Annotated in this window: 57 protein-coding genes and 1 tRNA gene (1 of these 58 cut by a window edge); 32 read left to right on the top strand and 26 right to left on the bottom strand. The window is 45.8% G+C overall.

Annotated elements, in window-relative coordinates:
• Nucleotides 1-235 precede the first annotated feature (235 nt).
• The 3 genes from BW716_RS19415 to recQ form a co-directional block, all read right to left on the bottom strand.
• A tRNA-Phe gene (locus BW716_RS19415) sits at nt 236-308 on the bottom strand.
• 75 nt (nt 309-383) lie between these two features.
• On the bottom strand, nt 384-1,157 hold the full coding sequence (locus tag BW716_RS19420; protein ID WP_083725027.1) for a DUF3050 domain-containing protein: 774 nt from the start codon (nt 1,155-1,157) through the stop codon (nt 384-386).
• A 10-nt stretch (nt 1,158-1,167) separates the two neighbouring features.
• Complete coding sequence (gene recQ, locus BW716_RS19425) at nt 1,168-3,369, bottom strand: DNA helicase RecQ (protein ID WP_083725029.1); 2,202 nt, start codon at nt 3,367-3,369, stop codon at nt 1,168-1,170.
• Nucleotides 3,370-3,652: 283 nt separating this feature from the next.
• On the opposite strand from recQ, the gene BW716_RS19430 reads away from it, so the two are divergent.
• The 3 genes from BW716_RS19430 to BW716_RS19440 are packed head-to-tail and all read left to right on the top strand — an operon-like array spanning nt 3,653 to nt 6,860.
• Nucleotides 3,653-4,627, top strand: a complete 975-nt coding sequence (locus tag BW716_RS19430) for an SIS domain-containing protein (RefSeq protein WP_083725031.1) — start codon at nt 3,653-3,655, stop codon at nt 4,625-4,627.
• 4 nt (nt 4,628-4,631) lie between these two features.
• A complete protein-coding gene (locus BW716_RS19435; protein WP_083725033.1) occupies nt 4,632-5,723 on the top strand; it encodes a mannose-1-phosphate guanylyltransferase in 1,092 nt (363 codons plus the stop codon).
• 3 nt (nt 5,724-5,726) lie between these two features.
• The gene (locus BW716_RS19440) at nt 5,727-6,860 is read left to right on the top strand and encodes a methionine aminotransferase (RefSeq protein ID WP_083725035.1); all 1,134 of its coding nucleotides are present in this window, start codon (nt 5,727-5,729) and stop codon (nt 6,858-6,860) included.
• A gap of 61 nt (nt 6,861-6,921) precedes the next feature.
• Here the strand turns inward: BW716_RS19440 and BW716_RS19445 are convergent, their stop codons facing one another.
• The 3 genes from BW716_RS19445 to BW716_RS19455 form a co-directional block, all read right to left on the bottom strand.
• Nucleotides 6,922-7,602 carry a carbonic anhydrase family protein gene (locus BW716_RS19445; protein WP_083725037.1) on the bottom strand — a complete coding sequence of 227 codons (681 nt, stop codon included), beginning with the start codon at nt 7,600-7,602 and terminating at the stop codon, nt 6,922-6,924.
• A 48-nt stretch (nt 7,603-7,650) separates the two neighbouring features.
• The gene (locus BW716_RS19450) at nt 7,651-9,300 is read right to left on the bottom strand and encodes a SulP family inorganic anion transporter (protein WP_083725039.1); all 1,650 of its coding nucleotides are present in this window, start codon (nt 9,298-9,300) and stop codon (nt 7,651-7,653) included.
• Between the two features lie 178 nt (nt 9,301-9,478).
• The gene (locus BW716_RS19455) at nt 9,479-9,769 is read right to left on the bottom strand and encodes a hypothetical protein (RefSeq protein ID WP_083725041.1); all 291 of its coding nucleotides are present in this window, start codon (nt 9,767-9,769) and stop codon (nt 9,479-9,481) included.
• 289 nt (nt 9,770-10,058) lie between these two features.
• On the opposite strand from BW716_RS19455, the gene BW716_RS19460 reads away from it, so the two are divergent.
• From BW716_RS19460 to BW716_RS19475, 4 genes are all read left to right on the top strand, one after another.
• Complete coding sequence (locus BW716_RS19460; RefSeq protein WP_083725043.1) at nt 10,059-10,388, top strand: PadR family transcriptional regulator; 330 nt, start codon at nt 10,059-10,061, stop codon at nt 10,386-10,388.
• Between the two features lie 41 nt (nt 10,389-10,429).
• The gene (locus BW716_RS19465) at nt 10,430-12,211 is read left to right on the top strand and encodes a PspC domain-containing protein (protein WP_083725045.1); all 1,782 of its coding nucleotides are present in this window, start codon (nt 10,430-10,432) and stop codon (nt 12,209-12,211) included.
• Nucleotides 12,212-12,362: 151 nt separating this feature from the next.
• Nucleotides 12,363-14,498, top strand: a complete 2,136-nt coding sequence (gene feoB / locus BW716_RS19470; protein WP_083725047.1) for a ferrous iron transport protein B — start codon at nt 12,363-12,365, stop codon at nt 14,496-14,498.
• Between the two features lie 67 nt (nt 14,499-14,565).
• The gene (locus tag BW716_RS19475; RefSeq protein ID WP_083725049.1) at nt 14,566-15,468 is read left to right on the top strand and encodes a M28 family peptidase; all 903 of its coding nucleotides are present in this window, start codon (nt 14,566-14,568) and stop codon (nt 15,466-15,468) included.
• Here BW716_RS19475 and BW716_RS19480 read toward each other — a convergent pair.
• Nucleotides 15,463-16,038, bottom strand: a complete 576-nt coding sequence (locus tag BW716_RS19480) for a hypothetical protein (protein ID WP_143708918.1) — start codon at nt 16,036-16,038, stop codon at nt 15,463-15,465. The genes BW716_RS19475 and BW716_RS19480 overlap by 6 nt on opposite strands.
• 51 nt (nt 16,039-16,089) lie before the next feature.
• Between BW716_RS19480 and paaA the strand changes: the two genes are divergently transcribed.
• Genes paaA through nadD form a run of 5 tightly spaced genes read left to right on the top strand, consistent with a single transcriptional unit; the run spans nt 16,090 to nt 19,344 of the window.
• Nucleotides 16,090-17,091 carry a 1,2-phenylacetyl-CoA epoxidase subunit PaaA gene (gene paaA / locus BW716_RS19485; protein WP_083725053.1) on the top strand — a complete coding sequence of 334 codons (1,002 nt, stop codon included), beginning with the start codon at nt 16,090-16,092 and terminating at the stop codon, nt 17,089-17,091.
• Nucleotides 17,092-17,111: 20 nt separating this feature from the next.
• Nucleotides 17,112-17,477 carry a 1,2-phenylacetyl-CoA epoxidase subunit B gene (locus tag BW716_RS19490; RefSeq protein ID WP_083725055.1) on the top strand — a complete coding sequence of 122 codons (366 nt, stop codon included), beginning with the start codon at nt 17,112-17,114 and terminating at the stop codon, nt 17,475-17,477.
• A gap of 5 nt (nt 17,478-17,482) precedes the next feature.
• Nucleotides 17,483-18,226: a 1,2-phenylacetyl-CoA epoxidase subunit PaaC gene (gene paaC, locus BW716_RS19495; RefSeq protein ID WP_083725057.1), complete on the top strand. Its 744-nt coding sequence runs from the start codon at nt 17,483-17,485 to the stop codon at nt 18,224-18,226.
• 25 nt (nt 18,227-18,251) lie between these two features.
• Nucleotides 18,252-18,728 carry a 1,2-phenylacetyl-CoA epoxidase subunit PaaD gene (paaD, locus tag BW716_RS19500; protein WP_179091192.1) on the top strand — a complete coding sequence of 159 codons (477 nt, stop codon included), beginning with the start codon at nt 18,252-18,254 and terminating at the stop codon, nt 18,726-18,728.
• A gap of 46 nt (nt 18,729-18,774) precedes the next feature.
• Nucleotides 18,775-19,344, top strand: a complete 570-nt coding sequence (gene nadD / locus BW716_RS19505) for a nicotinate (nicotinamide) nucleotide adenylyltransferase (protein ID WP_083725061.1) — start codon at nt 18,775-18,777, stop codon at nt 19,342-19,344.
• Here nadD and BW716_RS19510 read toward each other — a convergent pair whose 3' ends face one another.
• The gene (locus BW716_RS19510) at nt 19,345-20,379 is read right to left on the bottom strand and encodes an AI-2E family transporter (RefSeq protein WP_083725063.1); all 1,035 of its coding nucleotides are present in this window, start codon (nt 20,377-20,379) and stop codon (nt 19,345-19,347) included.
• Between the two features lie 273 nt (nt 20,380-20,652).
• On the opposite strand from BW716_RS19510, the gene BW716_RS19515 reads away from it, so the two are divergent.
• Genes BW716_RS19515 through BW716_RS19525 form a run of 3 tightly spaced genes read left to right on the top strand, consistent with a single transcriptional unit; the run spans nt 20,653 to nt 21,708 of the window.
• Complete coding sequence (locus BW716_RS19515; protein ID WP_083725065.1) at nt 20,653-20,850, top strand: YtxH domain-containing protein; 198 nt, start codon at nt 20,653-20,655, stop codon at nt 20,848-20,850.
• 26 nt (nt 20,851-20,876) lie between these two features.
• Complete coding sequence (locus tag BW716_RS19520; protein WP_083725067.1) at nt 20,877-21,308, top strand: hypothetical protein; 432 nt, start codon at nt 20,877-20,879, stop codon at nt 21,306-21,308.
• 28 nt (nt 21,309-21,336) lie between these two features.
• The gene (locus BW716_RS19525; RefSeq protein ID WP_083725069.1) at nt 21,337-21,708 is read left to right on the top strand and encodes a hypothetical protein; all 372 of its coding nucleotides are present in this window, start codon (nt 21,337-21,339) and stop codon (nt 21,706-21,708) included.
• Here the strand turns inward: BW716_RS19525 and BW716_RS19530 are convergent.
• Nucleotides 21,705-22,730, bottom strand: a complete 1,026-nt coding sequence (locus BW716_RS19530) for an SPASM domain-containing protein (RefSeq protein ID WP_083725071.1) — start codon at nt 22,728-22,730, stop codon at nt 21,705-21,707. The two genes, BW716_RS19525 and BW716_RS19530, sit on opposite strands and share 4 nt — an antisense overlap.
• Nucleotides 22,731-22,876: 146 nt before the next feature.
• Here BW716_RS19530 and BW716_RS19535 point away from each other — a divergent pair, with 146 nt between their 5' ends.
• Together BW716_RS19535 and BW716_RS19540 are read left to right on the top strand one after the other, a co-directional pair.
• Complete coding sequence (locus BW716_RS19535) at nt 22,877-23,656, top strand: glycoside hydrolase family 25 protein (protein ID WP_083725073.1); 780 nt, start codon at nt 22,877-22,879, stop codon at nt 23,654-23,656.
• On the top strand, nt 23,656-23,937 hold the full coding sequence (locus BW716_RS19540; RefSeq protein ID WP_083725075.1) for a hypothetical protein: 282 nt from the start codon (nt 23,656-23,658) through the stop codon (nt 23,935-23,937). The genes BW716_RS19535 and BW716_RS19540 overlap by 1 nt, the downstream gene beginning before the upstream one ends.
• Nucleotides 23,938-24,000: 63 nt before the next feature.
• Here BW716_RS19540 and BW716_RS19545 read toward each other — a convergent pair whose 3' ends face one another.
• Nucleotides 24,001-24,210 (bottom strand): hypothetical protein, encoded by a 210-nt coding sequence (locus BW716_RS19545; protein ID WP_083725077.1) that lies wholly within the window; start codon nt 24,208-24,210, stop codon nt 24,001-24,003.
• 490 nt (nt 24,211-24,700) lie between these two features.
• On the opposite strand from BW716_RS19545, the gene BW716_RS36190 reads away from it, so the two are divergent.
• Nucleotides 24,701-24,886, top strand: a complete 186-nt coding sequence (locus BW716_RS36190; protein ID WP_143708919.1) for a hypothetical protein — start codon at nt 24,701-24,703, stop codon at nt 24,884-24,886.
• A 126-nt stretch (nt 24,887-25,012) separates the two neighbouring features.
• Here the strand turns inward: BW716_RS36190 and BW716_RS19555 are convergent, their stop codons facing one another.
• Nucleotides 25,013-25,435, bottom strand: coding sequence for a DUF4440 domain-containing protein (locus BW716_RS19555; RefSeq protein WP_083725081.1), 423 nt, complete (start codon nt 25,433-25,435; stop codon nt 25,013-25,015).
• 81 nt (nt 25,436-25,516) lie between these two features.
• On the opposite strand from BW716_RS19555, the gene BW716_RS19560 reads away from it, so the two are divergent.
• The 3 genes from BW716_RS19560 to BW716_RS19570 are packed head-to-tail and all read left to right on the top strand — an operon-like array spanning nt 25,517 to nt 28,530.
• Nucleotides 25,517-26,707, top strand: a complete 1,191-nt coding sequence (locus tag BW716_RS19560) for a DegT/DnrJ/EryC1/StrS aminotransferase family protein (protein ID WP_083725083.1) — start codon at nt 25,517-25,519, stop codon at nt 26,705-26,707.
• Entirely contained in the window at nt 26,707-27,435 is a 729-nt protein-coding gene (gene kdsB, locus BW716_RS19565) for a 3-deoxy-manno-octulosonate cytidylyltransferase (RefSeq protein WP_083725085.1), read from the top strand. The genes BW716_RS19560 and kdsB overlap by 1 nt, the downstream gene beginning before the upstream one ends.
• 18 nt (nt 27,436-27,453) lie before the next feature.
• On the top strand, nt 27,454-28,530 hold the full coding sequence (locus BW716_RS19570) for an iron-containing alcohol dehydrogenase family protein (protein WP_083725087.1): 1,077 nt from the start codon (nt 27,454-27,456) through the stop codon (nt 28,528-28,530).
• 73 nt (nt 28,531-28,603) lie between these two features.
• Here the strand turns inward: BW716_RS19570 and BW716_RS19575 are convergent, their stop codons facing one another.
• The 5 genes from BW716_RS19575 to BW716_RS19590 all read right to left on the bottom strand — a co-directional run bounded on the left by BW716_RS19575 (nt 28,604) and on the right by BW716_RS19590 (nt 33,397).
• Nucleotides 28,604-29,830 (bottom strand): MFS transporter, encoded by a 1,227-nt coding sequence (locus tag BW716_RS19575; protein WP_083725089.1) that lies wholly within the window; start codon nt 29,828-29,830, stop codon nt 28,604-28,606.
• An 81-nt stretch (nt 29,831-29,911) separates the two neighbouring features.
• On the bottom strand, nt 29,912-30,055 hold the full coding sequence (locus tag BW716_RS36830; RefSeq protein WP_179091193.1) for a hypothetical protein: 144 nt from the start codon (nt 30,053-30,055) through the stop codon (nt 29,912-29,914).
• A gap of 73 nt (nt 30,056-30,128) precedes the next feature.
• Nucleotides 30,129-32,090: a thiamine pyrophosphate-dependent enzyme gene (locus BW716_RS19580; RefSeq protein ID WP_083725090.1), complete on the bottom strand. Its 1,962-nt coding sequence runs from the start codon at nt 32,088-32,090 to the stop codon at nt 30,129-30,131.
• Nucleotides 32,090-32,440, bottom strand: a complete 351-nt coding sequence (locus tag BW716_RS19585) for a phage holin family protein (RefSeq protein ID WP_083725092.1) — start codon at nt 32,438-32,440, stop codon at nt 32,090-32,092. Before BW716_RS19585 ends, BW716_RS19580 begins: the two co-directional genes overlap by 1 nt.
• Nucleotides 32,441-32,470: 30 nt before the next feature.
• Nucleotides 32,471-33,397 (bottom strand): hydroxypyruvate isomerase family protein, encoded by a 927-nt coding sequence (locus BW716_RS19590; protein ID WP_083725094.1) that lies wholly within the window; start codon nt 33,395-33,397, stop codon nt 32,471-32,473.
• Nucleotides 33,398-33,496: 99 nt separating this feature from the next.
• On the opposite strand from BW716_RS19590, the gene BW716_RS19595 reads away from it, so the two are divergent.
• The 3 genes from BW716_RS19595 to BW716_RS19605 all read left to right on the top strand — a co-directional run bounded on the left by BW716_RS19595 (nt 33,497) and on the right by BW716_RS19605 (nt 37,163).
• A complete protein-coding gene (locus BW716_RS19595; RefSeq protein ID WP_083725096.1) occupies nt 33,497-34,465 on the top strand; it encodes a formylglycine-generating enzyme family protein in 969 nt (322 codons plus the stop codon).
• 21 nt (nt 34,466-34,486) lie between these two features.
• Nucleotides 34,487-35,809 carry a Gfo/Idh/MocA family protein gene (locus BW716_RS19600; protein ID WP_083725098.1) on the top strand — a complete coding sequence of 441 codons (1,323 nt, stop codon included), beginning with the start codon at nt 34,487-34,489 and terminating at the stop codon, nt 35,807-35,809.
• Between the two features lie 85 nt (nt 35,810-35,894).
• Entirely contained in the window at nt 35,895-37,163 is a 1,269-nt protein-coding gene (locus BW716_RS19605; protein WP_179091194.1) for a D-alanyl-D-alanine carboxypeptidase/D-alanyl-D-alanine-endopeptidase, read from the top strand.
• Here the strand turns inward: BW716_RS19605 and BW716_RS19610 are convergent.
• From BW716_RS19610 to BW716_RS19620, 3 genes are all read right to left on the bottom strand, one after another.
• Nucleotides 37,157-37,699 carry a hypothetical protein gene (locus BW716_RS19610; RefSeq protein ID WP_083725102.1) on the bottom strand — a complete coding sequence of 181 codons (543 nt, stop codon included), beginning with the start codon at nt 37,697-37,699 and terminating at the stop codon, nt 37,157-37,159. The two genes, BW716_RS19605 and BW716_RS19610, sit on opposite strands and share 7 nt — an antisense overlap.
• A gap of 219 nt (nt 37,700-37,918) precedes the next feature.
• Entirely contained in the window at nt 37,919-39,022 is a 1,104-nt protein-coding gene (locus BW716_RS19615; RefSeq protein WP_083725104.1) for a hypothetical protein, read from the bottom strand.
• A 160-nt stretch (nt 39,023-39,182) separates the two neighbouring features.
• Nucleotides 39,183-40,631: a Gfo/Idh/MocA family protein gene (locus BW716_RS19620; RefSeq protein WP_083725106.1), complete on the bottom strand. Its 1,449-nt coding sequence runs from the start codon at nt 40,629-40,631 to the stop codon at nt 39,183-39,185.
• Between the two features lie 119 nt (nt 40,632-40,750).
• Here BW716_RS19620 and BW716_RS19625 point away from each other — a divergent pair, with 119 nt between their 5' ends.
• Nucleotides 40,751-42,208 (top strand): gluconokinase, encoded by a 1,458-nt coding sequence (locus BW716_RS19625; protein WP_083725108.1) that lies wholly within the window; start codon nt 40,751-40,753, stop codon nt 42,206-42,208.
• 39 nt (nt 42,209-42,247) lie between these two features.
• Here BW716_RS19625 and mutL read toward each other — a convergent pair whose 3' ends face one another.
• Entirely contained in the window at nt 42,248-44,134 is a 1,887-nt protein-coding gene (gene mutL, locus BW716_RS19630) for a DNA mismatch repair endonuclease MutL (RefSeq protein ID WP_083725110.1), read from the bottom strand.
• Between the two features lie 282 nt (nt 44,135-44,416).
• Here mutL and msrB point away from each other — a divergent pair, with 282 nt between their 5' ends.
• Nucleotides 44,417-44,857, top strand: a complete 441-nt coding sequence (msrB, locus tag BW716_RS19635; RefSeq protein ID WP_083725112.1) for a peptide-methionine (R)-S-oxide reductase MsrB — start codon at nt 44,417-44,419, stop codon at nt 44,855-44,857.
• Between the two features lie 68 nt (nt 44,858-44,925).
• On the opposite strand, the gene BW716_RS19640 is transcribed toward msrB, so the two are convergent.
• Nucleotides 44,926-45,213, bottom strand: a complete 288-nt coding sequence (locus tag BW716_RS19640) for a YciI family protein (RefSeq protein ID WP_083725114.1) — start codon at nt 45,211-45,213, stop codon at nt 44,926-44,928.
• A 243-nt stretch (nt 45,214-45,456) separates the two neighbouring features.
• Here BW716_RS19640 and BW716_RS19645 point away from each other — a divergent pair, with 243 nt between their 5' ends.
• From BW716_RS19645 to BW716_RS19660, 4 genes are all read left to right on the top strand, one after another.
• On the top strand, nt 45,457-47,205 hold the full coding sequence (locus tag BW716_RS19645; protein WP_083725116.1) for a DUF4836 family protein: 1,749 nt from the start codon (nt 45,457-45,459) through the stop codon (nt 47,203-47,205).
• 85 nt (nt 47,206-47,290) lie between these two features.
• Complete coding sequence (locus BW716_RS19650) at nt 47,291-47,941, top strand: ATP-binding cassette domain-containing protein (protein ID WP_083725118.1); 651 nt, start codon at nt 47,291-47,293, stop codon at nt 47,939-47,941.
• A complete protein-coding gene (locus BW716_RS19655) occupies nt 47,938-49,137 on the top strand; it encodes an FtsX-like permease family protein (protein WP_083725120.1) in 1,200 nt (399 codons plus the stop codon). Before BW716_RS19650 ends, BW716_RS19655 begins: the two co-directional genes overlap by 4 nt.
• Before the next feature lie 39 nt (nt 49,138-49,176).
• Entirely contained in the window at nt 49,177-49,479 is a 303-nt protein-coding gene (locus BW716_RS19660) for a Dabb family protein (RefSeq protein ID WP_083725122.1), read from the top strand.
• 45 nt (nt 49,480-49,524) lie between these two features.
• Here the strand turns inward: BW716_RS19660 and BW716_RS19665 are convergent, their stop codons facing one another.
• From BW716_RS19665 to BW716_RS19675, 3 genes are read right to left on the bottom strand one after another with little or no spacing between them, the layout of a single operon-like run.
• Nucleotides 49,525-52,095 (bottom strand): DUF3857 domain-containing protein, encoded by a 2,571-nt coding sequence (locus BW716_RS19665; RefSeq protein WP_083725124.1) that lies wholly within the window; start codon nt 52,093-52,095, stop codon nt 49,525-49,527.
• Nucleotides 52,096-52,102: 7 nt separating this feature from the next.
• On the bottom strand, nt 52,103-53,209 hold the full coding sequence (locus tag BW716_RS19670; RefSeq protein WP_235643896.1) for a DUF2891 domain-containing protein: 1,107 nt from the start codon (nt 53,207-53,209) through the stop codon (nt 52,103-52,105).
• A 3-nt stretch (nt 53,210-53,212) separates the two neighbouring features.
• Nucleotides 53,213-54,463, bottom strand: a complete 1,251-nt coding sequence (locus BW716_RS19675) for an NAD(P)/FAD-dependent oxidoreductase (RefSeq protein ID WP_083725126.1) — start codon at nt 54,461-54,463, stop codon at nt 53,213-53,215.
• Between the two features lie 67 nt (nt 54,464-54,530).
• On the opposite strand from BW716_RS19675, the gene BW716_RS19680 reads away from it, so the two are divergent.
• On the top strand, nt 54,531-54,842 hold the full coding sequence (locus tag BW716_RS19680) for a YbaB/EbfC family nucleoid-associated protein (protein ID WP_083725128.1): 312 nt from the start codon (nt 54,531-54,533) through the stop codon (nt 54,840-54,842).
• A 218-nt stretch (nt 54,843-55,060) separates the two neighbouring features.
• On the top strand, nt 55,061-56,185 hold the full coding sequence (locus BW716_RS19685) for a tetratricopeptide repeat protein (RefSeq protein ID WP_083725130.1): 1,125 nt from the start codon (nt 55,061-55,063) through the stop codon (nt 56,183-56,185).
• Here BW716_RS19685 and BW716_RS19690 read toward each other — a convergent pair.
• Nucleotides 56,171-56,824, bottom strand: a complete 654-nt coding sequence (locus BW716_RS19690; protein WP_235643898.1) for a DUF2306 domain-containing protein — start codon at nt 56,822-56,824, stop codon at nt 56,171-56,173. The two genes, BW716_RS19685 and BW716_RS19690, sit on opposite strands and share 15 nt — an antisense overlap.
• Nucleotides 56,825-56,841: 17 nt before the next feature.
• On the bottom strand, nt 56,842-57,280 hold the 3' portion of the coding sequence (locus BW716_RS19695; protein ID WP_143708920.1) for a hypothetical protein. It continues 302 nt past the right edge of the window; 439 of the gene's 741 nt are visible here — the last part of the coding sequence; its start codon lies beyond the right edge, outside the window; its stop codon occupies nt 56,842-56,844.

Here is a 57,280-nt window from a genome sequence, read left to right on the forward strand (position 1 = left end):
GATCTTCGATAAAAAAATTAGATAAATATTCCTTTATCAGGAAAACGATGGACGTCAGCAGGTTTGTAATCGGAGTAACAAGTATAGAGGAGAGGATTTTTTACAATGGTTCGGCGAATATTGCTGGTGCTACGAGGAAAATCCTCCAAGTTTTCAACTTGATCCGGATTAATACACGGCAATGGGAGCTGGCTAAAAATAAAAAAGCCTCAACATTTGTTGAGGCTTTCCTTTGTGGTGAGGGCCGGAATCGAACCGGCGACACAAGGATTTTCAGTCCTTTGCTCTACCAACTGAGCTACCACACCATCTCTTTTCTCACATCCTTCATTCGAAGGGAGTGCAAAGATAACAAAATATGAATTTAAAATCCAAATATTATTCTAAGAAATTGTTGCAGTTGCACGAATTTCTTCCAAAATGCCTGTCCACAGCGCGTTTCGCTGCTCCAATGCTTCTCGACATGCGCTAGCAGCTTCTTTCCACTTGTGTGCATCATTGCCACAAAGCTCTTGTACCATCTCCATGCCGAGGTGACTGTGGTGATCACCATCCACTTCAATATGGCGTTCCAGATAATACTTGAACAGGCTGATCTGTCCCGGGAATTGTTTGTCCAGATCGTTTACCAGCGCCACGAACATATCAGGGATGAGGTCTTCACGGCCAAAGGTGAAGACAGCTGCCTGCACATGTATCGGTGCTTTTTCGATCAGGGCGAATGTATGTTGCACAAAATCTTTGGCAGCAGAAGGGAAGGTCTTGAAGATATCGGCAAGGGCTATACCTTTTTGCAGGGAATGCAGGGCAGTTTCCATTACTGATGTATCGGCACCTACCTGTTTCATCGCATCCAGGTACAGTTCGAAATGGCTTACACGCTTGCCATCCGGATCGATATCACTCTCTTCGCCCGTTACGATCTCATTGATCAGAAAGCGGGTGGCTGCACTCCCTACAGGTACCCATGGCAGGGTCGTGCAGGTGAGGTTTCGTTGCAATGATTTTAAGAGTGACATGAAATCCCATACGGCGAAGACATGGTACTGCATGAAAGACCGGATGTCTTCCATGCGTTGCATTTCATTGTATAATCGATGTTGAATAATCTGTTCTCTTACAGGCGCAATCGCTGCCCTGATCAAATCCTGTCCCATAGTTGTTTTTTTAGTTCCCGTATACTACGAGGAACTTAATACGCATCAATTTCAATTGTTCAAGGGTATAGTCGCTATCGATGAGTTCTTCGCGGGCCAGTGCCAGACTGGAAGTCTCGCAGCCTTTGAAGTATTCAAGGATCTCGTCCTGGGCATAGTCGTCCAGTTCTTCGTCGATGCAATAATCGAGATTGAGTTTGGTACCGCTTGCCACGATGGTTTCCATTTCGTCCAGCAATTGAGGAATGGTGAGTTCTTTGTTGCGGGCGATGGTTTCCAGTGGCATTTTCTTATCGATGTTCTGGATAATGAACACTTTCAGCCCGCTCTTATTCACCACGCTCTTCATGACGAAATCGTCCGGTTTTACAATGTCATTTTCGGCTACATATTTAGAGATAACATCTACGAACTGTTTGCCATAGCGTACGGCTTTACCCTTGCTCACACCCTGTATTTTTTCCAATTCCTGTACAGTGGTAGGGTACTGGGTCGCCATATCTTCGAGGGAGGTTTCGAGGAAGATGACGAATGGGGGCAGGTTCTTTTCTTTCGCTACCTTTTTACGGAGCTCTTTCAGCATTTCAAAGAGAACAGGGTCTGCGGAAGCCTGGGCTTCTGCAGCTACTTCATCTTCTTCATTGCCTTCTTCTTCAAATTGGTGGTTGAGTGAGACCATGATAGAGTAAGGCGTCTTGAGGAACTTTTTACCCTTATCAGTGATCTTTAGCAGGCCATATTCTTCGATGTCTTTAGCGATCAGGTCTTCCAGCATCATCTGACGGATGAGGGAGTTCCAGAAGTGTGCATCGAATTCTTTACCCTCGCCGAACACTTCCAGCTGGTTGTGTCCGTAGGTGGTGATCTGAGGGTTGATCTTGCCAGTGATGATATTGACAACGTAGTCGGTTCCAAAGCGTTCTTCCAGTGACTGGATGGCTTTCAGTACGATGACTACACGGTTTTTTACTTCAATTTTCTCTTTTGGATTGCGGCAGTTGTCGCAGGCGCCGTTACACTGTCCCTGATCGTACTTCTCTCCGAAGTAGTGGAGAATCACTTTGCGGCGGCAGGCAGAGCTTTCAGCATAGGCAACGGTTTCGTTGATGAGCTGGGCGCCCATTTCCCTTTCGCTGAGTGGCTTGTCACGCATTAGATGTTCCAGCTTCTGTACGTCCTTGTAGGAGTAGAAGCAGACACAGATACCTTCCAGTCCATCTCGACCGGCACGGCCTGTTTCCTGGTAGTAGTTTTCAAGGCTCTTAGGAATGTTGTAGTGTATAACAAACCGAACATCCGGCTTATCGATACCCATACCGAAGGCGATGGTAGCTACGATCACCTCGCAGTCTTCGTGCAGGAACATGTCCTGACGTTGTGCGCGGGTACCGGCATCCAGACCGGCATGGTAAGCAACGGCCTTAATGTTATTGGCCGTCAGCATATCTGCCAGTTCTTCGGTGGTTTTACGGTTCAGTGTATAGATGATACCGCTTTTACCCTTATGAAGATGGATAAACTTGACTATTTCGCGAATGGTTTGTTCTTTCTTCCTTTTCGGGCGGATCTCATAATAGAGGTTGGGCCTGTTAAAAGAGGAGAGATATACCTCGGGACTTCGAAGACCCAGGTTTTTAACGATATCGCTTTGAACTTTAGGAGTCGCGGTGGCCGTGAGGGCGATGATAGGCAGATCGGGATTGATCATATCTGTCATTTCCTTGAGGCGGCGGTATTCCGGGCGGAAATCGTGTCCCCACTCAGAAATACAGTGCGCTTCGTCCACTGCTATAAAAGAGATTTCCAGTTCCTTGAAAAACTCAAGATTTTCGGTCTTGGTCAATGTTTCCGGGGCTACGTATAACATTTTAGTCTTTCCAGATAGGAGATCAGTTCTTACTTTCTTGATTTGAGCTTTAGAAAGGGTAGAATTTAGAAAATGCGCTACATTATCCTTGCTACTGTAGGAGCGTACTAGATCTACCTGGTTTTTCATTAAAGCTATGAGCGGAGAGACGATCAGAGCACATCCTGGACTCATTAATGCCGGTAGCTGGTAGCAAAGAGACTTTCCACCGCCGGTAGGCATGATGACAAAAGTATCTTTCCGTGCAAGAATGCTTTTAATTATAATTTCCTGATTCCCTTTGAAAGAATCGAATCCAAAATGTTCCCGTAATGCATCTATCAAACTTACCTTTACAACAGCCATTGCATTCAAAATTTAAAACAAATAAACTCTAAAGAAAGTAACAAATTATGGATATTGTTTATGTGTTTTTTAGGGGACACGAAGTTAACTAAAATTGCATTGACCCCCAATTAAATTTATCCGAAATGAAGTCCAGTACTGCTTTGGCATGCGGTTTAGCGGCAGGGTCAACAGGTGGGGGCTACGGCAGGTAAGTAGTGGGGTAAGAATAAGGCAACTCATTATAAAATAGGTCCATGTATAGGACTGAATCTGCTGAATACTGGTTAACTTTGCAGTGCTCATGAAAAACAGAACGGACATTAATATAGCAGCTATAGCAAAAAGGACACTTCAGATGGAGGCTGCAGCGATAAACAATCTAACAAAGTTTATCAATGCTGACTTTGAGCAGGCAGTGGCACTCATAGCCGGATGTTCCGGCCGGGTAGTGATCACTGGCATCGGCAAGAGTGCTATCATTGGCCAGAAAATTGTGGCTACACTTAATTCCACAGGTACCGCCGCCCTCTACATGCATGCAGCTGATGCTATTCATGGAGATCTGGGGATGATCAGGGACGAAGATATTATTCTCTGTATTTCAAAAAGCGGCAACTCGCCGGAGATCAAGGTACTGGTACCATTGATCAAGAGTTTTGGCAACAAACTGATTGCCATAACGGGCAATGTAGAATCTTATCTGGCCCGGGAGGCTGACCTCTTTTTAAATACCACCGTTGACCAGGAGGCCTGTCCCAACAACCTGGCGCCTACCACGAGCACCACTGCCCAATTGGCAATGGGGGATGCGCTGGCTGTGTGTTTGATAGAATGGCATGGTTTTACGACAGCTGATTTTGCAAAATTCCATCCGGGGGGTACACTTGGTAAGAAATTGTATCTCAAGGTATTGGATCTATGCCGTCAGCACGATGCGCCCAAGGTATACCTGAACAGTTCATTGAAGAATGTAATCGTGGCTATTTCTTCCGGCATGCTGGGAGTTACGGCCGTTTTGGATAGCAATGACCAACTTGGCGGGATTATCACTGATGGTGATCTACGCCGTATGCTGGAAAAGAGTATGTCAACTGACAATGTGACTGCCAGTGATATTATGTCTCGCCACCCTAAAACGATTCAAGGTGATGAACTGGCGGTAAATGCCCTGGAGTTGATGAGACAACACGATATTACGCAGTTGTTAGTGCTGGATGACAAGAAGTATATAGGTATTATTCATTTACATGATTTAATCCGGGAAGGAATTATTTGACACGATGACTTACGTGAACAGGCATTTTTATGTGGCCATTATGGCCGGAGGTATAGGTAGCCGGTTTTGGCCCTTTAGCCGCACGGAATACCCAAAGCAGTTCCTCGATATTTTAAATACCGGGAAAAGCCTTCTGCAATGGACATATGAGCGATTCTCCCAATTTATTCCACGGGAAAATATTTTTGTAGTTACGCACCAGCATTATATCGGCAAGGTGCAGGAACAGCTACCGGATGTGGTTGTCGACAATATTGTCGCCGAGCCATCCCGTAAGAACACTGCACCCTGCATAGCATATATTTCGCACAAGATCTATGGTCAGGACCCTAAGGCGAACATCATCTGTGCGCCGGCCGATCACCTGATTATGGATGCGACTGCATTTACCAGCACCTGTCTCAATGCCCTGATGTTCGTACAGAAACACAGCGCACTGGTAACCCTGGGCATTAAACCAACCCGCCCTGATACAGGATTTGGGTACATACAGTTTGAAACCCAACAGGTTGCAGATAATGTATATCCTGTGAAGACCTTCACAGAAAAACCTAACTTAGAGCTGGCCAGGACCTTTATACAAAGTGGAGACTTCCTCTGGAACGCCGGTATCTTTGTTTGGAACGTGAAAACTATTCTCGCCGCCCTTAAGATCTACCTGCCGGAGGTGGATGAACTCTTTCAACAATACAGCGCCGCCCTGAATACCCCTAATGAGAAAAAGGCGATTGAGACCATCTACCCTCAGTGTTCCAATATCTCTATTGATTACGGTATCATGGAAAAAGCGGATAATGTGTACGTGATTCCTGCCAATTTCGGATGGAGCGACCTGGGTACCTGGGCATCGGCCTATGAGAACCTGGAAAGGGATGAAGCAGGCAACGCCATTCAGGGTAAGAATGTAATGATGATAGATACGACGAACTGTATGGTAAAGGCTCCTCATGATAAATTGCTGGTATTACAGGGGCTCGATGAGTTCATCGTGGTAGATACTAACGACGTACTGCTGATCTGCCGTAAAGATAATGAGCAGCAAATCAAGGAATACGTGGCGGAGGTAAAGCGTAACAAAGGAGAGAAGTACCTTTAAGATATGTCCAAATTACCCAATGTAGGAACAACGATTTTCACCGTCATGTCGGGCCTGGCGGCGCAGCATGCTGCTATCAACCTATCGCAGGGCTTTCCGGATTTTGATTGTAACGAAACCCTGAAGCACCTTGTGAACGAAGCTATGGAGGCGGGCTATAACCAGTATGCTCCCATGGCAGGTATTCTACCTCTGCGCGAGGCCATTGCCCAAAAGATCCACAATCTGTACGGTCAGACCATCAATGCGGATACAGAAATCACCGTGACGCCGGGTGGTACGTATGCTATCTTCACCGCCATTGCCACCGTGATTGGTCCTGGCGATGAGGTGATCATTTTTGAACCAGCTTACGACAGCTATATTCCCAATGTACTGGTGAATGGTGGCGTACCGGTTCGCATTCCTCTTTCATTTCCTGACTATCATATAGACTGGTCACTGGTACGTAGTAAGATTACTGCCCGTACTAAAATGATCATTCTAAACACACCCCACAATCCGACCGGCAGCATTCTTACTGCGAATGACATTGCCGAACTGGAAAAACTGGTGGCGGAGCATAATATCTACATCCTTTCTGACGAAGTATATGAGCACCTCGTATACGATGGTCAGGAACACCTGAGCATGTTGCGCTATCCTTCCTTACTCAAAAACAGCTTTGTTACTTTCTCTTTCGGAAAGGTATTTCACATCACCGGTTGGAAAATGGGCTATTGTATTGCGCCGGCTCACCTGATGGCGGAATACAGAAAGGTTCATCAGTACCTCTGTTTCTCTGTGAATACACCTATGCAGTATGGCCTGGCTAAGTTCCTTCAACAGCCGGATCAGTACCTGGGGTTGCCTGCATTCTTCCAGGAAAAGAGAGATTACTTCCTGTCGCTGATGAAGGATACCCGGTTTACACCGTTACATTCCTCCGGCAGTTATTTCCAGCTCATGAAATATGACCGTATTTCTGATGAAGGGGATAAGGATTTTGCGATCCGGATCACCAAAGAATTTGGGGTAGCGAGCATTCCGGTATCTGCCTTTTATGAAGATGGTAAAGATGACCACGTAGTCAGGTTCTGTTTTGCCAAAAAGAATGAAACACTCGAAAAGGCCGTAGAGCGCCTGAGAAAGATATAAAAAAGCCGCCCTGTAATCAGAGCGGCTTCTACTTTGTATATGACTACAAGCAGGGCTTGTCTTACACGGTCACAGCTTCCAGTTGCTCTTTCACTACTTCCTCACCGATAATCAGTGTGTTCTCCAGGAAACTTACTACGCCCGTTTCGACATCATACATGGCTCCGATAATACCTACTTCTCCACTCAGGATCATTTCGCGTAAAATGGTACTTTGCTCCATAATCGCCTGTACAGAACGTTCTGTATGGATATGCGTAACTGCATCCACGAAAGCAGGATTATGAGAGGTTCTATCTTCTTTGATAGTTTTTTCTGCATACACAGCAGGGGTGATCCTACCCAGCAGCGCAGTCAGGTTACCCATTTCTACTTTGTCGCAGGCGCCTTTGATCGCACCGCATTTGCTGTGGCCCAGCACAACTATGAACTTGGAACCGGCTACTTTACAAGCATATTCCAGGCTACCCAGTACATTTTCAGAGATAACGGCACCAGCCAGACGGATACTGAAGATATCGCCCAGACCCTGGTCGAAGATCAGTTCTGCAGATGTACGGGAGTCCATACAGCTCACGATAGCAGCCATTGGCCATTGACCATCGCGGGTTTCATTGATCTGGTCCAGGTGGTCGCGGTGCAGGCGGAGGTTTTCCACGAAGCGTGCGTTACCATTTTTCAGCAGTTCCAGGGTAGTAGCTGGAGTCAGTTTGTCTTGCAGAGATTTATTTAATGTTTTCATTCTTTTCACTTGTTTTATTGGTTTTTAAATGGCGGATTAACAATATGATTAATTAAGCTGCAATTCCTTCAGTAGTTGTTCATGATTACCGGTGGATATTGTATGTACGTGTCCGGAGGTAATATTGGCTTGGTAATCTGCCGGAATATTTTCCGAATTCTGTATTTTATATACGTCTTTAAACCCCGTCAGCACCACGTTAATATTCTTTTGAGCCGCTTTTACATCTTTAAATTCCCTGATAGATTCCAGGACATCGAAATCTATATAGGTTGTATTGCTCGCATCGATGACCACGGTAGTATTTTCCGGCAGGTGATCGAGCGTGAGTAGGATGCTGGCTTTGTTCAGGAAAGATACTTCCTGTGCCAGTTCCAGCTTGATGCTGTCACCATTGTGGTATTTTTCCTTACGGAAGTAGTAGGAGCTACGCATGTTACCCCTGAGGATGGCAATTACACTCACCGCCATACCAAGTGTGATACCAATCAGGAGGTCAGTAAATACGATAGCGAGTACAGTTACCACGAAAGGCACCCATTGATACTTACCATTTTTGAACATCTCTTTGAAGATGGAGATCTTGCAGAGCTTATAACCGGTCACCAGTAGTACGGCAGCCAGGGTAGCCAGCGGAATCTTGTTCAGGATGGTAGGGATCAGGGCAGCACATACCAGGAGCAGTGTACCATGAGCAATAGTAGCGAGTTTGGTACGGCCGCCTGCATTGATATTGGCAGATGAACGTACGATCACTGAGGTGATAGGCAGACCGCCGATCATACCACTTATAATGTTACCAATACCCTGTGCCTGCAGTTCACGGTTAGGAGGTGTATGTCTTTTCAGCGGATCCAGTTTATCAGTTGCTTCTACATTGAGTAGTGTTTCTACAGAAGCGACGATTGCGATGGTAGCGCCTACGATCCAAACTTCCTTGTTGGTGATGGCACTGAAATCAGGTGTGGTAAACTGGCCGATAAAATCTCCAAAGCTATTAGGTACCGGCAGGCTCACCAGGTGAGAGGGAGCGATGGCCAGTTTGCTACCTAAAGCAATGAAAATTCCATTCAGCACGACAGCGGTAATTACGGCTACCAATGCCGCGGGGATCACCCCTACTTTAGGAATTTTGTTCCAGTAGAGGATGATCAGCACGGAAATAATACAAATCAAAGTCGCACCCAGGTGAATGTGGTTGATAGTGGACAGCAAAGCAGAGATGCTATTATGGCCGTCTACCTGGATAAAGGTAAAGTCTCCTTCAGAATCAGCATCATAGCCAAAGGCATGTGGAAGTTGCTTGAGTATAATAATGATACCGATGGCGGTGAGCATCCCTTTGATCACATTGGAAGGGAAGTAGTTGGCTACGGAACCTGCCTTGAGGAGGCCCAGCGCCAACTGAATCACACCACCGATCACAACTGCCATGAGAAATACGTCGAATACGCCAAACTTGGTGATGGCAGAAAGCACGACAGCAGTAAGACCGGCAGCAGGACCGCTTACACTCAGCTGTGCGCCGCTGAGGGAGCCAATCACCAGGCCCCCGATAATGCCTGCGATCATACCTGAGAACAGGGGTGCTCCGGATGCCAGTGCAATACCAAGACATAAAGGCACCGCAATCAAGAATACAACAAGACCGGAAGAGAGGTCGCCTTTGACGTTCGAAAATATATTTTGCCTGCTCATAGTCAATAGCATTTAAATACGCTTGCGCGTGGTTGGTCACAGGAATAGCGATGCCAGTGCGCCTTGTGGCGTGGGCATAACCTTCCTGTTGGAATTTTGTGTTTGAGTAGTAAATGTGTAAAAGCGGCATCGAAAGGCATACTATGCCTGATGCAAAAGAATTAAAGAAAATGAGCAGTTAGCAGTTTGGAGGAGGGCAGTGTATTTCCCGGGCGGGTCCCTGGGGAATAGCTTCCATTAATGTATAATGGATCTTGCTGAGATAAAGGGAAGGTTCGTGAAGAGAGTGATCATGGTGTTTCAGCCATTTTAAGTCTTTGGCGATCTTAACTCCATCGTCACCCGAGCACCCATCTGAGGGGTGTTCCTCCACAATCTGATTATTAAACAGTAACCTTCCCATCTCCTTTATTGGAAGGAGCTGGATACACATCAGTGTAAGAAGGAATATGCCGATAATCTTTTTCATGTGTCTTTACAAAAATAACAAAAGCTGAGACGTATCGTAAATATACGATTTAAAAATATGTTAAAGATGATTTTTCTTACCGTTCATCATTATTTTTTATTTGCCCTAAAACATTAATTCATTGAATATTAATTGTTTATTTCTTTTTAGGTAATAAACAAAGCAAATTATTTTGCTTAAAAAGGTATTGTGTATTGCATAGTAGTATAAAACTCCTTATCTTTGAATTGTAAATATCAAAAACCAATCATAATGCAAATAAGAAGACAATTAATAAAGCTCACTTGCCATGAACATAGATAACACACAATCACAGATGCGAAAGGGCGTGCTGGAATTTTGCATCCTGAGCATCATCAAGCAAGGAGAAGCTTACCCTTCAGATATCATAGAAAAAATGAAAGAAGCAAAGCTGGATATCCTGGAGGGCACTCTTTATCCTTTATTAACACGCTTGAAGAACGCAGAATTACTGAAGTACAGATGGGAAGAAAGTATGTCGGGGCCTCCAAGGAAATATTTCTCCATGACCGACAAAGGAGAAGCCTTTTATCTGGACCTGGAAAAGACCTGGAACGAACTGGCAAATGCGGTACATCAGCTAACAAGTAAACAATAACAAAATCATCCAAACTAAAACCTATTAAATAGCAATCAGCAATGAAAAAGATTATTAACATAAACCTGGCCAGCCGCCTTATTCCCATAGAGGATAGCGCATATGAGATATTGCGGCAATACCTGGACAGTTTGAAAAAATACTTTGCAAGGGAGGAAGGTGCGGATGAGATTGTGAGTGACATTGAAGGCCGGATTGCAGAGATCTTTCTGGATAAAATAAAGAAAGGTGCTCACTGCATCACTGATGAAGATGTCGTAGGCGTGAAAGCAGTGATGGGTACACCTGACCAGTTTGAAGAAGGCAACGATACAAATACCCAACAACAGCAGTCCGCTGCTTCCAACGATCCTATCTACGATAGTTTCCGCACCCGCAAGCGTTTATACCGTGATCCGGATGCGAAGGTACTGGGCGGTGTGTGTGGAGGTCTGGGTGCTTACCTGAATGTAGACCCGGTTGTCTTCCGTATCATCTTCGCTTTGCTGGCGATTGGTGGTTTCGGTTCCGGCATACTGGTATACTTTATTCTTTGGGTTGTAACACCCGAAGCAAATACTGCCGCTGAAAAGCTGCAGATGAGAGGAGAGCGCGTAGATGTGAACAACATCAGAACTGCTGTACAGGATGAAATTAACGCTACCAAGGCCCACTTAAAGAACATTAAATATGAAGTGCGAAATTTTTCTCAGGGCCGGGGAAGACAAGTTGGAAATGATATAGAACGCTTTGGCCGTAGCTTATTTGATGTGCTAGGCCGCATTCTTATCGTACTGACTAAGGGCTTCTTTTTCTTCCTGGCTGTAGTCATTCTCCTCATCCTGCTGTTTGTAGGTGTAATGATCACAGTTGCTTCTCCGGTCCTTCTGCCATTCAAAGCCCTGCTGCTGGCAGGCACATTGCAAAATCTGCTCTTCTGGCCAGCTGTATTCCTCTTGCTCGGTGTACCGGTTGTAGGGATTATCATATTCATTATCCGCAAGCTCACAGGAGTAAAACAGACTAACCGCTATGTGGGGTATACACTCAGCTTCCTCTGGTTCACCGGTTTGATATGTGCTATACTGGTAGGTGTGTCTGTGGCCAAAGATTTCAGATTACGTAATACCGTAAAAGAAAATTTTGCCCTTGTGCAACCTTCTAAGGGGAAGATCGTCTTTAAAGAGGCAGAGAACCTGGTTCAGGTAGAAGAAACTTTCTTTGACGATGACCTGAAGCTCGCTGACGATACTGTTATCATTAATAACTATCGTTTGAGTGTCGAGAAAAGCAAGAATGACAGTTTCTATATTGAAGTACAACGTAGCTCCCGGGGACGCAGCATTGCACAGGCAAGAACGCTGGCAAGAGAGATCTCTTATCCGATCACACAGCAGGACAGCGTGATTTACCTGCCTGCAGGTATCTCTATCCCAAGAAACAGTAAGTTCCGTGACCAGCGCGTACGCATCATTGTACGGGTACCGGTTAACAAACAGGTGGAAATGGACAGCAAAGTTCGTGACCACTACCATAACTGGAACTGGGATTGGGACAACGATTGGGATGATCATCACCGTTGGGACGATAATGACGACAACGATGATAACAATGACGACGGCGTACATGTACTGAAAATGACTCCTGACGGAATCGATAAGAAGGACAACAACCGTGTAACAGACAAAGATTCTTTAGAAAATAATTACCGCTACAAAGGAAAACAGGAGCGTAACACGACGCCGGTAGAAGATACCAGCAAGTCAGCGAACGCTACCAGCAAAGGAAAAGTAGCCTTTGAAGGAGATGCCATCAGCTACAGCCTTTTCAACCTTTTAAGCTAAGCTTTTCATCACAATAAGTTCAATAGTTAAAGAAATGGAAATTACCACGGTCTTCACCGTGGTTTTTTATTTAACGATCTTTTTCCCGAATTGATCAAACAGCTGACATTTAAATGCCTAGTTTTGTTTTTTTAACCGTCGACGATAAGGAATGCAGGCTACAAAAACTGGAAAGATCAATATTGCGCTGGTAGGGAATCCGAATAGTGGCAAAAGCTCGTTATTTAATGCTTTGACAGGACTGAACCAGAAGGTTGGTAATTTCCCGGGGGTTACTGTTGATAAGAAAACGGGTGCAGCCAATATCTCTGCCACACTTCAGGCCAACATTATTGACCTGCCCGGTACCTATAGCCTTTATCCCAAAAGTGCCGATGAATTAGTAACGTACGATGTACTGGTAAATCCTCAGGGAGAGGAAATTCCAGACATTATCCTCATTATTGCCGACGCTTCCAATCTGAAACGTAACCTCCTCTTTTGTTCCCAGATTATAGACCTGAAGATCCCCGTTATCATTGGCCTGACCATGATGGACATTGCCCGTAAGAAGGGTGTGGAAATCGATGAAGCCGGTCTGGAAAGAGAATTGGGTGTACCAGTGGTATCCATCAATCCCCGCAAGAACAAGGGACTCCCGGAACTGAAAAAGATTATAGAACTCGTAACCCGGGAAAAACAGGCTGTTCCTCCCCGGGATTTTATAGATAGCCGTGCCCTGGCTCCTGAGCTGATCACCGATATTAAAAAGATAGTACCGGTGAAGAGTGATTATGCTGCTATGCACATTGCCGTGAATCACAATGAACTGCACTTCCTGAACAAGGCACAAAAAGAAACCATTACCCAGGCAATTCAGACCCACCAGTTTAATAAAACCAAGGTACAGGCGGATGAGATCATGCAGCGCTATGCGCGTATCAAGCATATCATGCGCAACTCGGTGGTAGAGGCAGATCCTTTGCAGAAACAGTTACAGACAGAGAAGATCGACGATCTGCTCCTGCACCGTTTCTGGGGGTATGTGATCCTGCTGGGGATCATGGCCATCATGTTCCAGAGCATTTTCTGGCTGGCGTCTTTTCCAATGGACTGGATTGAAGGTGGATTTGGCGCACTGAGTGGCTGGCTTTCTGACGTACTGCCACAGAATCAAATCTCCGACATCTTTATTAATGGTATCATCGCCGGTTTGGGTGGAATTGCGGTATTCGTACCACAGATCATGATCCTCTTTGGATTCATCACCATTCTGGAAGATACCGGTTATATGGCCAGAATCAGTTTCCTCACAGATCGCCTGATGCGTCAGGTAGGTTTGAATGGGAAGTCTGTAATGCCGCTGATCAGTGGGGTGGCTTGTGCCGTACCTGCTATCATGGCAACACGTAATATTGAAAACAGGAAAGAAAGGCTGATTACAATTCTGATCACACCACTCATGAGTTGCTCTGCCCGTCTGCCTATTTATACTGTGATGATTGCCCTTGTAATTCCTGACAAACCTGTACTAGGCATTCTCAATTTGCAGGGTGTGGTGATGATGGGGCTATACCTGTTGGGTTTTGTAATGGCATTGATCATTGCAGCGATCCTCAAACTGTTTGTCAGGATAAAGGAAAAGAGCTACTTCATTATGGAACTGCCGGTATACCGTGCTCCCCGCTGGATGAATGTAGGCACCACCATGCTCCAAAAGGCAAAGATCTTTATTATGGATGCCGGTAAGGTGATCATGGTTATCTCCATTATCCTCTGGTTCCTGGCATCGTATGGACCTTCGAAAAAGATGGAGGCGGTCGCTACCAGATACGAACAACTAAAAGCAGCACAACCTGATAAAATTGAAGCCCTGGATAGGGAAGAGGCCATGGAAAAACTGGCAAATTCCTATGCTGGTGGATTGGGCCATGCAATAGAACCTGCTATCCGTCCACTGGGTTTTGATTGGAAGATCGGTATTGCATTGATTACTTCCTTTGCCGCCCGTGAGGTATTTGTGGGTACTATGGCTACATTGTATAGTGTGGGTGAATCGGAAGAAGACAATGATGCTACTTTAAGACAAAAGATGAGCAGCGCTACCTGGAGAGATGGGCGACCTGTGTACACACTGGCGAGTGGCGTATCGCTGATGCTTTTTTATGCCTTTGCCATGCAGTGTATGAGTACACTGGCGATTGTGAAGAGAGAAACCAGGTCGTGGAAGTTGCCCGCCATTCAGTTTGTATATATGACAGCATTGGCTTACCTGAGTAGTTTGCTGGCATTCCAGCTGTTGAGTTAATACTTTTTTCCGGCAGGGTGATAGCGCAGTGAAATAGTTTATATTGCGAACTATCATCCAGCTGATTATGAAAACAACCATATTGTGTGCCCTGTTACTGACAGGTGTATTTGCAAAAGCGCAGACCAATATCGATTCTGTTCAACTCATTAAAGACATCCGCACTTTATCGTCCGATAAATTTGAAGGCCGCCGCACTGGCACAAAAGGCAGCCGGATGGCCCAGTTCTATCTCTTAGATCGTTTCAAACAATCTGGTTTACAGCCTTTTAATAAGACCTACGAGTATCCTTTTTATTTCAGAGAGGGAGATAGGCAGGTAATGGGTACCAATCTGTATGGCTATATCAAAGGCAAGTCAGATTCCATAATCGTCATCACCGCGCACTACGATCACTTAGGAATTAAGAAAGATCAGGCAGGAAAAGACAGCATCTACAATGGTGCAGACGATAATGCTTCGGGCGTAGGTAGTCTGCTGGCGGTGCTGGGATATTTTAAGAAACATGCACCGCAACATACGCTCATCTTTGCCGCTTTTGATGGTGAGGAAGAAGGGCTGAAAGGTGCAGCCGCTTTTCTGAAACAACCTCCTGTAGCAGCTAACCGTTTTATCCTGAATGTAAATCTGGATATGGTAAGCCGGAATGATAAAAACGAACTGTACGTATGTGGCGTGACGCCGTATCCTTTTTTGAAGACGTTTGTGGATCCAGCCACAGCAAAATCCAGCACAGTAAAACTAATAGCAGGTCACGATCATAAAGAAGATGGTGGTCAAAACTGGATCAGCCAGAGTGATCAGTATGAATTCCATAAACAGAAGATTCCATTTTTATATTTCGGGGTAGAAGATCATCCTGACTATCACCAGCTTGGTGATGAATTTGAGCATATTCAACCATCTTTTTATTATCAGGCTACAAATCACATCCTGAATGTGGTGTTGGCTGCAGACAAGGGACTATAAAGCTTTGAGCGAATCAGAGATAGCCTGTCGCCACCGATACTGGGCGATATAGTTTTGTCCATGGCTGGTTTCATTGTCATAAGCTTTCTGTAACCGATTCATTTCCCTGAAGAATTCGATGTATTCGTATTGGATCATGCTGTCGTAGTCTTCGGCAGTGAGTGCCATATGTGTGACCTTTTTCCTGAACCGCATGGCCACCAGCCAGGTAATGTCGAAGTGCAGTTGTTCGTGTGCCAGGCTGTAATCATCCCTCACAGCAGGGGTCACCCAGGAAGCGCTTTTGATATGAAATGTCTGTAGCGTGAGGTTGATGTAGAGGGTATCCTTTTTTCGGATACTGCCCCCTTCGTAGGCAAAGCTGCTGTAAGATACGGCGCCGCTCCTTGGGTGGGCCGGCGGGGTCGCCTGAAAATCGGACCATTGCAGTTTTCTATCAGATTGATAAAAGAGTGTATCAGATTGAGAATTCTCTGGCCTGTTGTCGGGTACAAAGACAACTTTGATGATGGGGTTGGCACTCATCAGCGATCCCCAAAGGCAACAGGTCCATATGATTTTACTGAGCACAATTTAAAGGTACATTTTTCGTAACTTACAGGTTACCAAAACAATCACACTATGTACGGTGGTGGATACATCTTTGAAGAGCCGAAACGGCAACCCCAGTCTACACAGGACCAGGACGACCCCGAAAAACTGGCCGCTTTTGAAAAGCGCATTGCTAACGGGGAAAAAATCGAACCCGGCGACTGGATGCCGGCCGAATATCGCAAGCAATTGATCCGGCTCATAGAGCAGCACGCTCATTCCGAAATCATCGGCGCTCTGCCAGAAGGCACCTGGATCACCCGTGCTCCCGGTTTTAAGCGCAAACTGGCGCTCATAGCCAAGGTACAGGATGAAATTGGCCATGGCCAATTGCTCTACAATGCAGCAGAGACCCTTGGCAAATCGAGGGAAGCAATGATCAACGACCTGCTCAGTGGCAAGTCTAAATACTCCAATGTATTTAATTATCCTGCTGAGACCTGGGCAGATGTGACTGTGATCGGTTTCCTGATCGATGCTGCGGCTATAGTGAACCAGGTGGCGAATGCCAAAGGATCTTACGGCCCTTACTGCCGGGCACTGGAACGCATTTGTTATGAAGAAAGTTTTCACCTCAAGCAGGGACATGATGCTTTCATAGAACTGGCCGCGGGTACCCCTGCGCAGAAAGCAATGCTGCAGGATGCGCTGAACCGCTGGTGGCAACCGATTATGCACTTCTTTGGCCCTCCTGACAAAGCTTCTAACCACAGTGAAAAGCTGATGCAATGGAAGGTGAAGATGGCCAGCAATGATGATATGCGTAATCAGTTCCTGGATGCTTATGTTCCGAAGATATTAGAGTTGGGGATGACCCTGCCTGATCCATTATTGAAGAAGAACCCGGATACCGGCAAATGGGAGTATTCTGACCCGGACTGGGATCTGTTTTTCGAAGTGATCAAAGGAAATGGCCCTTGCAATAAAGAAAGACTGGACGTAAGAAAATGGGCGGAAGAAAATGGCCGCTGGATCAGAAAAGCCCTGATGCGACCAGAAGAAATGAAACGACAAACAGCCCCCGTAGCTTAACAAGTATTTTTTTCACGATTATGAATGACTCACTAGATCCACGTGTCAACCGGCTCCGGTTGAATAATATTGACGCCCCCTTTACAATAGAAGAAGGAGAAAACTGGCTGGCCTATGAAGTATTTCATCAGGAAAAACGTGGTGCGCACCATGAGCATGTAGGATGTGTACATGCGCCAGATCCGCAGATGGCCCTCATCTTCGCCAAAGAACAGTTTGGCAGAAGAAAGAAATGTGTGAACCTATGGGTGGTACGCAGTGCTGACATTCTGGCCTTCGAACTGGAAGACGAAGACATGTTTGCCAACAATATGGAAAAGACCTACCGCGACGCCAGCGGATTCAAGGTGATGGAAAAGATCAATAAGTTCAAAGGTAAGCCCTGACAATAATGGAACACTTAATAAAAAAATTCGTCACCAAAATGGCTGACGACGCCCTGATACTGGGCCACCGTAACTCAGAATGGACGGGGCTGGGCCCTGTAATGGAAGAAGACATTGCTTTCTCTTCTATGGCACAGGATAAGATCGGACATGCCTGGGCGCTTTATCGCATCCTGCAGGACATGCCTGGAGGTCAGGATCCGGACCAGTTTGCATTTCTCCGGCGGGAGAATGAATACAAATGCTGTCATCTCACAGAAATGCCAATCGGCACATATGAATTCAGTCTGGTACGGCATTTTCTTTTCGACCATGCGGAAACAGTGCGATACAATAGTTTGCTGGAAAGCAAATTTGTACCTCTGCAACAGCTGGCTAAAAAAGTAAAAGGAGAACTAAAATACCATACCCTGCATGCAGATGCCTGGATGCTACAGCTTGGCAAGGGGGGGCAGGAAAGTCATGGAAAAATGCAGGCGGCGCTGGATAATTGTTTCCCGCTGGCCTGTGGCATTTTTGAACCTGGGCCGGATGATGCACAATTAAGTGACATTTATCCTGGCGAGCAGGCTCTTTATGAGCGCTGGTTAGATAATATTTACCCCATTCTTACAAAAGCAGCCCTGAATCTGCCAGAAAAAGTAACACCAGCTTATGGAGGCAGATATGGTGAGCATACACCACATCTTCATTCCTTACTGGAAGAAATGGGCGAAGTATTCAGACAGGACCCCACAGCCGCCTGGTGACCTTTTTAACTGGAAGTATATGGATATGATCAAGATCATTTATAAATCTTTGGAGAAGGTCATGGACCCGGAAATCCCTGTATTGAACATATTGGAAATGGGAATGATCACAGATGTACGGCAAGACGAAACCGGGATTCACATAAAAATGATCCCTACTTTTTCTGCCTGTCCGGCTATATCTGTGATCAAACAAACGATCAGCGATACGGTGAGTAATGATTTGCAACTGCCGGTAGAAGTCACCGTAGATCCTGCTATACAATGGAATAGCAACAGACTGACCGAGACGGCGAAGGAAAAACTTCGTGGATTTGGCATAGCGGCACCGCCTGTACATCAGGGTGAAATAGAAGCCGATATGCTGCTGCATGTCACCTGTCCACACTGTGGAAGTGAAAATACATTCATGCGTTCTCCCTTCGGTGCGACCCTGTGCAGGGCCATGCATTTCTGTCGTCAATGTGGGATGATGTTCGAACAGTTTAAGCCCCTTACCTGATTTTTCCTCATATTTATTTACTTTCACGCTTCAAAAAGCAAGGGGCATGAAGATAGGCTTGTATTTTGGATCCTTTAATCCTATACATACCGGTCATATGATCATCGCGAATTTCGTGGCATATCATACGGATCTGGACAAAGTGTGGCTGGTCGTTTCTCCACAAAATCCATTAAAACCATCGGCATCATTACTCAATGAACATAACCGTTTTCACCTGGTAGAACTGGCCATACAGGATGAGCCTAAGCTCAGGGCCAGTAACATAGAGTTCTCGTTACCTAGACCATCATTTACTGTTGATACATTAGCTTACCTGACTGAGAAGTTTCCGACACAAGAGTTTGTGATCATCATGGGGAGTGACAGTTTTCAGAACATTTCCCGCTGGCGCAACTATCAGCACATAGTGAGGAACTATCCGATCTATGTGTACAAACGGCCCGGGCATGAGGTGACAGAGACACATGGCGCCACAGTAAAAATACTGGAAGCGCCTATGCTGGATATATCAGCAACTGATATAAGGAATTGGATAAAAGAAGGAAAATCAATTCGATACATGGTACCTGACAATGTAGTGGCATATATTACAACCAATAACTACTACAAGTAATTACTTTTCTATCCTTACTTCCCGCTTCTTTACGAGGAATTCATTTGAATAGATCTCCAGCAGCAGGATGAACATAGATATCAACAGTGGTCCGAAGATCAGTCCTATAAACCCAAAGAGGTTCACGCCAACCAGCACACCGAATATGGTAATCATAGGGTGTACATCACCAATCTTTTTAGCCAGTACAAATCTGAAGATATTATCTGACGTACCTACTACGGCAAATCCGTAGACTAGTACGGCAATTCCCTGCCAGGTACTGCCTATGCCCAGGAGGTATATGCCCATGGGAACATATACGGCAGCGGCACCTACTACAGGCAGCATAGAAGTACAACAGGTGACAGCAAACCAAAATATTGGTTCGGGTACTTGGAAAATAAGGTAGCCGATCAGGGAGACGATACCCTGTATGATAGCAATGAGGGGAATTCCCACCGCATTGGCAATCACCAGTTTGCGGAATTCTGAGCCCAATCTTAGTACGTTTTCATCTTTCAGCGGAATATATTCGTAGAGGTAAGCTTCCATTTCCCTGCCGGATACCAACATGAAATATAAAATAAAATAGAGGATAGCGATAGTGGTAAGCGTGTTGAAGGTGGCGCCCACCAGGCGGGGGAGAACAGCGGTCAAATAGCCCTGCAATTGTTCCAGTTTTACCTGTGAGAGCACATCTATTTTAGTAGCACCATGTATTCGTTCATTGAGCGATTTGAGACCAGCGATGAGTTCTGATGTGTGTGCAATGGCGTAGCTTACTTTGTCAGTGAGCATGTTGATCATCAGCCCTACTGGCAGTAGAAAGATAATGAAGGAAAGGATCATTAACATGGCAGCGGCCAGCGGTTTTTTCCAGTGGCGCTTTTCTACCAGTCTGAACATGTAATTGCGGGATATCACATAGAGTGTGATTGCGCCAAGGAAACCGGGGAAAAATGAATACAGCTCCATGAAGAGGAGGGAAGCCAGCAAAACGATGATAAGCAGGAAACAGATCTGTTTCAGGCGTTCGTTGTCAATGACGCTCATAAGGTTGATAAGTTAATGTAATAGAATGTGATACAAAAAGAATACCGTTCGCGGCCTTTTTGTTCATTTTAGATACATGTAGTTTTAGCAATGGCCTTTGGCCTTTGCTAAAACTACATGCGGGTGGTTGATAGGTCAATGGCCGATCAACCACCCCGCAGTATTATTTTTTTAACATGTATTTTTCCTTAATTTTTAATTCTTGGAATAGTGTTTGTACCTGTCATATTCCAAATATGTTAATCTAATTACTCACCTTAAAAACCAAAAATTATGGCAAGCAACGGATCAAAAGCAGTTGTATCATTCATTGTTGGCGCAGCAGTAGGTGTTGCGGTAGGTTATTTCCTGAATTCTGACAAGAAAGATGAAATTGTAGACAAGCTGAAATATCAGGCAGACAAACTGAAAGATAAACTGAAGAAGAAAAAGGAGCAATATGAGGATGCCCTTGAAAATGAGCTGGCTTAATCCCTTATTGCACTAAAATCATTTGCATGGAAGATAATTTCAGCAACTATTTTAACCAGACCGGCAAGGTTGCCAAAGAATATCTGGAAACCCGTCTGGACCTCATTAAGCTCCAGGCAGCAGGAAAGCTATCAAGGGCCCTCGGGCTCTTTTTCTCTTTGATACTGGCTTTCCTGCTGTTCTTTTTTGTTGTCGTATTTCTTGGAATGGTACTCGGCTTCTGGATAGGAGAAATGACCAATAGTTATACAATTGGATTTTCTTGTTCCGCAGGGCTTTTTATCTTTTTACTCCTGATCCTCTTATGGTTTCGCGTGCCGCTTATTCAGCGCCCGCTATCCAATATGCTGATCAAAGAATTAGTGAGTGAAATGGAGATGGAAACCAAGGAAGAGGTAGAACTGGAAAAGGAATTGGACAAAATGGAGGAGGAAGATGAATATCATGAGCAGTTATAATTTAACCATCATGAAAAAATAATTACACATGCCCAAGGTGAAGATCACCAACTCAACCACACTACAAAGTGAGATCCTGAGATTAAAGAGAAAATCCCGTGCGCTGGAAAATGAGCTGGGAGACCGCGTTGATTATTTCAAAGGCAATTATGGCAAGATGGCCCTCAATTCTATCATACCCGGCAGTGCGAAGCATTCGGGTTGGATGGGTATTGCAGGCAAGGTAGCGAAAGTAGCCTGGCAAAGTAGCAATGCCAAATCATTCGCTACCAATGCCCTGATGACTGCATTGGAATTTATTGGTGTCAGATTGGGAATCAATCTCTTTGATAAATTTCGCAAGAGCAGAAGCAAAAAGAAGAAAGCCAAGATGGCGGCTACTCCTTCCGAAGAAGATTAGCCCCATACTTTGGTACCTTCGCTACAGTTTGCACAGATATCGATATTGGCCCGGCCCTTCATCAACTGGGTGCGGAAACCAACATACTTTTCATTGTGCCACAGTTCCTTCATGGACTGTTGTTTTAAATCGCCCAGTTTATGCTGGGCGTCCTTGTCAAAACAACAAGGTACTACCAGACCATCCCAGGTGATGACAGGTGCATGCCACAGGCGCCAGCAATGATTCCCCATTTTGTTCTTGATCTTATAGGTCCCATCTTCGTTGCGCTTGTAACGGCTAAATTTATCAATAGTAGGAATCAATCGGTTTCCTTCCTCATAATCATACACTTGCGCTGTCTTGAAGCGAACCTGGTCCACACCGATTTCCTTTGCCAGCAATTTGATATCCTCAATCTGGTGCTCGTTAGGCTTTACAACGAGGAACTGGAAGAAAACAAACGGCTTTTTGGAATTTAGTTCTTTTTTCCACTTCACGATATTTTTAGCCCCCTGAATTACCTTTTCCAGGTTACCGCCCACGCGGTATTGGGTATACACATCCTGTGTGGTACCATCTATAGATATAATCAGGCGGTCCAGACCACTTTCTACCGTTTTGCGGGCGTTTTCGTCCGTAAGGTAGTGAGCGTTCGTAGAGGTAGCTGTATACAAACCTTTGCTGGTGGCATATTTTACCATGTCCAGAAACCCTGTATTCAGGTATGGTTCTCCCTGAAAATAAAATATAAGGTAGAAGAGATCTTTAGAGATCTCATCAATGGTCTTTTTGAAAAAATCCTGATTCAGCATCCCCGTAGGGCGGGTAAAAGCACGTAAGCCACTGGGACATTCCGGGCAACGAAGGTTACAGGAAGTAGTTGGTTCGAAAGATACGGAGATTGGTAAGCCCCATTGTACTGGTTTCCGAGACCATTTACTCACAAAATAACTGCTCAGTACTTTTCCGGCATTCCAACCACGACGCAGGGTAAACTTAGAAAGCAGGTTCAACGAATCATTCCAATTAAAATCCGGCATAACACAAACACTTTGGATATTGTAAAAATAAGATAACTATATCGGTTATGGATAATAATATTATACTTGCTATAAATTTGACATAGTCAAAACGTAGCGGATACTCCAAAAGCAAAGGCTATGCTAAAAGCAGAATTATTATTATCGTGACAAAGTCCAGAGAAAAAAAAGGGTGGCGCCTGGTTGTCTTCATCTTTCAATTAATGGTGATTATCACCGCCGGTCTGGTATATTACCAGTTAAAAACAGGGAGACTCAACTTTGTAAGATATGAGGAGTTTGGTATTGATATGCCTGTAGACTATGAAATACATGGGATTGATGTCTCCAAGTTTCAAAAGAATATAAACTGGGAAGCAGTTCAGCAGATGCAGGTGGAAAAGATCCACATTTCATTTGCGTTTATCAAAGCTACGGAGGGTATTACCCGCCAGGATGGCAATTTCAGGCAGAACTGGTCCCGGGCCAGGCGGGCAGGGGTGGTGCGGGGTGCCTATCACTTTTTTTATGCTACCCGTGATCCGCTCAAGCAGGCCATCAATTTTCAGAATGTAGTACAGCTGGAGCCGGGCGACCTGCCACCCGTATTGGATATTGAAGTGAGCAACGGCCAGCCACCAGCGGTGATCAGAAGCACGGCCCGGGTATGGCTGGAAGAAATGAAAAAAGCATATGGCGTAAAACCCATCATTTATACCAACGTGCATTTTTACGAAACCTACCTGGGCGATGAATTTGATGACTATCCACTGTGGGTAGCCCATTATTACCAGAAAAAGAAACCGGCATCAGCAAGGAACTGGCTCTTCTGGCAACACAATGATGGGGGCAGGGTGAATGGTATATCAACTACGGTAGACTTCAATGTATTCAGAGGAGATAGCCTGGCATTCAGTAAGTTATTAATTCGCGCAAAAAAGCACTAATGGAAAATCAGGAAACTCCCCAACGGGAAGATGAGAAGGCGCCAATGGATATGCGGATCGTATATTATTTTGTACGCATCATCCGCACCGTCTTTTTGTTTTTATTCTGGGGCATTATCAATGTTTTTCTGGGATTATATCTTGGATTTGCTGTGCCTGAGGAATCTACCCCTGGCCGCATGATCTTCTTTTATAGCTTCGCTTTCATTACACTTGTGGCATACCTCTTCATTGTGTGGAAAACGTGGAGGAAACAAAACCACACTACAGACAATTATTAATAATAAAAATGGCGAACAACGTTTTCCGTCATTCGCCATTTATTGATGGTAAGATTAAGTGAATTAGAGGAGGGCTTGTTGCAGATACGCCTGCTGCATCCCTTTGATAATGCGTGCTACGTCTTCCTGAGGTTTGCCTATTTTACGCTCCAACCGTACATACAGCTCTTTCTCTTTGCCAGATTCAAATACCAGATCCTCATCTGACAACTCTGTGAAACGTTGTTTTAGCAATTTCTTCAGTACCGACCACTGGTAACTACGGATGTTCATAGTAAGCTTAATTTTATTAGTTATAAATATGTGACGTGTTTATCCATCGTTCCAGGGTAACAGGGGTCCCTCCACTGAGGTCTAAATCAAATAGTTATCTTCAGAACGTAATACTAGAATATTCAACTTTTGTGCCATTTGGTAGCATTCTGGGGTGAAAAAGTAAGCCGCATTGATCAATTCTATCCCTTTATAACAAATAGTTTGCGGGGTACCTATTACTGAATATAGGAATTAAAATTATGCTAAAATATTGAGATTATCATTTTAGCATATGAAATGCAATCTATTGCACCAGACTTTTCCTGGTTCGATTTGTGGAGACTTGGGAGACACCTGTGTTGTCGCATTACGCAATGTGTGGAGGCATTTACTCATCCAGGCATTACGAAATGCCCTATTGGCAAGTATTGCGGGATGGTACATACTTTGCAAAGGTATAATCGTATCGATTGATAATAGGAACTGTTCACAAGTAAAACGGAAATCCATGCTACATGATGATAAACAGCTTCCCAGTGAAGAGCATAAACAACCTTTACAGCACAAGGCTGAAATTTTAAAAACCGATAAAGCCGATACTAAGACCAATCCGCTTCATGGTGAGCTTTCCGGGAAACCGGAAGACGAAAACCTGGCGGCAAGGGATCAGGATCGTTCAAATAATAAAAGCTAATTCGTTTGCCATAGTTTATTGATTAACCTATTATGGACATCAAACGATTAGTAACATTCTTCTTTAATGTTGTGGTGTATAGCAGGCCGTCCCATTCATGGGATGGTTTTCTTTTTAATGCCATTCCTAACTACTATGATCGGCAATAATCTTCCACTGACCTTTGATTTTCTTTATCAATAGGGTATAAGCCCCTTGCATATCTCCCGCGCTTCTCTGTAAATGCCATTTTCCCACTACAAAGTATAGCTCCTTTGCCAATGGTCTGATTTCCAGGATCTTAAAATCCAGCTTGCCCATAGCGACGGTATCCGGGTAAGATTTCTTGTATCTGTCCAGGGTTGCCTGCCAGCCATATGTGGGGCCATGGCTGCCGACGAACAATAATGAATCTGATTGCCAGTACGTTTGCATAAAGCCTTCTATATTCCCCTGGTTCCAGGTGCTGGTTTGTACCGCCAGTAGCTGCCGGATCTCACTGTCCGGATGTTGCGCCAGTGCTGCTATAGACGGGGTTGTCAACAGGATAAGATACAGGATAAAACGCATGGCAATTTTTAGTAAAAGATAAACAGTTTTTCCGAGCGCTGAGTACTTGATTATACTACCTTTGCAAAAAATCAACAACTTATGCCCGGATATGAATTTTTTGGACCGGAAGAACGCAAGGAAGTAAATGACGTGCTGGAAACCGGCATCTTTATGCGCTATGGGTTTGATGGCCCACGCAAAGGCATCTGGAAAGCAAAGGAGCTGGAACAAGCCATCTCTGAAAAACTGAATGTTGGGTACACACAGATCGTATCCAGCGGTACGGCAGCCCTCACCGTAGCAATGCAGGCGTTGGGCATAGGTGCAGGAGACGAAGTGATCATGCCGACCTTCACATTTGTGGCAAGTTTTGAGTGTATCTTCTCGGTAGGCGCCACCCCGGTGCTGGTAGACGTAGATGATACCCTGACCCTGGACCCTAAAGCGGTTGAGGCTGCAATCACTCCACGTACCAAGGCGGTTATGCCTGTACATATGTGTGGTTCGATGGCTGACCTGGATGCACTGAAGGCCATCTGCGACAAACACAATCTGATCTTACTTGAAGACGCCTGTCAATCATTTGGCGCAACTTATAAAGGTAAAGCTGTTGGTTCTATCGGCCATGCTGGCGCCTTCTCCTTCGACTTTGTAAAAACCATCACCTGTGCTGAAGGTGGTGCCATCGTTACCAACGACAAGGATATTTATGTAAAAGCGGACGGTTACTCTGACCATGGCCACGACCACCTGGGCGTAGACCGTGGGGCAGATCTGCACCCATTCATCGGGTACAACTTCCGCATTTCTGAACTGCATGCGGCTGTAGGTCTCGCGCAGGTTAGAAAACTGGATACTTTCCTGAGCATCCAGCGCAAAACCAAAAAGATATTTAAAGATGCTCTGTCTGCCATTCCTCAGGTCAGCTTTCGTCGCCTGCCGGATGCAGAAGGGGATAGTGCTACTTTCCTCGCCTTCTTCCTGCCAGAAGAATCTCAGGCCAGAGCTGCTGCCGCTGCTATGAAAGCTGCCGGTCTGCCTGCTTTCTACTGGTTTGATAACAACTGGCATTATATCCGTAACTGGGAACACTTCAAACAAAGCACGGTGCTGAGCCGTTTTGCACCAGGCCTGCAACAGGCAATGGAGCTGTACAAAGTGAAACAATTCCCAGCTTCTGATGCGATCATGAGCCGTTGCATCTGCACTCCTATCAACCTGGGCTGGAGCGATGCTGAGGTTGCTGAACGTGCTGAGAAACTGGTAAATGCAGTAAAAAGCGCCCTGTAATGAAAAAAGTAGCCTTAATACCTGCCCGCTATGGCGCTACCCGTTTCCCGGGCAAGCTGATGGCTAAACTGGGTGGTAAGTCAGTGATCCTGCGCACGTATGAAAGTACTGTGAAAACAGGCGTGTTCGACGAAGTTATGGTCGTAACTGACTCCGATGTTATCTACCAGGAGATCATTAGCAATGGTGGTAAAGCGGTCATGAGCCAAAAGGAACATGAGTGTGGTACCGATCGTATTGCCGAAGCGATCGCTGACAGGGAAGATGTAGAGATCATCGTAAATGTTCAGGGAGACGAACCTTTCACCCAGAAAGAGCCGCTGGAAAAACTACTTCAGGTGTTCGAAGGCGAAGCTGGTCAGAAAGTACAGGTAGCCTCCCTGATGCAGGAGCTGAAAGACTGGTCATCCATCGAAGATCCTAATTATGTAAAGGTGGCCGTGGATAAACAGTTCAACGCACTTTTCTTCTCCCGCTCCGTCATTCCTTATCCCCGCGATAAACAGGTGAAATCCGTTTATTATGAGCACATTGGTATCTATGCATTCCGCCGCAAAACCCTGCTGGATTTTACCCAAATGCCGGTAAGCCCACTGGAAGCCGCTGAGAAAATAGAATGCCTGCGCTACCTGGAAAATGGCATCTCCATGAAAATGGTGGTGACTGAGTACATGGGTGTGGAAATCGATACACCGGAAGACCTGGTGAAAGCAGAAAAATTATTATAATAATATTAATAGACCGAGATGAAATTCAGGAACTTTAAGATGGTTGACTACGTGGTATATGGCCGCGGATGTTTTGACCAACTGGATGAAATATTGGCTCCCCAACGTAAAGGAGATGCACCCATGATATTTTTCGTGGACCATTTCTTCCAGGGAAATGACGCTTTTGCTAAGCGTATTCCAGTGAGAGGCAAGGACAAGATTATATTTATTGATGTAACAGACGAACCTAAAACCAAATACGTTGACAAAGTCAGAGATGACCTGAAAACTGAATTTGGTGAGGTGAGCGGTATCATCGGTATCGGTGGCGGGTCTGTAATGGACATGGCCAAAGCGGTATCCCTGATGATGACCAACCCAGGTTCTTCTGCTGACTATCAGGGCTGGGACCTGGTAAAATATCCTGGCGTATACAAGGCGGGTATTCCTACCATCTCCGGTACCGGGGCCGAAGTAAGCCGTACCTGTGTACTGACAGGCCCTACCCGTAAGCTGGGTATGAACTCTGACTTTACACCGTTCGACCAGATCGTACTGGATCCTGAATTGATCAGAGGCGTACCTAAGAACCAGATGTTCTATACTGCGATGGATTGTTATATCCACTGTATCGAATCTCTGACGGGTACTTACCTGAACGCTTTCAGCCGTTCTTACGGTGAAGAATCATTACGCCTGTGCCAGGAGATCTTCCTGCATAAGCCTGAATGGGATGACGATGCTGATGAGAAACTGATGATGGCATCTTATGCCGGTGGTATGAGTATCGCCTATTCTCAGGTGGGTGTAGCACACGCTGTGAGCTACGGTCTGGCTTACCTGCTGGGCACCAAGCACGGTATTGGTAATTGTATCGTGTTCGACAAGCTGGAAGAATTCTATCCTGAAGGCGTAGCTGAATTCAAAGAAATGGTGAAGAAACACAACATCGATATTCCACAGGGCATCACCAAAGGACTGACTGATGAGCAATTCAACATCATGATCGATGTATCCCTGGGTATGGCCCCGCTGTGGGAAAATGCACTGGGTAAGGATTGGAAAGAGCAAATGACAAGAGAAAGACTGAGAGCGCTGTACGAACGGCTGTAATCAGACCCGATATTAAAAAGACAAATCCCGGTCGCCTTGCAGCGCCGGGATTTTTTATTTTTCTAAGCATGAATTATCGTTGAAACCACTTGCCTGGTGAAAATACAAATTGTTTTACAGTTTGCATACGGCGATTTTGATAAATAAAGATCAAATAGACCGTAGCCGCAAGGGTCACTATAGCGGTAGAATAGAAGGTGAGGGGGAAGAACCTGGAATCGTTGTGATATACAAAGGCTGACAGGTAGGCGCCAATACCGATACCCGCTTCCTGTGCGATGTACATGGAAGCCAGTGCCCGCCCTTTGTGTTCTGGTCTGCCCAGATCAATGGTCCAGGCTGTCACGGCAGGAGAATTCAATCCTACTGATACACCATAGATCACAGCGGCAGTGAGCATCATGGCAGGAGAGTGGGCCACGCCTAAAGTAAATACCCCAACCGCCATAATCACTGTCGCAATCTTCAACACCGGCAATCTGCCATATCGGTCAGAGACCTTACCAGCTAACAACCGGATACTGATAGAGCTGGCGGTAAAGAATGTATAAAACAGCCCTTTGCTCGCTGGCGGCAGACCTACATAAGCGCTGAAATCAGGAATAATAGTGAACAGTACCCCATAGCTGTAATAAGTGATGAAAGTAACGATCACCGGCGCCAGTACCAATGGCTCAAAGATCTCTGATTTAGAGATCCTGAGTGTGGAGAGCCGGAAGCTTTGTTTATTCGGCAGCGTTTCTTTCATACCACCTACCAGTATCACTACTGATAATAAGGCGAACACTGCCGATAACTGGAACATCACGTGTATATCCCAGATAGAAGTAACATATCCTCCTATGGCTGGGCCCAGTGCCATACCAATGGTGCTGAAGAGTCCAACCATGCCCATCGCTTCTGCTCTGCGGGTATTGGGTACGATATCGGCCACATAAGCAGCAGTACCGGTAGGCTTAAAGCCTGTAGAAAAACCATGAAAGAAGCGGAGTAATAAGAAGGCGGCTACAGTGCTGACCAGGGGATAGAGCAGGCTACAGATCACACAGATCACGGAGCCGAAAATCATTACCGGAACGCGGCCAACGGTGTCTGTGAGTTTACCGCTAAAGGGCCGTGATAGCCCTGCCATGAGTGTAAACAAAGCAAGAATGTAGCCTTTGTATTGTTCGCCGCCCATGCTGCTGAGGTAAGCAGGCAAGTCTGGTAGCATCATGTTGTAGCTGGCGGAAAACAGTGCATTGCTAAGGCATAGCATGATAAAGTGGAAGGTATAGATCCTCCCGTGCGACTGATCCATGATGCAAAGTTAGTAAAGGGCAATAAAAAAGCCGTCTTAATTATTTAAGACAGCTCTTTAATATCATGAAGAAGTTGATTATTAGCGTTTTACGTACTTAAACGCAGCAACCAGGAACATTGCAGTGAATAAACCGATTACTACGAATGTAGCATAATGTGCAAATGCATCTCCAGCTCTGAAAAAATCTGTGGTTTCTACGTTATTAACTACGGCAAGCAACATAAAAAAAGTGTTTAATGATCCGGGGTGCAAGTTAGCACATTCATTTTAGAAAAAAGAGGAAAATTTCCGAAGCTTAATATTGCAATAATGTTTGTACACATTCATGCAGGCGTGCCTTCGCAAGGAAATTTGCTTCCAGCTCTGCTGCAAAAGGGACAGGGGTATCCAGAGATGCACAGCGCATAACGGGGGCATCCAATTGCCGGAAGCAGTGCTCGCCAATCCAGGCCGCAATCTCGCCACCGATGCCTCCGGTTAAGGTCGCTTCGTGCAATATCAACACTTTTCCTGTGGTAAAAACGGCTTGTTGAATGGCTGTATAATCCAGTGGTTGCAGTGACCTCAGATCCAGGATATGGATTGATAGTTCAGCATGCAGCCGCGCATATTCCAGCGCCCAATGTACGCCTGCTCCATAAGTAATGATACTAACATCATCTCCATCCTGTACCACCTTTGCTTTTCCTATTTCAATAGTATAAGGTGCATCCGGCACAGGGCCACTGATACTCCTGTACAAGGCTTTGTGCTCAAAGTACAATACCGGGTTAGGATCTGCCAGCGCTGCCAGCAATAACCCTTTCGCATCTTCAGGGGTTGCCGGGTACACCACTTTCAAGCCCGGTGTATGTGTAAACCAGGCCTCATTACTCTGTGAATGAAAGGGACCTGCCCCTACGCCCGCCCCTGCCGGGAGCCGTATAACCACATTGGCATTTTGCCCCCAGCGGTAATGAATCTTGGCGAGGTTGTTTACAATCTGGTTAAACCCACAGGAAACAAAGTCGGCAAACTGCATCTCTACCATACTTCTGTAGCCCATCACTGATAAGCCCAATCCTGCACCGAGTATGGCACTCTCGCACAAGGGCGTATTGCGTACCCGCTCTTTACCATACAGGCCTGCCAATCCTTCTGTGATCTTAAATGCACCACCATATTCGGCTATATCCTGACCCATCAAAATAAGGTCAGGGTGCAGTTCCATTGCCTGATGCAGGGCATCGGCTATTGCATTGATAAACCGTTTTTCAGAAACAGCGCCTGTGGGAGCTACTGGTACCGGTGCCGGCGCATAGATATCGTGCAGCTCCTCATCTAAATTGAAAACGTGCACCGTTTCGTGCAATGCCGCTTGTATATCGTGATCGATTTCCTGTTTCAGTGATTCCCGGATGGAATCATCTGCCAGGTTCAAAAACTGTAAGAACTTTTCGAAATGTAATATCGGGTCCTGCTTTGCCCATTCTTCCAGCAGGGCAGCGGGTACGTATTTTGTGCCACTGGCTTCTTCATGTCCCCGCATTCTAAAGGTCATGGCCTCTATCAATACCGGTTGTCGTTCCTCCAGGGCATGGCGTTTTGCCTCCTTCACTGCATGGTATACCTCTAAGATATTATTGCCATTGATGCGCATGCCCCGCATACCGTAGCCGGCTGCCCGATCTGCCAGCTGTTCACAGCGATATTGTTCTGCCACCGGGGTACTTAACCCATAGCCATTATTCTCTATCAGGAAGATCACTGGTAAACCCCATACAGCAGCTACATTCAGGGCTTCATGGAATTCCCCTTCGCTGGTACCGCCTTCGCCTGTAAAGGTCAGCGTTACTTTACCGGAGAATTCCAGCTGCTGCGCCAATGCGATACCATCTGCTACTGACAACTGTGGACCAAGATGAGAGATCATCCCAAATATGTGATGGGCTGCGCTCCCAAAATGAAAAGATCGTTCTCTGCCTTTACTATATCCCAGCGGACTTCCCTGCCACTGATGAAACAACTGTTGCAAAGGCATCTGCCTTGTTGTAAATACACCGAGGTTACGATGCAGTGGCAATATCCATTCATCTTCATCCAGGGCTAAAGTGGCGCCTACGGCAATCGCTTCCTGCCCTATACCTGAAAACCATTTACTTACTTTTCCCTGCCTCAGTAGCAATAACATTTTCTCCTCTACCAGCCGGGGGTAAAGTAAGGCTTTGTAAAAGCCCAGCAACTGGTCGTCACTGATATGTGTGCGGTCGAAGTACATCAGTCATCGCGCCTGGTACCAGCCAGGCTATTCATAATGCCAGAAACCACTGTCAGCACAAGGCTGAACAGCAATGCCCATATAAATCCATCTACCTTGAATCCAGACACCAGCGAACTGGCCATCATAATAATGATAGCATTGATAACCAATAGGAATAGCCCTAATGTAATGATGGTAACAGGTAATGTCAGCAGTATTAAAATAGGTTTTACCAACAGGTTCAGTATCGCCAATACAAAAGCCAATACCAGGGCGGTAATGAAGCTGTTAATATATACACCGGGCAATACATAAGCAGTAACCATGGCTGCGATGGCGCTAATTAACAGGCGGATCAGGAAATTCATACAGATAAATTTGAATGAAAGGTAACGAAATTACAGAAATGCATCGCTTTCCCTATAAGCCTTTATCAGTGCTACCTCACCTTCTTTTCCGGGGTTGGCATTGCCGTGTTCCATACCGAGTACGCCCTTATATCCTTTTGTGTGTAAATGTTTGAAGATGTTCTTGTAATTGATCTCGCCGGTAGTGGGCTCTTTTCTACCTGGGTTGTCTCCGATCTGAATATAGGCGATTTCGTCCCAGCACAGGTCCATGGTAGGTATCAGGTTGCCGGTATTGCGCTGCATGTGGTAGATATCGTAGAGTATTTTACAACTGGGGCTATTTACTGCTTTGCACACCATATAGCTTTGTTCTGCTGTACGGAGAAAGAGGTCTGCATTGTCGCTCAGGGGCTCCAGCACCATCACGAGACCATGTGGTTCAAGAATGGCGGTACCTGGGCGCAGTGCTTCGATGACATTGCCTGTTTGTACGCCCATAGGAAGGTTGCGTTCAAAGTAGCCGGGTACAAAGGTGGCCCATTTGGCATTTACACGTTTGGCTGTTTCAAGTGCCTTGCGACATATTTTTACAAAGGTGTCCTTGAATTCCTGTTTGCCGGTGGTGAGGGAGGTTTTCCAGTTGTCTCCACCGTCTATCACAAAAACACCCATTTGCATACCCAGTTTCGCCAGCAGATTTCCGATCTTTTCCTGTTCGGCTACATCGCGGTTCATGAGACCATTGTCTTCAAAGGAACGGAAGCCCTGGTCGTACATAAATTGAATCTGGTCCAGTACATTGTTGCCCGCGCTGTTTTTAAACATGCCATCATGGGGCGCATAGTTCAGGTTAAAGGGTTTGCCTGCCTCCGGAGCCAGGGGCTCCGAGGAAATCGCAGCGGCGGTAGCAGCATTGAAAGCAAGGGTTGACAGACCTGCCAGGGTGCCCTGCTGCAAGAATTTTCTTCTTTCCATAACGTAATATTTATTGCATGAGATTACTAAATGTATAAAAAACATTGCTTTACCGCAATCGATTTAATAAATTCACTATTGATTCTTTAAACCGGTGTTATGAAAAACAAATTGCTTGTACTGTCGCTAGGCTGTATGATCACCCAAAGTGTATCCGGCCAGGACAATAGTCCTCCCAACCAGCCCTATACGGCTACCCTTCCTGGTACGACTGTTTCTTTCAGGATGGTGCCCATTCCTGCTGGTTCGTTCAATTGGGGGAGTCCTGTCTCGGAAAAAGGCAGGAAGGAAGATGAAGGTCCCCGCCAGCAGGTAAAGATCGGGGCATTCTGGATGAGCGCACATGAAGTGACCTTCGATGAATACGATGTGTACTCTGATGCAGAAAAGGACAAAACCCCCATTCCTGATGGTATGACCCGCCCCAGTCCGCCATATATTGACCTGACCCTGGGTATGGGTAAGCAGGGTGGCTTTCCGGCAAACAGTATGAGCCAATACGGCGCATTGAGCTACTGTCGCTGGTTGTATGCAAAAACCGGTATCTTCTACCGCCTGCCTACAGAAGCAGAATGGGAATATGCCTGTCGTGCAGGAGCTGCTACAACTTATCCTTTTGGTAAGGACAGCAGCAGCTTAAAACAGTACGCCTGGTATGCTGGCAACAGCGGTGGCAAGTACCACAAAGTAGGAGAGTTGCAACCCAATGCCTGGGGATTGTACGATATGCTGGGCAATGTAGCAGAATGGACGCTGGACCAGTATGATGTACATTACCTGGAACAGGCGCCAGACAAAGATCCATGGAAGCAACCTACTTCCAGAACACCCCGTAGCATCAAAGGGGGCAATTACCAGGATGATGCGGCTCAATTGCGCAGTGCGGCCCGCCTGAAATCTGATCCGGATTGGAACAGACGTGATCCTCAGATACCCAAAAGCAAGTGGTGGAATGCCGATGCGCCTTTTATCGGATTTCGCATTATCCGCCCTGTAAAGCAACCTACGAAAGAAGAAGCCGGGCAGTTCTTTGCTGACGTGCTGGATAAATATATTGGTTCCAGATAACATGCTAAAACACTCACTATCATGCAAAAAAAAGAATTCCACTCAGGTCGTCGTGACTTTGTCAAACAATCCTCGCTTTTGGCAGGAGGACTGTTAACCCTGCCATTAATCAGTCAGGCCAATTTTTTCTCAGGCGCCAATGACGTCATTAAGATCGCTATGATCGGTTGCGGAGGCCGTGGCACAGGTGCCGCTGTGCAGGCACTGAGCACAAAACAGAATGTACAACTGGTGGCAATGGCCGATGCTTTTGCTGACCGGTTGAACGAAAGCTATGAAAATATAAAAGGAGAGGTAGGTGATAAACCTGGCCGATTGAATGTAAAAGAGGAACATAAGTTCGTCGGCTTCGATGCTTACCTGAAAGCGATTCCACTGGCCGATGTGGTGATACTAGCTACCCCTCCGGGTTTCAGACCTATTCACTTTGAAGAAGCAGTAAAGCAGGGCAAGCATATCTTCATGGAAAAGCCCGTAGCTACTGATCCTGCAGGTATCAGGAGAGTATTGGCCGCTGCTGAAATAGCGAAGGCAAAGAAACTGAATGTGGTAGCTGGGTTACAACGCCGCTATCAGAACTCTTACAGAGAGTTGTATAAACGTGCGCAGGACGGTATCATCGGGGATATTACTTCGATGAATGTATGGTGGAACCAGGGTGCGCTGTGGGTAAAACCCCGCAAACCGGAATATACAGAGATGGAGTACCAGATGCGTAACTGGTATTATTTCAATTGGCTCTGTGGCGATCATATTGTAGAGCAACATATTCACAATATAGATGTGGGCAACTGGTTTATGAATGATTACCCGGTTACCGCAGTAGGTATGGGTGGGCGCCAGGTACGCACAGGCAAAGAGTATGGTGAAATATACGATCACCATGCAGTAGAGTATCGCTTTGCAAATGGCGTGGCAATGAATAGTCAGTGCCGTCACTGGAAAGATAGCGCCAGTCGTGTAGATGAAGAGATCACAGGTACCAAAGGCCGCATCATCTGCGATAGGGCGGTGATACAGGATCACAAAGGAAAGGTGCTGTACCAGTTTGATAAGAAACAGGAGAACCAGCCATACCAGTCAGAGCATGATGAACTCTTTGATGCAGTAGCACGCGGTGTGTACAAATACCAGGATGCAGAGCGGGCTGCAAAGACAACGCTCACGGCTATTATTGGTAGACTGGCTACTTACTCCGGGCAGATCATTCCTTTTGATCAGGCATTGAAGCTGGACCTGAACTTACAACCAGCCGCCTACGCATTTGATGCAAAGCCGCAATTACTGCCGGATGCAGACGGGAATTATCCTGTAGCAAAACCAGGTGCTACCAGGTACGTTTAACTTTTTCGCATAGTCCGGGCCTTTAAAAAGCCCGGACTATTTATTATATTGAAGCATGAGGAATTGCAGAATCTTATTTGTTGTCATGTTGTTGTTCATTTTGCAACAACCCGTGTTTTCACAGTACACTAAAATTCAAACCTGGTCAGAAAAAGAATTGCTTGTCAGCAAGGCGTTGAGACAGGCGAATGTAGGCATCAGCATTTATGAACCGGCTACTAATAAATACTGGTACAACTACCAGGAAGATCACTACTTCACGCCGGCTTCCAACATGAAAATATTTTCCCTGTATACCGGTATGTTATTGCTGGGAGATTCTCTGCCTGCCATCAAATACCTGGATACTGATTCTGTGTTGTATGTACAGGGCACCGGGGATCCTGCCTTTTTGCATCCTGATTACACGTGGCAACCGGTCTTCCATTTGCTGCAGCAAACCAATAAGAAAATAAAAATTGTTCCGGCCATCAACGAGAATGCCCGCTATGGTTATGGTTGGTCATGGAATGATTATGCAGATTATTACCAGTCAGAACTGAATGAATGGCCCATGTATGGCAATGTAGCGAGACTGCGCCATCATGGCGACAGCTTATATATTATTCCAAAAATGTACGAGCTCACAACCAGCAAGGATAATAAACTCACTAAGCTGGAAGTAAAAAGAGATGAACGTAGTAACCGCTTCTCTATGGGTTATAACGGTAATGAATATCAACCGGAAGAAGAGGAAGTGCCTTTCATCACAGGTGGGTTGGAAGACCTGGCGGTCCGTTTGCAGGATACACTGCATAAGCAGGTTTACATTGCTCCCCAGGCGCCAGCAGGATTGCAGCTGCTGTATAGTATTCCGGCAGATTCTCTCTTCCTGCCTATGATGCACAGAAGCGACAATTTCTTTGCAGAGCAAACGCTCATGATGTGTGCGGGTAAACTCTTTGATACGATCAGTACCAGGCACATGATCCGCTATATGCTGGATCACTATTTAAAAGAATTGCCTGATACCCCTAACTGGGCGGATGGTAGTGGTTTATCCCGTTACAACCTGTTCTCTCCGAGAGACTTCGTGTATGTACTTTCCAACATGTACAAAACATATCCTACCGCACGTCTTTACAGCCTGTTTGCAACAGGAGGAAAAGGTACGTTGAAGAACTATTACAAAGAACAGTTTGTACATGCAAAAACCGGTACACTGACAGGCGTTGTGGCACTGAGTGGATACCTCGTAACTAAGAAAAATAAGACACTGGTATTCAGTGTGCTTGTCAACAATCACAACAACAGCGCCACTGCCGTACGAAGGGAAGTAGAACATTTCCTGACGCAGGTATATGAGAGCTATTGATTTTTTAATGAATAGCTGATCAGGCGAATGGTATCCGTGGCGGCATCTTTTTCAATGAATCCTACACTATCAGCATAGAAGTAATTGCCGACGGTGCCGAGGCTATATGCTTTCCCTTCTATAATCAGGTAGCTGTCCTGCTTTATGCCTATAACTTTTGAGTAGGTATTACCCAGAACAGTTTTAGGTGTGGCTTTTTGGATGATGTGATAATCCAGTAGTCCGGTTTCCGGGTTCCCGGAAAAGGTTGTGGCTTTCACCGTATCGGACCAGTGACCGTTTAGCGGCAGATAGTCATACAATACCGGGCGAACGGCTGCCGGGTGATAGGAGGTGGGGGAAGTGTAAGCTGGTTCATAATAATAGAAAATACCCTGGCTATAACGCATATATTGTTTGTTATAACCATCACTCTGAATGAGATAGGTATTACCCTGGATAAGGGTATCGCCGATGACGGTCAGGGAATAATAAAATGTATCCTGTCGCTGTATTGTACATGTAATTGTAAACAGCCCCTTTTGTATAGGGAGCATAATTGACCACTTCCGGCTCGCTTAAAGAATCTACAGGTACTTCAGGCATTCCCTCCAGGCTATATTCTTTTTTACACGCTACAGTTAGGCACAGCACGATAATAACGGGTATAAAAACCCGAATAAAAGATGGCATAGATTATCAATCTTTTTATAGTTGGCAATCGGTTGCAGAGGATAGCTCTCCTAACTAACGTAAATAAAAAGCAGGTAGATTTTTTAAGGAGTACAAATAACCAGATTTCCTGATATTATATCAGCACTGGTATATCCGCTATAGGGGCCAATTTCTTTCTGAAAAACGAGATTACCACAAGGGTCAGTGAGGGTGAGAATTAATGGTTGATTGGCGGCTACTCTGCCCAGGTAACGGCCATTGGAATTGGTATAACTATAAGTAGGATAGAAGTCAATTTTAGTTGAGATGGTCGTGAGCAGCTTACCGGCTGGTGCACCCACCTGTTTCAGGATATTAGCATCCAGCGTCACCAGAGAATAGGTTGTGGCAAAGAGCCAGCGGGTGCCTTTCCGGACATTGCCGGTATAGTCATTTCCTTGTTTATACCCCAGCGTTTCCTGTTGCCAGTATCCGCTGATGGTGTCCAGGTAGAAGAGGCCAATTTGTGCTGGAGCGCTTGCCCGGTAAGGACCAGGAATGGTCATGGTAATATTCACAAGGTGCTCACCATCCGGATGCAGCGCCACATTGTTGGAATCAAGCAGATCGACTGCCGCCTGACCAAAAGAAATCAAGCCAACTTCATTGCCGTTGTTATCAATGCCTCTCAGATCGCCAGCCATGCGGGTAGGCTGGTCCGGGTCCGATGGTGTGATATAATCTACCGCTACAGATACGGTCCCCTTATAGACCTGGTTATTGGAATTTTGGATCTGGTTGGGAGAGAACACGAGGTTCACACCAGTAAAACCAATATTCCCCACCGCACTACCGGAAAACGAAGTTGTGAGATCCTTTGGCATCATTGTCAACTTCAGGTATTGCTGGCCGTTGGCATGCGCCATCAGGGTACGAAATCCGTTGATATAGCCATGTTTTTTGACGGAGATAATAGCCGCATTCGTATCGACCATGACATTGTACAGCGAAAAGAGGCCACTGGAATCAGTTGTTGTGCTTTGATCACCACACAGTACCATTGCATTGGGAATGGGTTGCTGTGCATCATCTACTATCAGCCCCTGAAATGAGGAAGGGGCAGTAGGTGGCACTTCTTGTGGATTGGCTGCTTCGGAAGAAATGGTCTTTTTACATGCAGCTGCGACCAACAGTAACAAAAAGGGGGACAATCTTAGCCAGTACATATTATCAGTGGGAAAAGCGGGATTAGCTCTTCTTATAAAGTTATAGCAAATAATTGATTAACAATACATGAGGCTGACCATGACCCTATAAAACGAAAAAACCACTTTTGCCAAAGGCGAAAGTGGTTTTTTCGTGGAGCGGGTAAACAAAAATTCGTTTTTATACTCCCAGGCTCCATCCCTGACGATAAGTTCTTTTTACGAACTGATTTGCCTCGTCAAAGTTGGTCACCTTCATATTTTTATTATCCCAGAGCAGTTTTACATAGCGGCCGGGATAGGTAGTTTTACCATTTTCTTCCTTGCGGATGTCAAAGCTTCTGATTGCCAGGTTGGCCATCAGCAATGCTTCCGTGAGCGGCCCTGCAATAGAGAAAGGAGAGGAGATCGCCTTGTCCTTATCACTGTTATAACCAGCGATGGCAGCATTTACCCACTGTACATAGTGACCTTCCGGTACGCGTGCATATTTCTGTGGCACCTTCACCTGTTCTGTGCGGCTGGTTGGCAGCAATTTAGGATCGCGGCCATAAGTACCACACATCATTTTACCTTTCGAACCGATGAAGATAGCGCCGTTACCACCGTCGCCCATAATTTCATTAGGTCCCAGTTCTTCCGGCCTTTCAGGCTGGATACCACCGTCCATCCAGTGGAGGGTTACTTCCTTGCCTTTGTGATTTTCAAATTTCAGGATCACGTGAGATGATGGAGGGCAGCTTTCAGGGAAATAGCCTCTCTTGAATTCATCAACATATACGCTACCTACACTACACTCTACTGACTTGGGAGAACCCAGGCCCAGTATACGGAATGGAGGTTCGATGATGTGGCAACCCATATCGCCGAGGGCCCCGGTACCATAATCCCACCAGCCACGCCAGTTGAACGGAACGAGTTTATCAATGTAATCTTTGTAAGGAGCAGTACCTAACCACAGGTCCCAATCCAGTTCTGTCGGAACAGGTGCTTTCATATCTGACCAGGGAATACCTTGTGGCCATACTGGCCTGTCGGTATAGCAATATACGGTATGTACATCGCCAATAGTGCCGGCATCGTACCATTCACGCAGTTGGCGTACGCCATCGCCGCTGGAACCCTGATTTCCCATCTGGGTCACCACTTTGTACTTTTTAGCTGCTTCGGCAAGCATGCGTGCTTCGTAGATGTCGTGGGTGAGGGGCTTTTGCACGTAAACGTGTTTGCCCAGCTGCATGGCAGCCATAGCAGCAACAGCATGCTGGTGATCTGGTGTGGATACCGTCACTGCATCTATGTTCTTATGCTCCTTATCGAGCATCTCTCTGAAGTCTTTGTAAAACTTAGCCTTTGGAAAGCGCTTTACACTATTTGCTGCACGACGGGTGTCTACATCGCAGAGATAGGCAATGTCAGAAGGACCTTTTGCTATTTCCTCCAGATCGCTTTCTCCTTTTCCGCCAACACCAATACCGGCAACACGCAGACGGTCACTGGGTGCAATGAAGCCTTTCCCTCCTAATACATGCCGAGGCACGATCATAAATCCAGCAGCGGCAAGTGCGCCATCTTTCAGGAACGATCGCCGGGAGACCTGACTTCCCGGGGTGTTTTTTTCGTGGACCATATTAACAATGTTTATTTAGTTGAGACTGATTTTAATACCCATATCGTGGATCACTATTTGCGTCTTATACGGATTTAAATTATAAATTTATTTTTAAAGAAAGAAGGTAAAATATAGCAATGGCATACATCATCGGAGTAGATATAGGAACCAGCAGTGCCAAAGTGATTGCAGTAAAGGAAGATGGGAGCGTAATGGCACACTGCCAGCAGGAATACACTATCCTGCAATCCAAACCTGGATATAGTGAACAGGACCCTGCTTTTATTCTGGCTGCTGTGAAAAGTGGGATCAGAAGCGTCGCCACTATAATGAGGGCGGCGCCGGCTGCTATATCTTTCAGTAGTGCCATGCACAGCGTGATGATCATGTCGGAACAGGGAGAAGCCCTCACCCCACTAATCATCTGGGCCGACAACAGGAGTGAGCAGGTGGCAGACAAGCTGAGAGGCACCGCGCAGGGAAAGAAAATTTATGAACAGACAGGTACGCCTATCCATGCCATGAGTCCACTCTGCAAGATCATGTGGTGGAAGGAAAATGAACCGGAATTATACAAACAGGCTGCCTGTTTTGTCGGCATCAAAGAGTACATCTTCTATCATTTCTTTGGCAGGTACATCACCGATCATTCCATTGCCTCTGCTACGGGGCTTTTTAATATTCACGAATTGCGCTGGAATACGGATTCGCTCACACTGGCCGGCATCACAGCACAGCAACTGCCGGAAGCGGTGAGCAGCGATACCATCATCACTGGCGTAGACCCAGTCATTGCAGCAGAGTTGAATATCCCAGTAGATACACAGTTCATAGCCGGCGCCAGTGATGGCTGTCTGGCACAGCTGGGCAGCAATGCCCTCGATGCAGGCCATGCCTCACTGACCATCGGCACCAGTGGCGCCGTGAGAATGACCATACCCAATGCCATGACGGATCAGCATAACCGGTTGTTTACTTACATTCTGACCCCGGGGCATTTTGTAATAGGAGGTGCTATTAATAATGGAGGTGTATTGCTTCAATGGTACCTGGATAAATTTCTGCAGACAGGTATACATATAGACGCCGGTTTACAACAGGCTTTTGCAACCCCTGCGGGTGCAGAAGGTGTGATCTGCCTGCCGTATCTGCATGGTGAACGGGCGCCTGTATGGGATGGACATGCAAAGGGAGCTTTTATTGGGATACAACCGCAGCATACCCAATGGCATTTTATGAGAGCGATGCTGGAAGGGATGGCTTATGGTTTACTAAGTATTACCAAAGCTTTGGAAGAAACGACGGGAGAGGTGAAGAAGATCTCTGTGAGCGGAGGGTTTACCGCCTCAAAGGAATGGGTACAACTACTGGCAGATATATTCCAGCAACCTATGTATATGACGAAGGAAAGTGATGCATCTGCGATGGGAGCTGTGATGCTGGCAGCGGGGGCAATAAATTTAAAGATCACCCATACAGCACAGGAGGAAATCGTCTTTGAGCCGGATACGAACAAAGCAGAGCTATATCAAAAAGCGTATGACGTCTATATAAAACTATACGAGGCATTAAAGCCGGTATTCCCTATAATGTAAAACGTCATGCCGGAAGGCATGACGTTTTTAGTTTTCTTCTCAACCGCCGAACATCTTAGCGAGGTCCGTTAGTTTAAATGATATATAAGTGTACTTCCCGCCGGGTGCTGCATTTGGCATTGCACAGGCAAAAAGCTCATCTATAATATTCTGCATTTCTTTTGTGGTCAATGATCTGCCGGAAGGGATCGCATTGTTTCTCGCCATCGATCTCACGAGTTGTTCCCGTTTGTTCACCTTCAGCTCACTGCTATAGTGTTTGAATTGTTCCAGCAGCCCTTCGATACTAGCCTGTTCGTTTCCGCTCTGGATATCGGCAGGGGTACCTCTTACTACAAAGGTATTGTTGCCAAATGGTTCCAGGTCGTAGCCCAGTACCTGCAGGTCAGGGAGCATTTCGCTGATCAGGGCAGCATCGGCAGGTGGCAGTTGCAAGGTCTGTGGGAACAGGCTTTGCTGGGCTGGCATCGGCGTTTCCTGCAATGCACGGAGGTAGCGTTCATAGAGAATGCGCTCATGTGCAGCCTGCTGATCGATCAGGATAAAGCCTGACTTGATCTGCGAGAGGATGAACTGCTGATGTACCTGTACGGGTACTTTCTGATCGATGGTATTGTCCTGCCAGCGTTCGTCAATCACAGAGGCGGTAGATGACCTGCTTTCGAAGCCCACAGCTGGTAAAGGCTGTGTCTGGGTGTCTTCATCACGCTCTTCTCTGCTATAAGAATCGGAGGATTTGCCAATATCGTAGAGGTCTTTCCAGTGCTTCAGGTTACTGCTGCTCTTATCGATCACATGTGCCTGATTGGCCTGGGTAAACGTCTTGTACAGGGAGGAAGTTGCAGACTGTTCCTGGCGCTCAGCGGTAAATGGCTGGCTCACGGCATCCAGTTGCTGTATTTCGGGATCCAGTTCGAAGTTGAGGGTGGGCATCACATTGAATTGTGCCAGTGCGTGCTTGACAGCTGACTGTACAAATGCATACATCACCTTCTCGTCGTCGAATTTGATTTCCTGTTTGGTTGGATGTACGTTGATATCCACATGCCCCGGATCGAGGTCTATAAATACAACGTACAATGGAAAGCTATCTGCCGGGATCATATCGGCAAAGGCCGTCATGATCGCATGGTTCAGATAAGGACTCTTGATAAAGCGGTTGTTGACAAAGAAGAACTGGTCGCCCCTGGTCTTCTTGGCTGCATCCGGTTTACCTACGAACCCGTGAACGTCCATGTAGTCGGTACTTTCCTTTACACTCACCAGCTTTGAGTTGTAGTGCTGGCCGAGGATGGCAATGACACGCTGCTTCAGGGATCCTTTTTCAAGGTAGAAGAGCTGTTGTGTATTGTTCAGGAGTGTAAACTGGATTTGTGGAAAAGCCATGGCTACCCGGATGAACTCATCTACGATGTGTCTCATCTCGGCAGCATTACTTTTCAGGAAGTTACGTCGGGCTGGTACGTTGAAGAACAGGTTCTTCATTGCAATAGAAGTCCCTTCCGCCGTTTGGCAGGCTTCCTGTTTCCTGACGGCACTATTGTCGATCTCGATATAAGTACCTATGTCTGTACCGCGCATACGGGTCTTTAGTTCGACCTGCGATACGGCAGCAATTGAAGCCAATGCTTCACCCCGGAATCCCATCGTCCTGATCTGGAACAAGTCTTCAATGGTCTGGATTTTAGAGGTGGCATGCCTCTCGAAACACATGCGGGCATCTGCTTCACTCATTCCTTTACCATTATCAATTACCTGTACCAGTTCCTTTCCGGCATCCCGGATGATTAGTTGAACTTCCGTTGCACCAGCGTCCACCGCATTTTCCAGCAGTTCTTTCACTGCTGAAGCTGGCCGTTGGATCACCTCACCTGCTGCGATTTGATTGGCTATGTTGTCTGGTAATAGATTGATAATGTTCGCCACGTATAATGTGCCTTTATGCTGTAAAGTTAGGAAAGTTTACTGTTGATTCCGGAGGCGGGGATAAGATGCTGGCAAAATGTGAACTAGCGTTTTGCCATTCCCCCAAGGTGCTGTATTGACGCGAGTTTCAGCGCTTTGTGGATAGTGTGGATATGTTATTAACATTTCCACCTTGTTAACAAGACGTTAATCGCCGTGATTTTCAGCCATCTACTGAGGGAATCTGATAATTTTGATCCTCGCAGTATAAAAACGTATTGATATAAGGAAAAAAACCTGCATATGGAAGACGAAAAAAAGAGTGATGTATATTCCCGGACGGATACCAACAAGGTGAGTCTGACTAACGAAGAATGGCAAAAACGCTTAACTTCCGAAGTGTACCACATCGCAAGAGAGAAAGGCACAGAATGGGCGTTTACAGGAAAATACTGGAATTCAAAAGATAATGGCACTTACTATTGTGCTGCCTGCGGCAACCCTCTGTTCATATCCGATGCCAAGTTTGAGAGCAGCTGCGGCTGGCCCAGCTTTTTTGAACCGGTTACTAAAGGCAGCGTGATCTATGCACCCGACAACTCTCACGGTATGCACCGGACAGAAGTCATGTGTGGTCGCTGCAAAGCTCACCTCGGACACGTATTTGACGACGGTCCCCCACCAACAGGCTTACGCTATTGCATTAATTCTGTCATCCTCGACTTCGAAGACGACAAGCAGTAAATATTTACATACAGGGAAAGGACTGACTGAAGAAACTTTGGTCAGTCTTTTTTGTTGGCATATTTCAACTACGACAAATAAGGCTGCAACTCGTTGACATAGGATGTAGGCTCGAACTCGATGATTTCATACAGCGCCAGCTGGAATTTATCCAACGGATCTTCGCTCATGATTTCTTCCACTTCTTTGCGGCTCCCGGCTTTACATATGATCAGGCCACCGGATTTAGGTTTCCTGCGACCTGCCAAAATGAATTTACCACTCTTGTAGTATTTGTCTAGAAATGCTCTATGCTGCTCCATATAGTGTTCTATGGCAGCGACAGGTCTGATATATTGTAACAGGATGAGGTACATGATAGCGTGTCAATAATAGGATTTAGTGATCATGATTGGAAACCTTTGTGCAAAGGTATAAAACTATTGCAGCATTTAATTTTATAATACTCAATATAAATGAATGGATTGTGATATCCCTGAAAATAGCCACATATCTCGAAAAGCTGTAACTTAATATTATCTCCTCATAGCTTTACTAACGAAAAACGAAGTATTTTAGCGTCCAGTATATCTATATTATTAATTTCAGATCCCCTTTTTATGACAAAGATGTTTTCCAAAGTTTTGTTAACTGCTGTAACAGCGGCAGTTATGTTGTCTGCATGTTCGAAGGTTCCTGATCAAAGCAAATATATCCCCAAAACCGCAGGCGTAGTGCTGAGCATCAATAGCAAGCAGATCACGAATAAACTGGTGACCAATGGTCTTACTATGGAGAAAATGTTTTCCGCATTGCAGGACCAGGATACCAGCAACCCTGCTATGAAAGCATGGAAAGATGCAGAAAACTCTGGTGTAGACCTGCAGAATAATTTCTTCGTATCGGTTGTATTCAACAATAGCCAACAGTCTTACGTAACCCTCACCGGTGGACTGAAAGACGCTGGCAAGTTCGAAGCTTACCTGAAAAAGAACCTCCCGAACTTCACCATGAAAAAGAAAGATGACTTCCAGTACGTTTGGGAAGCTGATCAGGATGCTGTGATCGGCTGGACCAAAGAAACTGTGATCTATATCCGTGGTGTGGATGCCAACAAGCTGAAGAATGGTGGTCTTCCGGGTGGTATGCCAGGTGGCATTCCAGGCGGTGGTTTCGATGAGGATGAGGACGACAGCAGTGCTGTAGACAGCGCTGTAGCGACCCAGGTTCGTTTCCAGACAACTGATGCCGAAGCTACCTGGGTAGCAGAAGCTGATCACCTCTTCCACCTGAAGAAAGATGAATCGGCTGCAAACATCTCTGCATTTCATGACCTGCTCAAGAACAATGCTGATCTGAGCGTATATGTAAATCCAGAACCCATGTATGCTTCACAGGGTGCAGCAATTCCTGCAAACCTGAAGAAACTGCTGGAAGGGAGCTACTATACCGGTGGCGTAAACTTCGAGAAAGGTAAAGTAGTGATGGAAGGAGTATCATATGCAGGCAAAGACCTGTCTGATATCTACAAGAAATATGGTAAAACAGAAGCAGACGTGAAGCTGCTGGAACAATATCCTTCTGACAATATCCTTGGCTTTATGGTATACGGTTTCGACTTCCGTATGCTGGGCGATATCGTAAAGGCAACTGGTCTGGATGGTATGGCGAATATCAGTCTCCGTATGTACTCCGGCAATCAGAACCTGACACTGGATGATATCCTGAACGCTTTCAACGGTCAGATGTTCTTTGCAGCTTCTGACCTGAATGTTAGAAAAGCACCAAGCACCATTGTAACAGGTGACTCTGTAACCAGAACTGATCTGAAATGGGTGTTTGCGATGAAAGTAGGCGATAAGGCTGCTTTTGACAAAGTAATAAGCACACCAGCCCTGCAGACATTCGTGACCAAAAAAGGTGATAAATATGTACTGGCAGACATGATGCAGCAACCAGGTATGCCTGCCCTGTCTATCGACGATAAACTGATTGCTGTAGCTAACGACCAGCCTACACTGGATGCTTACCTGGGTGGTAAAGGCAAAGCCGGTGGTCTGGACAATAGCTTTGTAAGCAAGATCAAAGGCAACCCAATGGGAGCTTATATCAACTTCGAAAAGATTGCAGCTGCGATTCCGGTAAACGATATTCCTGCAAATGGTCAGGCAATCGCCGGTCAGGTAAAAGATCTGCTGAAAGATGCAACTGCTGTTACCCATCCTTTCGATGGTAAGTCACAGCGTTCTGAAGTAGTACTGAACTTCAAAAAGGATGAGAATAGCCTGGTTCAACTGGTGAATCTTGGTACCAATGTAGCCAGGATCGTACATGATGAAAAGAAGGTAGATACATCTGTAGTATACTAAACGGCACAGAAATTTTAAACCAGAAGATCATCCTGTTCCGAAGAAGCAGGATGATCTTTTGGTTTAATAAATATTTAATCGCAACATGCAGTTACAATTAGAAAATCTGCTTCCCATTCCTCTCAGGGATAAAATCCTGCAGCGCAATTCGGACATCTGGAATCAGGCCGTTACATTCACGCCCGGTAGTTTTGTCAAAATCAAGGCACCATCGGGCACAGGCAAGACAACCCTGGTCCACTACCTGTACAACATCCGGAACGACTATACCGGCAGGGTGCTGGTAGATGGCCAATCCTGGGATGCCTACAACAAAGACCAGATAGCCCGTATGCGTCAGCAGCAGGTCAGCGTCGTCTTCCAGGACCTCCGCATCTTCGAACAACTCACCGCACAGGAAAATATAGAGCTCAAAAGAGTGATGCTACCCAATCCATACTGTACCGCCGAAAAGGTGGCAGAAATGGCAGCCCGCCTGAGCGTATCGCACATCCTGAGCCAAAGCGGCAAAACACTCTCTTACGGAGAACGTCAGCGTATCGCCATCATCCGTGCACTGGTACAACCATTCGAATGGCTCATGATGGATGAACCCTTCAGCCACCTGGACGATGAGAATGCACAAAAGGCTGCTGATCTGATCGCAGAAGAATGCCGCGCCCGCAACGCCGGATTTATTTTAACAGACCTGGACAATGACAACAGGTTTGCCTACGACATACATTTCAATCTATGAAGCAATCGTTTTTTGGCTTACTCAAAAAGATCATTCAGACGGGCATAGGCAAAGGCCGCCTGGTTATGGCTACTACCGGTCTGGGTATCGCCATGTTCCTGCTGCTGCTGGCCCTACAGATGCATAAAGACTTTGATCAGTTGCTCTACAACCAGCAAAATCAGAATGAAAGCGTAGACTTCCTCGTCATCAACAAAAAGATCACGAACGATATGATGGGGCAGTCGGAGAAAAGTGAATTCACCCCACAGGAAATAGCCGATATCAAAAAGCAGCCATTCACCGCTGCCTTTGGCTTTATTACTTCTAATCAGTACAAGGTTTCCGCCGCTGCTCCCGGAGATCTGCACTTCTATACCGAAATGTTTTTCGAAGCCGTACCAGATACCTTCATCGATGTAAAGAGTGAAGACTGGAAATGGCAACCTGGTGATAATACCATTCCCATTATCCTGCCAAACGACTTCCTCAATCTATACAACTTCGGTTTTGCACTGAGCCAGGGATTACCACAAATTTCCCCTGAAACCATCAAAGCACTCCCGATGAAAATCACGATTTCAAAAGGGCTGCTTACGCAGGAATTTACAGGTAGGATCGTTGGCTTTTCAGATAGAATTTCTTCCTTCCTCGTACCCGGTAGTTTCATGGATTGGGCGAATGGAAAGTTTGGCAACGGACAGACGGCCGCTCCCAGCCGTGTGATCATTAAAACAAAAGATCCTTCCAATCCTGTACTGGTCAAATACCTGGAAGATAAAGGATATAGCACCAACCAGGATAAACTCAAATACAGCAAAACCAAAGTGATCCTGCAAACCATTGTATCTGTAATTGGGTTCTTTGGTTTGATATTACTGCTCTTTGCACTGTTAGTCTTCAGTATGTTTATACAGGTTGTGATCGCGAGCTGCAAGAGAGAGATACAACTGCTGGTGACTTTAGGTACTGCACCGCGACAACTACAGCGATACCTGATGCGACAATTCGTGCCTTTGTATATATTTACAGCGATCATCGCGCTCGTATTGATTACAGTATTGCAATGGAAAGCAGCTGGTATACTTGCGGGTATGAAGCTATTTGTATCTTCATGGATCAGCCCCGGCACCGCCGGTGCTGCAGTACTGGTGATCATACTTGTTTACATTGTGAACCTGTGGAGTGTGAAGCGATATATCAACGAGATCAGTTAATTCAATTTATTCTTCTAACACATAAAATGCAAGTTGAACATGTTTGTACACGTTGTAAATTTTTATCTGAAAGCAGATCTTTCGGCAGCTGATATCAAAACATTTGAAGAAGGTGTAAAATCCCTCAGTGCTGTGGAAACCCTCGTGACGTACAATGTAGGCAAACCTGCAGATACTGACAGACCAGTGATCGTTAAGGATTACAGTTATTGTCTGCTCACCGCGTTCAATGACGAGGCAGGGCACGACACCTATCAGGTACATCCTGTACACCTGGCATTCGTAGAAAACTGCAAACACCTGTGGGAAAAGGTAGTGATCTTCGATTCAGAATCTTTCTAAAAAACAGCGCCTGCTACATCATTAAAAAGGGTATTGATCTTTGTATCAGTACCCTTTTTCTTTGCTGATCACCGAACGGTGTGGCATAATAAAAGTTTCTTTCACCTGCTGTGATTGTAGCAGGTAAGGGGTGAACAATAAGCCTCTTACAAAAATGTATATAATGCCTCCCAGTTCCGCCGTTTCCCAGCTGGTTTTATATAGATAATGTGATAACCCTGTATCTATTACTCTGAAGAGGAGGGTACTCACCATAAAATACACCATCGCAGTCGGGAATGTATCCCTTCTATTGAGGAATAATGCAATCAGCAGTACGCTATATACAAAGAAGAATAATGCTGCTACCATCCGGAGTATAAACCAAAATTCCAGGAAGGAGGTGTTGCTGATGATATTGGTAGCCTTGCTAAGCTGCCCCCATGCTTTAAAACTAAAAAAGTCATTGTTGAAAATGGCCTGCAACATGGCCAGTGGTGTGAAGAATACAAAGAAGGCAATGATAAACAGGAACCCCCTTAGTTCAGCAGGTATCAGCACATCCTGCACCGGATAGATCGTATATTGGTTATACTTCCATGCCATCCGTGCAAAGAAGGCGAGGAAGAAAATAGCGAGTGTCAGCGTCACCCAGTTCACCGTATTATCAGTGGGTGTTGTTGTCGATATTGGATCATCCGGAGACCAGAATAGGCTGAAAGAAATAACATCATCCATTTTATTCCTGTCGCTTTCATACTGCGCTAAGTATTCGACGGGAATATTGTCCTGAAAGGTGTTGAATGTATAATGCAATGTCACATGCCTGCCTTCTACTGTAGGTGTAAATGTAAAAGCATAATAAGCATTACTGATCCTGACTGGTTCATTGCTTAAATACCATTCTATCGGCATATCCATGTCAATGGTATAATCCAGTGAATAAGGATAACGCATAGACAATGGTGAATGCGATTTACTATTTTTCTTTTTGCTAAGCTTCGGCAATGCTTCCTGTAGAATGCCGGCCGTTACAGGAATTTCGAGTTGTCCCGGTTCTTCTGTATCATTCTTCCAGGGTTCTTCCAGTTGATACCGTTCTATTACACTAAATTGATTCCTGATAGGGTTATCGATCGTTTTCAGTGCAGAATCAGTGTGTAATTCTCCATAAATATTCTTGTAGTAATCGAGATAGGATTTTTCCTGATCTTTCATACTGTTGTTGGCAAATACATCGCGTTGCTGATCGGCAAATCGCAGGGTGTATACGCTGTGAACAGTGAGGGTGCCTTTTTTGCTTTTGGAATCAGGCAGTATGAAGTGCTCTTTGATCGTCTGCGTGCCTATGTTATACTGAGGTATATTGGTGAGTGTATCACTGCCATCAGTATTGATAATCAGGGCCTGCTGATAATCAGGTATTGAATGCTCACGCAAAGGTCCGCGCTGATAACTAATGGTAGGATCTATCCAATAACTGCTGTCTCCCAATTGTGCATGCACAATTACGTGGTTGAACATAAATGGAGAGGGCAGATAGTCTGATACATGCGCCTTCAGATAGGTATTGGTATAAGCCATTCTGGCGTTGATACCATCCGCCTGCAGAAGAGTGGTAAGCAGTAGGGATTTGTCTTTACAATCACCGAAGCGTTGATCTAAAATCTTGTCGGGGCTGTTGGGCCGATGTGAATATTCACCCATTTCAATACCCATGTATCGAATGTCGTCCTGCACAAAGCGCATGGCGTTTTGGAGATACAATGTTTTGTCGTTGCCGGATTGTTTTTTCAGTTCAGCAATCCTTGCTTGCAGACGAGTGCCGGGAGCGGGAGGTGTGTTGATCTTTGCGCCCCAGTTGATGATTTCTGACCATGATTTGTATTCACTGGCTTGTACAAAAGGTATGGTAGTATACCATTCTGGTGCGTTGTCATCTTCATCAGCAGGCATCACATCCGCAATCTTCCATTCATACAATTGCATGCCGTTCCAGTTACTTTTTGCCGGCAGGCGTGCACCATTAAAAGCTTTGAAGTGGATGACCCTTGTCGGTGCTGCGATGAGCGCTTTGTAATAATTGACGATTGGATCGTAAGACGTGAAGTAAAATGTGTTGGCGTATTTGTGTTCGAAGATAGGATTCGCACCTTCGAGTGTGTAGGCGTATTCGATCTGATCGCCTTTGCGTACATCTTCAAGAATGTAGTAAGCGGTGAAGGTGCCGCTGTAAATAAACCGGGAGAGGTCCTCTTCCTTTTGGAGGAAGCGGAAGCGGGATGGATCCAGTTTGGTGATCACCTGACCATTCCGGCGGATGACCAGCTGGTGAAAGTGTAATTTTTCATAAGTAGGATCGTATTCCACAGATACCTCTGCACCATTCTGAATGCCTGCTTCCGATACAATCTGTCTGATAATATGCCTGTACACTGCGTTTTTCTCTGCATGGTGTTGTTCTTCCAGCAGGAGTAGAAAGTAGCCGTTACTCACTTCTCTTGCATCTGGTGCCTTGCCGAGGTCCGGCTTGTAAGGAGCCAGCCAGTCGGGCGTAGGTGAAACAGAGAAGTTTTTTTGGGCCAGAAGGCCAGCTGGCAATGCGAACAGGGATATTATCAGCAGAATGAATCGCATAAAGGAATTAGTTATTCTCGACAGTCAAGGCATACACAGCAAAGGATGCCAGCCAGTGTTCACCGGCGTAATCGCCGCTGGCTACATGTGGAATAGCAGCTTCCAGGTGCTGGTTGGCCAGTGCCTGAATGGCGGCGCTATTCTTTCCTGCATGACGGGCAATACCGTAGAGGCACCATGCACGGCTCAGGTTCAGACCATCCAGGTGTACCAGTTTACCATCGGTACGATCTTTTACCTGTGCTATAGGAAACAGCGTGATATTTTTAGCAAACAGTCCTGGCAGGAATTCCTGTATCCAGGTCTGGTATTGTGCAGCTGGCAGTATTCTCCACATCAGGTCTGCTTCTTCCAGGCAGGGGGAGAGAAAGTCGTAGCCGCCCGGTTCATAGCTGACAGGTCCGTTTTTGTCCGCCAGATAGAAACGGGTAGCAGCTGCTTTAATCGCATCCTGCAATGGCTGATCTTTCGCAGTTTCCGCATAATCCCATGCCAGGCAAAGGCCAAAGGCCAGGTTGGTATGTTCTCCTACACGGATGGGGTACATCAGTTTCCCCAGGAAGTCGATGTAGGCTTTGGAAAACTGGGTAGCCAGTGGTTGTACATTGGCAGCCAGCTCCCGGCCTTCTGGTGAGTTCCAGGTAAGCAGTTCTCTTTGCAGTTGTAGCAGCCAGCTCCAGCCATAGATGCGTTCAAAACCTTTGTTCTCTTTGTTGGTAAACAGTTTTTGTTCCTGCAGAATGTGTTCAGCAGTGAGGTTTTGTTGCAGTTTGGTCAGGATCAGTTCGTGCTGAGGCAGGGAAGGGAAGGATTTGAGTAACCTTACCAGCATCCAGTGACCATGCACGCTGCTATGCCAGTCGTAGCAACCATAAAAGGCAGGATGGTAATTCCGCGGGTTGGTCACCAGTGAGGTATCGGTAAATACCACACCTGTTTTGTACGGAAACTCCAGCTGCATACATTTCAATGGCAGTTTGGATAGATGAGCAGCACCATCGATGGTGAGTGCCAGATGACCCGCACTGTTGTGCATATAGAGCGGCTGTTGTGCAAAAGCAGTAGACATAAAAGTACTGATTAAGAGTGCACCCAATATGATGGACTTCTTCACGTGTTATCTGTTAAGCAGTAGTTTGAAATAAAAGGATGGTTTGGTGAGTCGCTTGCGCAGGTCTACCTCATAGAACATGCAGGAGAGGAGTTCCTGCAGTTGTTTGTTGCGGCTGCTCACTTTCATGAGCGTGTTGAACAACCATGGGTAGCGGATCAGCTTTTGCAGGCGGTGACTCAGTTTCAACTCAGGTCCCATCACACGGTATACTTCTGAATCGTATTTGGCCAGTTGGGCAGCGGAGAAATTATTCGCCTGCAGTGCTTCGTTTGCCTGTATGGCAGCTAAGCGGCCGGAGTAGAGCGCATTGCCGATACCTTCGCCAGTGAAGGGATCAATCAGGTAAGCAGCGTCGCCAACCAGCATATAGCGCTCACCATGCAGTACGCGTACTTTACTACCCAGCGGCAGACCATAACCTTCGATGCTGCTGATCAGTTCTGCGTCTTTAAAGCGCTCTTTGAATACCGGATCATTTGCGATAATATCCAGCATTTCCTTTTTCAGGTTGATCTTCTTTTTGCGTACCGCTTCGCTGAGAATACCTACGCCTACATTAACTTCGCCATTGGGCAGCGGAAAGACCCAGAAGTAGCCTGGGAGCAGGCTTTTCAGGAAGTGCAGTTCTATGAAGTTGTCAGGATTATTGCCGCTTACGTTTTTGTAATAGGCACGGATCCCTGCTACGTAGTGATTCGGCTCCATGGTGATACCAGCTACTTCTTTAGTAAAAGAAGAGTGGGCGCCATTGGCAATGATGAGCAGCTTAGCTTTTACCTGGAACCCGCCTTTGTTGCCGCTTACGAGGTAGCCATCTTCCAGCAGTTCGTATTTATCAACGTTTACATTTTCGTATAAACTGATTTCTTTGCGACGTTTGATTTCGTCTACGAGGAAGTTGTCAAAGTCCATGCGTTTGCACACATAGCCGATGGGAGTTTCCTTGTGACCATCGTTCTGGCTGTTGTAGTCGGGGCGATAGCCCACATCCAGGCTATGACGGCCGGGCGATACGAAGGTAACACCCCAGCTGTTTACTTTGAATTCAGCCTCTTTGAGGCGGGTTGCAATGGCAGGGTCGATACGGTTAAGCGCCGTGATTACTTTTCCACTCAATCCATCTCCACAAACCTTATCACGGGGAAAAACAGCTTTATCTACTACTACACATTCAACGCCGAGTTGTGCAAGTTGCAGTGCTGCTGCGGCACCGCCAGGACCGGCACCAATAATACATACTTTGGATTCCAACATGCTGGTGATTTAGGGTGTTAAGATAAAGAAAAGTGAAATATCTTCGCGGGCTAAAAATCATCCTACTATGTTTGATATGTTTGGAAAGCTGCAGGAAGCGCAGCAAAAAATGAAAGAAAGTAAAGAACGCCTGGCCCTGATCACTGTAGATGGTGAAGCTGGTGACGGTGCGGTAAAAGTAACCGTGACTGGCAATCGGGAGGTGAAAAGTCTGGAAATCGCAGAGAGATTGCTGGAAAAAGATCATAAAGAAGAGCTGGAAGACCTGGTGATCACGGCGCTGAACCGTGCGCTGAAGGCAGCAGAGAATACCTGGGAGTCTGAGATGAAAAGTGTGGCAGGTGGTATGCTGGGCCCGCTCGGAGGGTTATTGGGGTAATAGTGAAGCTATAGTGCCATAAGGTCACCAATAGACCACCAAAAGATCACCAAAAGGGCACTTCAATATCCCTGGGATATTGAAGTGCTCTTTTGGTGCCCTTTAAGTACTATGATGATATCGAAGACGTGATATGTTTTGATTGTGGTTTACCCCTTTATTAACCCTCTCGTATTATAAAAATCTTACATTATCTTTAGCTTATAAAGAACTCTCGTATGCGTCAATTGTTATTGTTTGTAACAACAGCCACTTTATTTGCCTGTAACGGGCCCTCGGAAAGCAAAAAGGGATTGTCATCTGATGTTACATTGACAGATCTTAACCTATATTCAGCCGATACTGTATTGATGGTGGCCAATGCAAATGCAGGTAAGAACAAGGAAGCAGACAAACTGTTCCTGCAAGCCATCGATGTTTATCGCAACAAAAAAGACCCGTCTCAGGCGGTAGCTCTCTTCAAAAAATCCATCCAGGCACAGCCACAGGCAAAAGCCTACTATGAAATGGGGAATGCCCTTGGCGATATCGGTGAACTGAAGGAAGGATTACAGTCATATGATATTGCGGATATACTGGACTATAAACCGCTGAATAAACTGCTTTATAACAAAGCCTGTTATTATTCCAGACTGGGTGATCAGGAAAAGGCGAAAACCTATCTCATATCAGCCATCGAATTTGGTTATGGCAATATTAAAAACCTGCAAAAGGATCCGGACCTGAACAATCTCAGAAAGGAAAATGGATATGCATTCAACGATATGATCCTGACGGCCATGTCCGGGGCGACTGATCCGGATAAACTGCAATGGGCGGTATTCAGCCATGAATTTGCGCAGGTAAAATTCCCCTTGTTGCTGGATATGAAATATGCTTCTAATATGACGGAAGATAGAATCATTTCTTATGATAATGAACGTTATGTACCAGAAATGCGTGACTATGCATTTTCAAGGGAAGTAGGTGCTGAATATTACAGGGTAGGGCTGGTCAAAGCCAATGATAGTAATCGCACGCTGATCTATGGCGTAGTTGATGAAATGGGGGGTAATACACTACCTGTGTACTACATTGCGAGCTTTAACAACAAAGGCGTATTGATCGATAAATTGCAAATTGGTGGTCAGAAAATCCTGAAAGATCCTTTCAAAGTAGCAACGATCAATGCGAACTATGATATCGAAGTTGCCAGCTTTCAGCTGACGTACGAAAAGGATCCGGATAAGGAAGGTTACGACGATAATAAGATCAGGGAACAAAAGGCATTGGGAAAAGATACTTATGCCATCAAAGAAGACGGCCATTTCGTGAAGAAGGATATGGTGCTAGGCATGCGTTAATTCCTTTTTGATCGGGTAAATCTTAGCCAGCTTTCTGATGATCAGTTCTGCAATGAGCAGGTTCAACGTCCAGCTTAACCAGGCAATGAGAATATAGGAAGCACGTGGGTGGATGTGAATATTGAACACATCTATCAGGTAGGCATACAGGCGTAAGCTGACTGCCGAAAGTGTGAGGGCATAGCTCCGGAGCATCATGGCACCATGTGACATCCATTTATGTTGTCTGGCATAATACCAGCCCATTGCGGTGGTATACATCCACAGAAGCGCGAGGATGACGAAACTGATACGTGCCGGCATGCCGCCATTCGCATAGAACGCCATTACTAAACCACTGGGGCCACTGAAACACAGTACCACCCCTGCATATATTGTCCCGGACCTGCGATGCAGGCCGGGATATTTTTTTATCACATACCAGCTGAATTGCAGTAGCCCGGTGAGCATGACTACAAAGCTGATGAATACATGTACATAGAAGCTGATCCGCCATGGACGGATATGATATACCCGTTGCTTGGTCATCAGGAAATCGGTGTACCTGTTCATAGCAAGATAGGGGATACTCAGCCTGATGAGCAGCCAGGTCGCAAACAGGATGCCGGCGGCTAATAAGGTGATACCCCCTTTCTTCAATATGTGCCGTGTGTTTATCAAGGTCCGGTCCAATAGCGAATGCTGTCAGTACTTTCTACTCCGGTCAGGAAGCGCTCGTCGCCTTCCCCTTCGAATTGAATAGAATAAATAGTGGCTGGCAGCGTAATGTCATTTCTCTTTTCCCATGTTACCAATACAGAATCACCTTTTTGTTCCCAGTTACCTCTTACAGTGATCATTTGCTGGGCAAAAGTTGAGTCACTATGCATTTCATAGTAGTTCAACGTACAGCTACCATCTTTTGCAAAGAGGATATCCCGGTGATCTCCGGCTAATGGATAATCATATTCGAAGCTAATGCCGTTACCTCCTGTCAATGAAACTTTTGCCAGGTCAAATGTTTTAGCTTTCAGGCTGGAATTATTCAGCGGCGTCCATTTGCCATTTCCTTTGCGATCATTGACAGAAAAGTGGATGGTGAACTTACCATCGTAT

This window comes from [Flexibacter] sp. ATCC 35208, from assembly GCF_001975825.1.
Classification (GTDB): Bacteria; Bacteroidota; Bacteroidia; order Chitinophagales; family Chitinophagaceae; genus Chitinophaga.

Coding starts and splice junctions, on each gene's coding strand:
- BW716_RS19420 (WP_083725027.1), bottom strand. CDS start 1,157: ATGGGACAGGATTTGATCAGGGCAGCGATTGCGCCTGTAAGAGAACAG.
- recQ (WP_083725029.1), bottom strand. CDS start 3,369: ATGGCTGTTGTAAAGGTAAGTTTGATAGATGCATTACGGGAACATTTT.
- BW716_RS19430 (WP_083725031.1), top strand. CDS start 3,653: ATGAAAAACAGAACGGACATTAATATAGCAGCTATAGCAAAAAGGACA.
- BW716_RS19435 (WP_083725033.1), top strand. CDS start 4,632: ATGACTTACGTGAACAGGCATTTTTATGTGGCCATTATGGCCGGAGGT.
- BW716_RS19440 (WP_083725035.1), top strand. CDS start 5,727: ATGTCCAAATTACCCAATGTAGGAACAACGATTTTCACCGTCATGTCG.
- BW716_RS19445 (WP_083725037.1), bottom strand. CDS start 7,602: ATGAAAACATTAAATAAATCTCTGCAAGACAAACTGACTCCAGCTACT.
- BW716_RS19450 (WP_083725039.1), bottom strand. CDS start 9,300: ATGAGCAGGCAAAATATATTTTCGAACGTCAAAGGCGACCTCTCTTCC.
- BW716_RS19455 (WP_083725041.1), bottom strand. CDS start 9,769: ATGAAAAAGATTATCGGCATATTCCTTCTTACACTGATGTGTATCCAG.
- BW716_RS19460 (WP_083725043.1), top strand. CDS start 10,059: ATGAACATAGATAACACACAATCACAGATGCGAAAGGGCGTGCTGGAA.
- BW716_RS19465 (WP_083725045.1), top strand. CDS start 10,430: ATGAAAAAGATTATTAACATAAACCTGGCCAGCCGCCTTATTCCCATA.
- feoB (WP_083725047.1), top strand. CDS start 12,363: ATGCAGGCTACAAAAACTGGAAAGATCAATATTGCGCTGGTAGGGAAT.
- BW716_RS19475 (WP_083725049.1), top strand. CDS start 14,566: ATGAAAACAACCATATTGTGTGCCCTGTTACTGACAGGTGTATTTGCA.
- paaA (WP_083725053.1), top strand. CDS start 16,090: ATGTACGGTGGTGGATACATCTTTGAAGAGCCGAAACGGCAACCCCAG.
- BW716_RS19490 (WP_083725055.1), top strand. CDS start 17,112: ATGAATGACTCACTAGATCCACGTGTCAACCGGCTCCGGTTGAATAAT.
- paaC (WP_083725057.1), top strand. CDS start 17,483: ATGGAACACTTAATAAAAAAATTCGTCACCAAAATGGCTGACGACGCC.
- paaD (WP_179091192.1), top strand. CDS start 18,252: ATGATCAAGATCATTTATAAATCTTTGGAGAAGGTCATGGACCCGGAA.
- nadD (WP_083725061.1), top strand. CDS start 18,775: ATGAAGATAGGCTTGTATTTTGGATCCTTTAATCCTATACATACCGGT.
- BW716_RS19510 (WP_083725063.1), bottom strand. CDS start 20,379: ATGAGCGTCATTGACAACGAACGCCTGAAACAGATCTGTTTCCTGCTT.
- BW716_RS19515 (WP_083725065.1), top strand. CDS start 20,653: ATGGCAAGCAACGGATCAAAAGCAGTTGTATCATTCATTGTTGGCGCA.
- BW716_RS19520 (WP_083725067.1), top strand. CDS start 20,877: ATGGAAGATAATTTCAGCAACTATTTTAACCAGACCGGCAAGGTTGCC.
- BW716_RS19525 (WP_083725069.1), top strand. CDS start 21,337: ATGCCCAAGGTGAAGATCACCAACTCAACCACACTACAAAGTGAGATC.
- BW716_RS19530 (WP_083725071.1), bottom strand. CDS start 22,730: ATGCCGGATTTTAATTGGAATGATTCGTTGAACCTGCTTTCTAAGTTT.
- BW716_RS19540 (WP_083725075.1), top strand. CDS start 23,656: ATGGAAAATCAGGAAACTCCCCAACGGGAAGATGAGAAGGCGCCAATG.
- BW716_RS19545 (WP_083725077.1), bottom strand. CDS start 24,210: ATGAACATCCGTAGTTACCAGTGGTCGGTACTGAAGAAATTGCTAAAA.
- BW716_RS36190 (WP_143708919.1), top strand. CDS start 24,701: ATGCTACATGATGATAAACAGCTTCCCAGTGAAGAGCATAAACAACCT.
- BW716_RS19555 (WP_083725081.1), bottom strand. CDS start 25,435: ATGCGTTTTATCCTGTATCTTATCCTGTTGACAACCCCGTCTATAGCA.
- BW716_RS19560 (WP_083725083.1), top strand. CDS start 25,517: ATGCCCGGATATGAATTTTTTGGACCGGAAGAACGCAAGGAAGTAAAT.
- kdsB (WP_083725085.1), top strand. CDS start 26,707: ATGAAAAAAGTAGCCTTAATACCTGCCCGCTATGGCGCTACCCGTTTC.
- BW716_RS19570 (WP_083725087.1), top strand. CDS start 27,454: ATGAAATTCAGGAACTTTAAGATGGTTGACTACGTGGTATATGGCCGC.
- BW716_RS19575 (WP_083725089.1), bottom strand. CDS start 29,830: ATGGATCAGTCGCACGGGAGGATCTATACCTTCCACTTTATCATGCTA.
- BW716_RS36830 (WP_179091193.1), bottom strand. CDS start 30,055: ATGTTGCTTGCCGTAGTTAATAACGTAGAAACCACAGATTTTTTCAGA.
- BW716_RS19580 (WP_083725090.1), bottom strand. CDS start 32,090: ATGTACTTCGACCGCACACATATCAGTGACGACCAGTTGCTGGGCTTT.
- BW716_RS19585 (WP_083725092.1), bottom strand. CDS start 32,440: ATGAATTTCCTGATCCGCCTGTTAATTAGCGCCATCGCAGCCATGGTT.
- BW716_RS19590 (WP_083725094.1), bottom strand. CDS start 33,397: ATGGAAAGAAGAAAATTCTTGCAGCAGGGCACCCTGGCAGGTCTGTCA.
- BW716_RS19595 (WP_083725096.1), top strand. CDS start 33,497: ATGAAAAACAAATTGCTTGTACTGTCGCTAGGCTGTATGATCACCCAA.
- BW716_RS19600 (WP_083725098.1), top strand. CDS start 34,487: ATGCAAAAAAAAGAATTCCACTCAGGTCGTCGTGACTTTGTCAAACAA.
- BW716_RS19605 (WP_179091194.1), top strand. CDS start 35,895: ATGTTGTTGTTCATTTTGCAACAACCCGTGTTTTCACAGTACACTAAA.
- BW716_RS19610 (WP_083725102.1), bottom strand. CDS start 37,699: ATGCTCCCTATACAAAAGGGGCTGTTTACAATTACATGTACAATACAG.
- BW716_RS19615 (WP_083725104.1), bottom strand. CDS start 39,022: ATGTACTGGCTAAGATTGTCCCCCTTTTTGTTACTGTTGGTCGCAGCT.
- BW716_RS19620 (WP_083725106.1), bottom strand. CDS start 40,631: ATGGTCCACGAAAAAAACACCCCGGGAAGTCAGGTCTCCCGGCGATCG.
- BW716_RS19625 (WP_083725108.1), top strand. CDS start 40,751: ATGGCATACATCATCGGAGTAGATATAGGAACCAGCAGTGCCAAAGTG.
- msrB (WP_083725112.1), top strand. CDS start 44,417: ATGGAAGACGAAAAAAAGAGTGATGTATATTCCCGGACGGATACCAAC.
- BW716_RS19640 (WP_083725114.1), bottom strand. CDS start 45,213: ATGTACCTCATCCTGTTACAATATATCAGACCTGTCGCTGCCATAGAA.
- BW716_RS19645 (WP_083725116.1), top strand. CDS start 45,457: ATGACAAAGATGTTTTCCAAAGTTTTGTTAACTGCTGTAACAGCGGCA.
- BW716_RS19650 (WP_083725118.1), top strand. CDS start 47,291: ATGCAGTTACAATTAGAAAATCTGCTTCCCATTCCTCTCAGGGATAAA.
- BW716_RS19655 (WP_083725120.1), top strand. CDS start 47,938: ATGAAGCAATCGTTTTTTGGCTTACTCAAAAAGATCATTCAGACGGGC.
- BW716_RS19660 (WP_083725122.1), top strand. CDS start 49,177: ATGTTTGTACACGTTGTAAATTTTTATCTGAAAGCAGATCTTTCGGCA.
- BW716_RS19665 (WP_083725124.1), bottom strand. CDS start 52,095: ATGCGATTCATTCTGCTGATAATATCCCTGTTCGCATTGCCAGCTGGC.
- BW716_RS19675 (WP_083725126.1), bottom strand. CDS start 54,463: ATGTTGGAATCCAAAGTATGTATTATTGGTGCCGGTCCTGGCGGTGCC.
- BW716_RS19680 (WP_083725128.1), top strand. CDS start 54,531: ATGTTTGATATGTTTGGAAAGCTGCAGGAAGCGCAGCAAAAAATGAAA.
- BW716_RS19685 (WP_083725130.1), top strand. CDS start 55,061: ATGCGTCAATTGTTATTGTTTGTAACAACAGCCACTTTATTTGCCTGT.